35 protein-coding genes, 5 tRNA genes and 2 pseudogenes are annotated in these 41,737 nt (G+C 37.7%); 31 read left to right on the top strand and 11 right to left on the bottom strand.

Annotated elements, in window-relative coordinates; all coding sequences use genetic code 11:
• The 7 genes from KO495_RS11385 to purF form a co-directional block, all read left to right on the top strand.
• On the top strand, window positions 1-1,550 hold a 1,550-nt coding region (locus tag KO495_RS11385; protein WP_215980529.1), incomplete at its 5' end, for a FimV/HubP family polar landmark protein.
• Between the two features lie 120 nt (window positions 1,551-1,670).
• A complete protein-coding gene (gene truA, locus KO495_RS11380; RefSeq protein ID WP_215980533.1) occupies window positions 1,671-2,450 on the top strand; it encodes a tRNA pseudouridine(38-40) synthase TruA in 780 nt (259 codons plus the stop codon).
• 251 nt (window positions 2,451-2,701) lie between these two features.
• Window positions 2,702-3,562 (top strand): acetyl-CoA carboxylase, carboxyltransferase subunit beta, encoded by an 861-nt coding sequence (gene accD / locus KO495_RS11375; protein ID WP_215980528.1) that lies wholly within the window; start codon window positions 2,702-2,704, stop codon window positions 3,560-3,562.
• Between the two features lie 241 nt (window positions 3,563-3,803).
• Window positions 3,804-5,132: a bifunctional tetrahydrofolate synthase/dihydrofolate synthase gene (gene folC / locus KO495_RS11370; protein WP_215980527.1), complete on the top strand. Its 1,329-nt coding sequence runs from the start codon at window positions 3,804-3,806 to the stop codon at window positions 5,130-5,132.
• A gap of 27 nt (window positions 5,133-5,159) precedes the next feature.
• Window positions 5,160-5,816 (top strand): SPOR domain-containing protein, encoded by a 657-nt coding sequence (locus KO495_RS11365; protein ID WP_215980526.1) that lies wholly within the window; start codon window positions 5,160-5,162, stop codon window positions 5,814-5,816.
• Window positions 5,817-5,907: 91 nt separating this feature from the next.
• The gene (locus KO495_RS11360; protein WP_215980525.1) at window positions 5,908-6,390 is read left to right on the top strand and encodes a CvpA family protein; all 483 of its coding nucleotides are present in this window, start codon (window positions 5,908-5,910) and stop codon (window positions 6,388-6,390) included.
• Between the two features lie 58 nt (window positions 6,391-6,448).
• Window positions 6,449-7,966, top strand: a complete 1,518-nt coding sequence (gene purF / locus KO495_RS11355) for an amidophosphoribosyltransferase (protein WP_215980524.1) — start codon at window positions 6,449-6,451, stop codon at window positions 7,964-7,966.
• Window positions 7,967-8,093: 127 nt separating this feature from the next.
• On the opposite strand, the gene KO495_RS11350 is transcribed toward purF, so the two are convergent.
• Window positions 8,094-8,693: a Yip1 family protein gene (locus KO495_RS11350; protein ID WP_215980523.1), complete on the bottom strand. Its 600-nt coding sequence runs from the start codon at window positions 8,691-8,693 to the stop codon at window positions 8,094-8,096.
• A gap of 182 nt (window positions 8,694-8,875) precedes the next feature.
• A complete protein-coding gene (locus tag KO495_RS11345) occupies window positions 8,876-9,181 on the bottom strand; it encodes a hypothetical protein (RefSeq protein ID WP_252738922.1) in 306 nt (101 codons plus the stop codon).
• Window positions 9,182-9,310: 129 nt separating this feature from the next.
• Between KO495_RS11345 and KO495_RS11340 the strand changes: the two genes are divergently transcribed.
• Window positions 9,311-10,072 carry a tRNA isopentenyl-2-thiomethyl-A-37 hydroxylase MiaE gene (locus KO495_RS11340; RefSeq protein ID WP_215980522.1) on the top strand — a complete coding sequence of 254 codons (762 nt, stop codon included), beginning with the start codon at window positions 9,311-9,313 and terminating at the stop codon, window positions 10,070-10,072.
• 123 nt (window positions 10,073-10,195) lie between these two features.
• Here KO495_RS11340 and KO495_RS11335 read toward each other — a convergent pair whose 3' ends face one another.
• Both KO495_RS11335 and KO495_RS11330 read right to left on the bottom strand, forming a co-directional pair.
• Complete coding sequence (locus KO495_RS11335; RefSeq protein ID WP_215980521.1) at window positions 10,196-10,942, bottom strand: UDP-2,3-diacylglucosamine diphosphatase; 747 nt, start codon at window positions 10,940-10,942, stop codon at window positions 10,196-10,198.
• Between the two features lie 14 nt (window positions 10,943-10,956).
• Window positions 10,957-11,448 (bottom strand): peptidylprolyl isomerase, encoded by a 492-nt coding sequence (locus KO495_RS11330; protein ID WP_215980520.1) that lies wholly within the window; start codon window positions 11,446-11,448, stop codon window positions 10,957-10,959.
• Between the two features lie 161 nt (window positions 11,449-11,609).
• On the opposite strand from KO495_RS11330, the gene cysS reads away from it, so the two are divergent.
• Window positions 11,610-13,013 (top strand): cysteine--tRNA ligase, encoded by a 1,404-nt coding sequence (gene cysS, locus KO495_RS11325; RefSeq protein WP_215980519.1) that lies wholly within the window; start codon window positions 11,610-11,612, stop codon window positions 13,011-13,013.
• Between the two features lie 82 nt (window positions 13,014-13,095).
• On the opposite strand, the gene folD is transcribed toward cysS, so the two are convergent.
• Window positions 13,096-13,950: a bifunctional methylenetetrahydrofolate dehydrogenase/methenyltetrahydrofolate cyclohydrolase FolD gene (folD, locus tag KO495_RS11320; RefSeq protein ID WP_215980518.1), complete on the bottom strand. Its 855-nt coding sequence runs from the start codon at window positions 13,948-13,950 to the stop codon at window positions 13,096-13,098.
• A 323-nt stretch (window positions 13,951-14,273) separates the two neighbouring features.
• Between folD and KO495_RS11315 the strand changes: the two genes are divergently transcribed.
• From KO495_RS11315 to KO495_RS11260, 12 genes and pseudogenes are all read left to right on the top strand, one after another.
• Window positions 14,274-14,350 (top strand) — tRNA-Pro (locus KO495_RS11315).
• Window positions 14,351-14,396: 46 nt separating this feature from the next.
• Window positions 14,397-14,473: transfer RNA gene (locus KO495_RS11310), tRNA-Arg, on the top strand.
• Window positions 14,474-14,507: 34 nt separating this feature from the next.
• Window positions 14,508-14,583, top strand: a tRNA-His gene (locus KO495_RS11305).
• A gap of 30 nt (window positions 14,584-14,613) precedes the next feature.
• Window positions 14,614-14,690: transfer RNA gene (locus tag KO495_RS11300), tRNA-Pro, on the top strand.
• Between the two features lie 36 nt (window positions 14,691-14,726).
• Window positions 14,727-14,803, top strand: a tRNA-Pro gene (locus tag KO495_RS11295).
• A gap of 267 nt (window positions 14,804-15,070) precedes the next feature.
• The gene (tig, locus tag KO495_RS11290) at window positions 15,071-16,378 is read left to right on the top strand and encodes a trigger factor (protein WP_215980517.1); all 1,308 of its coding nucleotides are present in this window, start codon (window positions 15,071-15,073) and stop codon (window positions 16,376-16,378) included.
• A gap of 162 nt (window positions 16,379-16,540) precedes the next feature.
• Window positions 16,541-17,140 carry an ATP-dependent Clp endopeptidase proteolytic subunit ClpP gene (gene clpP, locus KO495_RS11285; RefSeq protein ID WP_215980531.1) on the top strand — a complete coding sequence of 200 codons (600 nt, stop codon included), beginning with the start codon at window positions 16,541-16,543 and terminating at the stop codon, window positions 17,138-17,140.
• Window positions 17,141-17,210: 70 nt separating this feature from the next.
• Window positions 17,211-18,485 (top strand): ATP-dependent protease ATP-binding subunit ClpX, encoded by a 1,275-nt coding sequence (gene clpX, locus KO495_RS11280; protein ID WP_215980516.1) that lies wholly within the window; start codon window positions 17,211-17,213, stop codon window positions 18,483-18,485.
• 200 nt (window positions 18,486-18,685) lie between these two features.
• Window positions 18,686-19,956: pseudogene (locus KO495_RS11275) on the top strand (IS4 family transposase); the annotation flags it as partial.
• A 140-nt stretch (window positions 19,957-20,096) separates the two neighbouring features.
• A complete protein-coding gene (gene lon, locus KO495_RS11270; RefSeq protein WP_215980515.1) occupies window positions 20,097-22,445 on the top strand; it encodes an endopeptidase La in 2,349 nt (782 codons plus the stop codon).
• A gap of 301 nt (window positions 22,446-22,746) precedes the next feature.
• Window positions 22,747-23,019 (top strand): nucleoid-associated protein HU-beta, encoded by a 273-nt coding sequence (gene hupB, locus KO495_RS11265; protein ID WP_215980514.1) that lies wholly within the window; start codon window positions 22,747-22,749, stop codon window positions 23,017-23,019.
• Window positions 23,020-23,214: 195 nt separating this feature from the next.
• Window positions 23,215-25,122 carry a SurA N-terminal domain-containing protein gene (locus KO495_RS11260; protein ID WP_215980513.1) on the top strand — a complete coding sequence of 636 codons (1,908 nt, stop codon included), beginning with the start codon at window positions 23,215-23,217 and terminating at the stop codon, window positions 25,120-25,122.
• A gap of 121 nt (window positions 25,123-25,243) precedes the next feature.
• Here KO495_RS11260 and KO495_RS11255 read toward each other — a convergent pair whose 3' ends face one another.
• The 6 genes from KO495_RS11255 to pspF are packed head-to-tail and all read right to left on the bottom strand — an operon-like array spanning window position 25,244 to window position 31,723.
• Entirely contained in the window at window positions 25,244-26,026 is a 783-nt protein-coding gene (locus tag KO495_RS11255; RefSeq protein WP_215980512.1) for an ATP-binding cassette domain-containing protein, read from the bottom strand.
• A gap of 1 nt (window position 26,027) precedes the next feature.
• Window positions 26,028-27,032 carry an oligopeptide/dipeptide ABC transporter ATP-binding protein gene (locus KO495_RS11250; protein ID WP_215980511.1) on the bottom strand — a complete coding sequence of 335 codons (1,005 nt, stop codon included), beginning with the start codon at window positions 27,030-27,032 and terminating at the stop codon, window positions 26,028-26,030.
• Window positions 27,032-27,925: an ABC transporter permease subunit gene (locus tag KO495_RS11245; RefSeq protein ID WP_215980510.1), complete on the bottom strand. Its 894-nt coding sequence runs from the start codon at window positions 27,923-27,925 to the stop codon at window positions 27,032-27,034. The genes KO495_RS11250 and KO495_RS11245 overlap by 1 nt, the downstream gene beginning before the upstream one ends.
• A complete protein-coding gene (locus tag KO495_RS11240) occupies window positions 27,915-28,943 on the bottom strand; it encodes an ABC transporter permease subunit (protein WP_215980509.1) in 1,029 nt (342 codons plus the stop codon). Before KO495_RS11240 ends, KO495_RS11245 begins: the two co-directional genes overlap by 11 nt.
• 1 nt (window position 28,944) lies before the next feature.
• A complete protein-coding gene (locus KO495_RS11235; RefSeq protein ID WP_215980508.1) occupies window positions 28,945-30,621 on the bottom strand; it encodes an ABC transporter substrate-binding protein in 1,677 nt (558 codons plus the stop codon).
• A complete protein-coding gene (pspF, locus tag KO495_RS11230; RefSeq protein WP_215980507.1) occupies window positions 30,611-31,723 on the bottom strand; it encodes a phage shock protein operon transcriptional activator in 1,113 nt (370 codons plus the stop codon). Before pspF ends, KO495_RS11235 begins: the two co-directional genes overlap by 11 nt.
• 283 nt (window positions 31,724-32,006) lie before the next feature.
• On the opposite strand from pspF, the gene pspA reads away from it, so the two are divergent.
• The 10 genes and pseudogenes from pspA to maiA all read left to right on the top strand — a co-directional run bounded on the left by pspA (window position 32,007) and on the right by maiA (window position 41,672).
• Complete coding sequence (pspA, locus tag KO495_RS11225; RefSeq protein ID WP_215980506.1) at window positions 32,007-32,669, top strand: phage shock protein PspA; 663 nt, start codon at window positions 32,007-32,009, stop codon at window positions 32,667-32,669.
• 113 nt (window positions 32,670-32,782) lie between these two features.
• On the top strand, window positions 32,783-33,010 hold the full coding sequence (gene pspB, locus KO495_RS11220; RefSeq protein ID WP_215980505.1) for an envelope stress response membrane protein PspB: 228 nt from the start codon (window positions 32,783-32,785) through the stop codon (window positions 33,008-33,010).
• Complete coding sequence (pspC, locus tag KO495_RS11215; protein WP_215980504.1) at window positions 33,007-33,453, top strand: envelope stress response membrane protein PspC; 447 nt, start codon at window positions 33,007-33,009, stop codon at window positions 33,451-33,453. Before pspB ends, pspC begins: the two co-directional genes overlap by 4 nt.
• A 327-nt stretch (window positions 33,454-33,780) precedes the next feature.
• Entirely contained in the window at window positions 33,781-35,277 is a 1,497-nt protein-coding gene (locus KO495_RS11210; protein WP_215980503.1) for a YcjX family protein, read from the top strand.
• 38 nt (window positions 35,278-35,315) lie between these two features.
• Window positions 35,316-36,407, top strand: a complete 1,092-nt coding sequence (locus KO495_RS11205; RefSeq protein ID WP_215980502.1) for a TIGR01620 family protein — start codon at window positions 35,316-35,318, stop codon at window positions 36,405-36,407.
• Window positions 36,408-36,833: 426 nt separating this feature from the next.
• A pseudogene (phhA, locus tag KO495_RS11200) lies at window positions 36,834-37,652 on the top strand (phenylalanine 4-monooxygenase); the annotation flags it as partial.
• 61 nt (window positions 37,653-37,713) lie between these two features.
• Entirely contained in the window at window positions 37,714-38,061 is a 348-nt protein-coding gene (locus KO495_RS11195; RefSeq protein WP_215980500.1) for a 4a-hydroxytetrahydrobiopterin dehydratase, read from the top strand.
• Window positions 38,062-38,205: 144 nt separating this feature from the next.
• Window positions 38,206-39,756: a transcriptional regulator TyrR gene (tyrR, locus tag KO495_RS11190; RefSeq protein ID WP_215980499.1), complete on the top strand. Its 1,551-nt coding sequence runs from the start codon at window positions 38,206-38,208 to the stop codon at window positions 39,754-39,756.
• 148 nt (window positions 39,757-39,904) lie between these two features.
• On the top strand, window positions 39,905-40,894 hold the full coding sequence (locus tag KO495_RS11185; protein ID WP_215980498.1) for a fumarylacetoacetate hydrolase family protein: 990 nt from the start codon (window positions 39,905-39,907) through the stop codon (window positions 40,892-40,894).
• A gap of 139 nt (window positions 40,895-41,033) precedes the next feature.
• Window positions 41,034-41,672 carry a maleylacetoacetate isomerase gene (gene maiA / locus KO495_RS11180; protein ID WP_215980497.1) on the top strand — a complete coding sequence of 213 codons (639 nt, stop codon included), beginning with the start codon at window positions 41,034-41,036 and terminating at the stop codon, window positions 41,670-41,672.
• Window positions 41,673-41,737: the final 65 nt, after the last annotated feature.

Below are 41,737 nucleotides of genomic sequence, written 5' to 3'. Positions count from 1 at the left end.
AAGCAGAAGCGGCAGCAACCGAGCCAGAAGAGCTTGCCCCAGAAGAAGCAGCGCCAGCAGCGGATGTCACTGATCCAGATGATATTGACGCATTACTTGATTCAGTGGCAGAAGAGCCAGCGCCAGCAGCAGATGTAACCGACCCAGATGATATTGACGCATTATTAGATTCAGTGGCAGAAGAGCCAGCGCCAGCAGCAGATGTAACCGACCCAGATGATATTGACGCATTACTTGATTCAGTGGCAGAAGAACCAGCGCCAGCAGCGGATGTCACTGACCCTGATGATATTGACGCATTGCTTGATTCTATGGATATCGATATAGAACCAGCTCCAGAAGCAGATGTAAGTAATAATGAACAGGCTTCTGAGACTGATAAATCTGTAGATATAGAGAGTGATAACAGTGAATCTGATGAGTCTATTAGTGCTGCTAAAATAGAGCAGTTTACAGAAGAATATGTAGCCCCATTTTTAAATGCAGACTTTGGGGATTTATCAACTGAAAAAACGAACGAAGAGCCTGGTAAACCATTAAGTGATATTAATGACTTATCAAGCGAAGAAGCAGAGTCAGATAATAATGAGCAGCAAATAGCCCAGTTTACTGAAGAGTACGTAACGCCATTTTTGAATGCTGATTTTAGCGATCATACTGATGAAAAATCAACAGAAGTAGTACCTGAACGTAGCAGTGAAAATAAAGCTGAAACCATTGAAGATGATGATTTGGATATTGATGCGTTGCTCGATGAAAACAGCGTAGAGCAAGAAGATGTATTGGCAGATATTGGTGACTCTTTAACGGGTATTACAGATAATGAAATCGACTCAGCAGTTAATCATGACTTTGATGAGGAAATGCTTAATAATCTTTTATCTGAAAATATTGATGAGCAAGGCTCACCTGCGGATGACAACGTTGAAAATGAACTTGGCTCTGATTTTACCGATAAAGACGTATTAGCCAGTTTACTGACGGAAGATAACGAAAGTAAATCAACGAGTGACTCTTCAACAACAGAAATCGAAGATATAAAAGAACTGGATAACGTTGATTTTGATGAGTTGCTTGCCAATATTGAAGAGGAAAACCATAGCCAAGTAGAGGTTAATACCGAAGACGAAGACATTGGTGATAGTTTACTTGATGGTATTATTAGCAATGAAAGTAGTACATCAAACGAGAATCAAAATGCAATCGTTTCTGATAATGTACCTTCAGAAAGTGACTCTTTAACAAAAGAGTCAGCTGAATATGTTTCAGTTGACACTTTATTGTCTCAAAGCATGACGGCAGAAGAGAATAATGAGCCTTATGAAAAAACTAATATTGATGTCGGTTTAGGTGAGTATTCACTTTACGATGAAGATAATAAAGGCGTTGATGTTGACAGTGATAATAGTATGTCAGCCAAGCTTGAATTAGCTAAAGTCTATTTGGAAATGGATGATGCTGATAGCGCGCAAGTTATTTTAGAAGAAGTAATAAGTAAAGGTAATAACGAAGAGCAGCTTACGGCTAAAACATTACTTGAAGGCTTATAATATTAACCATGAAACGGCCTAGCGATTACGACTTTTACTATCAGTCATAGCTTAACGCCTTAAAATAATAGATAATGCGCATCAAAATTAAGGTCCTGTAGAGTTTAGGTGGAAAGTTTGATGCGTTATGCGCTTGGTGTTCAATATGACGGTAAGCATTATTGTGGTTGGCAACGACAAAATAATGTCATAACAGTGCAAGAGAAGCTTGAAAAAGCACTATCTACAATAGCTAATGAAAAAATTGAAGTTGTTTGTGCTGGACGTACTGATACCGGTGTTAATGCGACTAATCAAGTTGTTCACTTTGATACTAATGCCACACGTAAAGATGTTGCATGGACTTTAGGGGCTAATACACATTTACCGCCTGATATTGCAATCAGCTGGGCGCGTGAGGTTGATGATGAGTTTCACGCTAGGTTTAGCGCTACAGCAAGGCGATACCGTTATATTATCTATAATCACCCATTGCGTTCTGCTATTTTAAGCCACGGTATTAGTCATTGGCATCATGAGTTAGATGCCGAACTAATGCATGATGCCGCTCAACATTTAATTGGGCGACATGATTTTACTTCATTTCGTACCGTACATTGTCAGTCACATTCACCTGTTCGTACAATTGAACATTGTCAGGTCTTTAGGCAGGGTAAATATATTATTGTTGATATCAAAGCGAATGCTTTTTTACATCATATGGTCAGAAATGTGGTTGGAAGTTTATTTCGAGTAGGGCAAAAGCAAGAAAGCATTGCTTGGATACAAGAGGTGCTTTTAGCTAAAAATCGTTGCTTGGCTGGTGTTACAGCACCACCAGAAGGATTATATTTTGTCGATGTGGATTACCCTTCACAATTTAAAATACCTAAACAACCACTAGGGCCATTATTTTTATAGGTGCTTTAATGCTTGTGTTTTTATAATATTTTCATTTAAACAACACAGCAGACCAGTTTTTTATATAATATATACCTAAATCTATGGTCTAATATGCGGTTTAAGATCTCCGTAACCACTGTGCTATATTTTACCTAACAATTTATGTTAATTTTAGTGGTAAATAAGTAGTAATTAAGATTTTTTTTCAATGCTGTTTTTGATACTAGTGTCACTAAACATCATTCGTTGCAATAGGCAAAAATAATATTATGAGCTGGATAGAAAAAATTCTCCCAAAAGCAAACTCAACACAAAAACGAAATATTCCTGAAGGGGTATGGAGTAAGTGTTCATCTTGTAATGCGGTGCTTTATAAAGTTGAACTTGAACGACAAATATCGGTGTGTCCTAAATGTGATCACCATATGCGTATTAGTGCACGTAAACGTATCGATAGCTTTTTAGATAGAGATAATCGTTTAGAGCTTGGTGAAGAATTTGAAGCGCAAGATATTTTAAAGTTCAAAGATTCGAAGCGTTACAAAGATCGTTTAAGCGCAGCGAGAAAGTCAACGGGTGAAAAAGACGCCTTAGTCGTTATGAAAGGTGAGTTACACGGTACGCCAGTTGTTGTTGCCGCGTTTGAGTTTGCTTTTTTAGGCGGTTCAATGGCATCAGTTGTTGGAGCTCGCTTTGTTAAAGGTGTTGAGTACTGCTTAGAGCATAACATTCCATTTATTTGTTTTTCAGCAAGTGGCGGAGCGCGTATGCAAGAAGCGTTATTTTCACTAATGCAAATGGCTAAAACCAGTGCGGCTTTAGCTAAAATGAGTGAGAAAGGCTTACCCTATGTTTCAGTCTTAACGGATCCTACAATGGGCGGCGTTTCTGCAAGTTTAGCTATGCTAGGTGATATCAATGTAGCAGAGCCTAAAGCACTTATTGGTTTTGCTGGTCCGCGCGTAATTGAACAAACCGTACGTGAAAAGCTACCTGAAGGCTTCCAACGTAGTGAGTTTTTATTGCAAAAAGGCGCTATTGATATGATTATCGACCGCCGTGAAATGCGTGAAAAATTAGCGCGTTTATTAGCTAAGTTTATGGGGCAAACTAGTCCATTCCCTCACTAGAATTGCACTAAATAAACTCATAAGCATGTCTTGTATTTATAAGGTGGAGTAACAATATATCATTATATTGGCTCCGCCTTTTTTATACGCCTAACTCACCTAAACTTGTTTTGTGCGTCAATAACTAGTTTATTGTAAGTAATGCAAGGCCATTATAGTTAAAAAATAACAGCTTGGTATGAATATATTATTCCGAGTTCAAGCTAATTATAGGTTGTTTTATTAAGTTGAGAAAATACTCATGTCATCATGTCACCTTAACCCCTATCTACAATTTACGCGTTTAGATGAATGGCTTTCTTATTTAGAGAACTTGCATACCAAAGAAATAGACTTAGGTTTAACTCGTATTAAACAAGTTGCTGACATTCTTGCTATCGACTTGAGTTTTGCTACGGTGATAACTGTTGCGGGAACCAATGGTAAAGGCACAACCTGTGCTTTTATGGAGAATGCACTCTTAAGTGATACAACCCATGGTAAAGCAAATAGTGTAGCAGTTTATTCATCGCCTCATATTGAGCACTTTAATGAGCGTTTACGTATTAATAAACGCGATGTTAACGATTCTGCGCTAATTAAAGCATTTATACAAATTGAGCAAGCTCGCGGTACCATATCGTTAAGTTATTATGAATATACAACCTTAGCTGCGTTGCTGGTATTAATGGTTGAAAAACCAAACTATATTATTTTAGAAGTGGGGTTAGGGGGGCGTTTAGATGCAACTAATATTATTGATGCCAATGTTGCAGTTATAACCACCATTGATTTAGATCATCAAAGCTTTTTAGGTAACGACCGAGAAACCATTGGCTTTGAGAAAGCAGGTATTATGCGAGCTAATCAAAACATCGTTATTGGTGACACGAATGCACCTAAGTCGGTTATTGCACATGCTAACTCGTTGGGTGACAACGGTAGAGTTTATCTGCGTAATGATAATTTTTGTATTTATGAAGAAACTTCAACAGAAGCGACTTCCTCTTGGACTTGGCAGTATCAAAGCACATCATTTACCAAGCTTAACTCACCTTTTATACCGCGTGATAATGTTGCCACCGCTTTAATGGTTTTATTGAGTTTAGGTATTAAGCTAAGTACGGCATTTATTAATCAAATAATAGAAAAAACAAAAGTAGCTGGTAGAACAGAAGTTTTTAAACAAAGTAATGGCTGTGATATTGTTTTAGATGTGGGTCACAATCCACAAGCAACACGGTATTTAGCTGGCTATCTTCAAAAAATGAAGCTAACCAAGCCTAACTCTAATCGTAAGGTTTATGCTGTAGTCGCTATGTTGGGCGATAAAGATATTAGTAATAGCCTTTTAGGGCTTAAAGATGAAATTGATTATTGGTACACTAGCGAGCTTAATGTGCCTCGTGCAGCACCGATAAGTTTAATGACAGAAAAACTAAACGCTTTTACTAATAACATCAATTGCTTTGACAATATTGGTGAGGCATTTAGAATAGCTAATGAGCAAGCTAATACTGATGATTTGATTTTAGTATTTGGCTCATTTTATACGGTTGCTGCTATTAGGCAACAATTGCTTATCAATTAGTTTACGGCATCATTGTTGGAGTATATCTTGTCTACACCTTTTAAAAATCGCCTTGTTGGTACTGTTATTGTTGCGGCAGTACTTGTTATTTTTTTACCCGACATATTAGATGGCAAAAAAAAATCTTATCAAGATGACTTTGAAGCGATCCCGCAAGCGCCCGCTTTTTCAGGTGAGAAAACAAGTAAAAGCTTTCCAAATGAAAAGATAACTTATAAACCAGATATTCAAGAAACTGATGAAGTCGCACTTGATGATATTGATAACCAACAAGTACATGCGACAGATGAGGATGTGGTTGTTCTTGAACAATCACAAGCAGGTAACAAGCTGCAAGTGACTCCTGCAAAAATTGAACAGCCAATTACTACCGTTCCGCCTAATGAAAATACTAATGGGTCTGAAGAGCCGAAACGCTTACCTGAAAAAGCGATAGCCAAAGAAGCGTGGGTTATTCATTTAGGTAGCTTCAAGCATAAGAAAAATGTTGAACAGCTATTAAATAAATTAAAAGCAAATGGTTATACGGTATTTACACAACCGATACAAACCAAGCAGGGAACATTAACTAAAGTATTTATTGGTCCTGAACTGATAAAATCCTCTTTAGACAAAAAGTTAATAAGCTTAAAAGAATTAACAGGCGCACAAGGCAAAGTTGCTCGTTTCATCCCTAATAAATAAAATCAAAATTAGAAAAAAGCTAGTTTTTTTTACCGTTATTCTGGTAGAATGCGCGCCTCTAATTTAGAGAACTCAATGAGACACTCAAGTTATGGTTTGGATAGATTACGCCATTTTGGCAATTATAGGCGCATCAACATTAATTAGTTTGGTACGCGGCTTTGTAAAAGAAGCTCTTTCTTTAGTTGTTTGGATTGGTGCCTTTTTTATCGCCAGTAACTTCTATGCTAATCTAGCAAACTTATTTACCAATATCACCGACGAATTCCTACGCAATGCAGCTGCGGCTGCTATTCTGTTTATTACTACTTTAGTGCTTGGCGCACTGGTTAACTATATAATTGGTCAGCTGGTCAGTAAAACAGGGTTGTCAGGCACAGACCGTATGTTAGGTTTGGTCTTTGGTGCTTTACGTGGTGTGTTAATTGTTAGTGCCGTGCTGTTTTTTATGGATGCTTTTACAAGCGCCGAAACAACAGATTGGTGGAAAGCGTCAGAATTAATTCAAGAATTTAAATTGGTTATTGAATGGTTCTTTGAGTATCTAAAACAATCATCAAGTCTTTTAACTTAGTTATACATTACGGTAACTAGAGTTTGATTATAGCTAAGCATTAAGCGGAGAAAATTTCATGTGTGGTATCGTTGGTATTGTTGGTAAAACCCCTGTTAGTCAGTATTTATACGATGGATTAACAGTGCTCCAACATCGTGGGCAAGATGCGGCAGGTATTGTGACTATTCACAATAATACGTTTAGACTTCGTAAAGCAAACGGCTTAGTGAAAGATGTTTTTCATACACGCCATATGTTACGACTTCAAGGTAATATAGGTATTGGTCATATTAGATACCCAACTGCAGGAACATCTAGCTCATCTGAGGCACAACCTTTTTATGCGAATGCGCCGTTTGGCCTATCTTTGGCACACAATGGTAACTTAACTAATGCTGAAGAGTTGAGAAAGTGGTTATTCACTACGGCTCGCAGACATGTTAATACCACATCAGACTCTGAAGTATTATTAAATATTTTAGCTCACGAGCTTCAACAAAGTGAAAATTTAGATTTAACCCCAGAAGATATCTTCTCTGCGGTTGCTAATGTTCATAAGCGTGTTAGAGGTGCTTATGCAAGCGTTGCGTTAATTGTTGGCCACGGTATGATCGCATTCCGTGACCCTAACGGCATCCGCCCACTTGTGTTTGGTAAACGTGAGAATGAGCACGGTGTTGAATATATGGTCGCTTCAGAGTCAGTAGCACTTGATGCCTGTGATTTTGAGTTTGTCCGTGATGTTGCACCGGGCGAAACAATTTTCTTCACTGAAGATGGTAAAATCCATAGCCAGCAATGTGCTGAAAACCCTGTTTATACACCATGTATTTTTGAATTTGTTTATTTTGCTCGCCCAGATTCAACGATGGATAAAATGTCTGTTTATGCTTCTCGTGTTGAAATGGGGACTAAACTAGGCGAAAAAATTGCAAAAGAATGGGAAGACATTGATATTGATGTTGTTATCCCAATCCCAGAAACATCGTGTGATATTGCTTTGCAAATTGCTCATAAGCTTGAGTTACCATACCGTCAAGGCTTTGTTAAAAATAGATATATTGGTCGAACTTTTATTATGCCAGGCCAAGAGCAGCGTAAAAAATCTGTTCGCCAAAAACTCAATGCTATTGGTGCTGAATTTAAAGGTAAAAATGTACTACTCGTTGATGACTCTATTGTTCGCGGTACTACATCAGAGCAAATTATAGACATGGCTCGTGCAGCGGGCGCTAAGAAAGTTTATTTTGCTTCTGCGGCACCTGAAGTACGTTTCCCTAACGTTTACGGCATTGATATGCCAAGTGCCAATGAGTTAATTGCCCATGGTCGCGAGTTAGATGATATTTGTAGCTTAATTGGTGCTGACAAATTAATTTACCAATCTATTGATGACTTAATTAGTGCGGTCCGCTTAGGTAACCCTGATATTAAGACCTTTGATACCTCAGTATTTGATGGTAATTATGTGACTAATGACATCAACCAAGCTTATTTAGAAAGGCTTGATGCTTTACGTAATAATACGACCAAAGAAAGCTCGGACAAAAATGCAGACTCAATACTTGATATGCATAACGAAGGCGCTGAATAAGTACCAAGTAATCATTACTTTCAAATAGCAGTTCAAATAGCAGTAATAAAGTTATTATTGAACGCATAATAAAAAGCTCAACGATATGTATCGTTGAGCTTTTTTAGTTGTTGGGTGTCAACATTAGTTACGCAATAAATTCTGGTCCAAATCCCATAGTCCACATCATAGCGGTTGCCGCCATAAGGGTAACTAATAATACTAAGCCGCAGGTAACCACCGAGCTTGAATAAATAAACCCTTTATCTTCAGGTATATTCATCATTATAGGAACGCCTGAATACAGTAAATATACAGAATAAGCGACAGCAATCATTCCTGCTAAGGCCACAAACCATAGCACAGGAAACAACGCGGTAACACCAACCATTAATAATGGCGTTGCTGTATAGGCTGCTAACTCAAGTGCTTGTACAAAGTCAGGTTTAGCATCAAAGGTTTTTGCCATCCATTGAATCAAATAAGCAAGAGCAAAAACGCCAACAATCAAAGCAATATACATACTTATTGCCATTAACTGAGCACTTTCGGTACTTATTTTTATGGGATCACCTGCACCTATAGTCCAACCTATATGGGCGGTTGCATAATAACTACAAATTGTGGGGATAAGCGCCACAGTTAAAATATGTATTAGGCTATAGCTTAAACTCTCATGACGTTTTTCAATGGTTTGCCATTCTTCTTTAGGGTGGGCGTAAAGCCCCCAAATATGATTTAGTATCATTATAATTCCTCTCGCACGTTAAGTTAGGGAAGTATTTTTATTATTCCTACATCTTAGGTATGAGGGATTTACGGCTATCCGTCAAGCTTTGCTTGTTTTTTGAACGATAAAGCTCTATTGATGATTGTTTTAATACTTTTATGCGATAAAGAATGGACTTAACTATGTTGTGAGAGGTGAGATCAACTTACTTTAATACGAACAATACTCATTATTTCAATATTAAAACCAGCAACTACTTCGTTGTCAGGGTAATAAGTAATATTAACGCGTTGACCTTTTAAACTTTGATAGTTTTTTTTACGTTTATATTTAAAAGGTACATCAATATTGTCTAGCATTAATGTATTAATGATCCAGTCACCACTTTCGCGTTGTACATGAGACAGTACTTTTATGTTTTCAGTGTGCACAAGTTTAGCGTGTTTATTTAGCATCTTTTTTGCTTCACTGGCGCTGGGAGAGTTTTCATAAAAGTTAGCAGGCATAAATTAAAGGCTTTTGTTAAAGGTTTTAAAGGGAAGTTTGATGTAAACACTATAAAGTAAATATTTTACTAGTATCTCAATAAATGGGCTTTTAAAATAGCCCCATTATTGATTAACCCAAAATCGTTTATGACAAATACTGAAAAACTATTGGCACCTATTTTAAGCTTTTTACAATGCCAAACTCCTGAGGCATGGATTGATGAAGCTAAGAAACCTGAAAATCTTCCCATCATATTACGAGATCACTTAGCTTGTGAACTAAAAGCAGGGCAGACAGCCATGCATTTAATACGCAAGTACGCAGTAGATAAAGAAAGCGGAAAAATTTTAGCTGACTGGTTTAAACCCTATGAGGGTTACCTTTATCGTAAAGAGGGAGACTTACAGTCTTTAGCGAATCAAGAGGCAATGTCAAAATCGGTTTTTCCTAAAAGTAATTCAGACTACGGGCAAGATTTGATTGATAAAATGGTTATGCTCATTAAAGAAGAGCTGCATCATTTCTATCAAGTATTAGAAATCATGGAAGGCAGAGACATTGCATTTGAAAATACAACGGCAGGTCGATACGCTAAAGGTATGATGACGCATGTCACTACCCATGAGCCAGAGACATTAATCGATAAACTAATTTGTGGCGCCTATATTGAAGCACGCTCATGTGAACGTTTTGCTAAATTAGCACCACACTTAGATGATGATTTGCATAAATTTTACATTTCACTATTACGCTCAGAAGCTAGGCATTACCAAGATTATTTAGCTTTAGCAGAACAAATAGCAGGTAAAGATATTAGTGAGCGTATTGCACATTTTGGTAAAGTTGAAGCCGAGCTAATATTAAGTGACGATGAAGATTTTAAGTTTCATTCGGGCGTACCAGTTTAATCGCTTAGTTGCTATATAGTTGGTGTATGGTAGTAGTGTCATTAAAGTTTGTAGTAGCTCAGACCTGATCTGACAGTAACCCGTTCTATGTGGCCAAGTGGCTACGTGAGGTGAGCGGCTACTTTAAGTAAATGCTTGGTTAAGTAAAATCATCTCTTGAGGGGTGACTTTAAGCCAAGCTCCTTGCTCGTACCAGTCACCAAGAACAATGCGCTTAGCCTCATTGTTATTAACCGTAATGTTATGTACTGCTGGGCGGTGTGTATGACCGTGAATAAGTAACTGACTTTTGTATTCTTGTAAACAATGAATAACTTCAGTGTCGGTAACATCCATGATTTCTTGCGATTTCATCGCTGTTGCTGCTGCGCTTTTTTTACGATAGTCAGCTGCAATTTTTTTACGTAACTTTAACGGCAAACTTTTAATAATACCTTGCCACCACCAAGTACGAGATTTTTTTCTAAACTTTTGATAAGCAATATCACGAGTGCATAAAGTATCACCATGCATAATAACGGTTGGCTCACCATATAAGTCAATAAGTGTTACTTCAGGTAGTAATACCATATGGGACATTTTTGCAAAACGAGCACCGAGTAAAAAATCTCTATTACCATGAATATAATAAATCTCTGTACCTGTTCGACTTAATGTTGCTAACGCTTGTACTATATCGGCAACAAATTCACTATCATCATCATCGCCAACCCAGGCTTCAAATAAATCACCTAGAATATAGAGTTTCTCAGCTTGAATTGCATCGGTTGCTAAAAAGCGAAAAAAACAGGCGCTGATATCAGGCCTGTTTTCGCTTAAGTGTAAATCAGCAATGAAGTAGGTTAGTGCTGGTTTATTACTTAACGTCATTGTTATATAGAAACCTATTCTACAAGTGCAGATTCAATAATGATTTCATCTTTTGGTACATCACCGTGACCAAACATGTTGCCAGTTTCTACTAATGCCATTTTATCAACAACATCCATACCTTCAACAACTTCGCCAAATACACAGTAGCCCCAACCTTGTACCGATTCACTGGTAAAGTCTAAAAAGTTATTGTCAGTTAGGTTAATAAAAAACTGGGCTGATGCTGAATGTGGCTCTTGTGTACGTGCCATCGCTAATGTACCACGAGCATTGCTTAAGCCGTTGTTTGCTTCGTTTTTAATGCTAGCACGTGTTTCTTTTTCTTCTAAGCCAGGAGCAAAACCGCCACCTTGTGCCATAAAACCTTTAATTACACGGTGAAAAATAGTGCCATTGTAATGGCCTTCTTCAATATATTGTTGAAAGTTTGCTGCCGTTACAGGGGCTTTATCAAAGTTTAATTCAATTTTAATATCACCAAGGGTAGTTTTAAATACGATCATAATGTCTCTGCTCTTTATCAAATGTTATAAATTAACTAATTGTGATAATTGTACGCTAACTTGCTATAAAGTGCATTAGTCTTGATGACCCTTTAGTTTTGTTAGGGTACAATCAACGCTTATTTATTTTTTACCTCATTATATAGGACTCATAAAACCTTATGTTGCAGATATACAACACCTTAACTCGCCAAAAAGAAACTTTTACACCAATTAACCCCGGTAAAGTAGGCTTGTATGTTTGTGGTTGTACCGTTTATGACTTATGCCACATTGGCCATGGTAGAACTTATATTAGCTTTGACAATATTGCTCGCTATTTACGTTTTTCGGGTTATGACGTCAATTACGTACGTAATATCACTGATGTTGAAGATAAAATTATTAATCGTGCTAACGAAAATAATGAAACACCAGAGCAACTTACCGAACGTACTATTGCGGCAATGCACCAAGACTTCGATGCATTAAATATGGCTCGTCCAGATTTAGAGCCAAGAGTGACCACGCATATGGACGAAATCATCTCTATGATTGAAACCTTAGTGGCTAAAAAACATGCTTATGTTGCTGGTGGTGACGCAACAGGTAAGGGGGATGTGTTATTTGATGTATCTAGTTATGCTGATTATGGCAAATTAAGCGGCCAAAACTTAGAGCAGTTACAATCAGGATCACGTGTTGAAATTGATAATAGTAAAAACAACCCATTAGACTTTGTTTTATGGAAGTCGGCCAAGCCAGGTGAGCCAAGCTGGTCATCGCCATGGGGAGAAGGACGACCAGGTTGGCATATTGAGTGTTCAGCCATGAATGCCAAAGAACTCGGTCATCATTTTGATATTCATGGCGGCGGCTCTGATTTAACCTTTCCTCATCATGAAAATGAAATTGCACAAAGCTGTTGTGCATTAGAAACACCGTACGTTAATTACTGGATACATACGGGTATGGTACAAGTCGACCAAGAAAAAATGTCTAAATCATTAGGCAACTTTTTCACTATTCGAGATGTACTTGCTCAATATGATGCTGAAACTGTACGTTTCTTCTTAACCACGGGGCATTACCGTAGCCAGCTTAATTACTCAACTGAGAACTTAACGCAAGCCAGAGCTGCTGTAGAGCGTATTTATACTGCATTACGTGATATTGATGTACCAGCTGATTTTGTTTTAGATAAAAGCTCATCGTACGTTCAACAGTTTTGCCAAGTAATGGATGATGACTTTAATACGCCACAAGCACTAGCGATATTTTTTGAAATAGCGAAAGAGCTTAATGTTGCTAAGGCTGAAAACAACAGTGAACTTGCCCAGCAATTAGCGGGCACTATCGTAACTTTAGGCGGTTTGCTTGGTTTATTTCAATTAGATCCCGCAAGTTTTTTACAAGGCGACAGCGATACGGATGAAGTGGCAACTATTGAAGCATTAATTGCTCAGCGCAATAAAGCGCGCGCTGAAAAAGACTGGGCATTGGCTGATGATGCACGTGATAAGTTAAATGAAATGAAAATTATACTTGAAGACAGCGCAGGTAAAACAACATGGCGTAAAGCATAACTGCTTTTAAGAGCTGATAACAAAAAAGGAGAGTACGTTAAGTACTCTCCTTTTTTGATTTTTAATCAACTAAAAGGATTATTTATTTATCCGATTGTTGACAAGCAATTAGTGTATTTTCTATCAGGCTAGCAACCGTCATTGGACCAACGCCGCCTGGAACAGGGGTAATGTACGCAGCTTTTTCTTTGGCAATATCAAAGTCTACGTCGCCAACAAGTTTACCGTTATCTAAGCGGTTAATACCTACATCAATGACTAAAGCACCTTCTTTAATCCACTCTCCAGGAATGAATGCAGGTCGACCAACCGCTACCACAATAAGATCAGCATTGCGTACTTTTGTTTCTAGGTCTTTCGTAAAACGGTGAGTAGTTGTTACTGTACAGCCAGCAAGCAACAACTCTAATGTCATTGGGCGACCAACAATATTAGATGCGCCAATAACTAGCGCATCTAAACCTTTTGTTTCAACGCCGGTTGAGGCGATTAATGTCATAATACCTTTAGGTGTACAAGGTCGTAGTCCTGGTTGGCGTAATACTAGCTTACCCACATTAGACGGATGGAAGCCATCAACATCTTTAAGTGGGTTAATGTGCTCAATAATTAAGTCTGAGTTTAAGCCAGCAGGTAAAGGTAGCTGCACTAAAATACCATCAATAGTCTCATCATTGTTGAGTTCACTAACTAAAGCCAATAACTCTTGCTCTGATGCGGTTACCGGTAAGTCATATGAGCGCGATACAAAACCGACTTCTTCACAGGCTTTACGTTTACTACCTACATATACTTGTGAAGCAGGATCACTGCCAACTAATATAACGGCTAATCCAGGCGCTCTTTGGCCATTCTCAAGCCTTTTAGTAACTTCTACTTTTACTGAATCTCTAAGTTGTTTGGCAATAGCTTTGCCATCGATCAATGATGCTGTCATAAGTCTTATGGTGACCTTGAAGGTTAAAAATAAAAAACAGGCGTATTTTGCCATAAAGCAAAGATTTATTGTAGTTCTACTTTTCATTTGACAACAACATATATCCTTAACACTTTATTTATTGATTTTTACCGCTTATAAAGGCTTTATTAATTATCATTAATATCCCGAATAGGTACTAGTAAGCAGAGTAGAGGCTAACAATAGAGCGACTTGCTTTAAAAACAAACGAATGAACAATATTTTATAAAAAAGGTTTGACGGAAGGTAATCAACTCGGTAATATCCGCATCCGTTGAAGGCGAGCAAGCTTTTAACATTGTCGGTGATTAGCGCAGCTTGGTAGCGCACTTGGTTTGGGTCCAAGGGGTCGCAAGTTCGAATCTTGCATCACCGACCACTTTTCTCTAATGCTTATTAAAGAAAAGTGTTCTGTAGGTTAATGTGCGCCCTTAGCTCAGCTGGATAGAGCAACGCCCTTCTAAGGCGTGGGTCGTAGGTTCGAATCCTACAGGGCGTGCCATTTATTCTTACAGAGTATCTGGAAAATTGTTATGGTGGCTATAGCTCAGTTGGTAGAGCCCCGGATTGTGATTCCGGTTGTCGAGGGTTCAAGTCCCTTTAGCCACCCCATCTTTTTATTTTTATAAAAAGAGAATATATCGGTGATTAGCGCAGCTTGGTAGCGCACTTGGTTTGGGTCCAAGGGGTCGCAAGTTCGAATCTTGCATCACCGACCACTTCTTAAAGTGATATTCAATAGTAAACCCCTGTATCGGTGATTAGCGCAGCTTGGTAGCGCACTTGGTTTGGGTCCAAGGGGTCGCAAGTTCGAATCTTGCATCACCGACCACTTCTTAATATTCTTTTAGTACTTCATGTTAGCCATTTTTTGGTCATTTATCGAACCATTAACCTACTCATTCTGTTAGTAGTTCCACTTATAAGTTCCTTTAAAACATAACACTTGCCTCTCACGCTAAGCCTCGCTATAATTCCGCGTCATAATTTTAGTAACCGTACATCTTTTTATTAAGCATTTGATAAGTTCTCTTTATCGGTATTTAGTATGAATAGATGTCTATAAAAGCGTTAAACGCTAAGTTTTTGAGGTATTTAAATGCAAGTTTCAGTTGAGACTACACAAGGTTTGGAACGTCGTCTGACTATTTCTGTTCCTGCCGAAAAAGTAGATGTAGAAGTTAAGAACCGTCTTCGTCAGATTAGTAAAACACAGCGTATTAACGGCTTCCGTCCAGGTAAAGTGCCACCGTCAGTTATTCAAAAACGTTACGGTAAATCTGTACGTCAAGAAGTTGCTGGTGAAATTATGCAACGTAACTTTGTTGATGCAATTGTTGCAGAAAAAATCAACCCAGCTGGTCGTCCTTCATTCGTTGCTAAAAGCAATGAAGATGGTAAAGCGTTAGAGTTTGAAGCAACATTTGAAGTTTACCCTGAAGTTGAATTAAAAGATTTAGAAAAAATTGCCATCGAACGTCCTCAAGTTGAAGTGACTGATGCTGATTTAGATGAAATGTTTGTTACGTTACAAAAGCAACATCAAACATGGAAAGAAAATAAGCGTAAAACGAAAAAAGGCGATAAATTAACGCTTGATTTCGTTGGCCGTGTTGACGGTGAAGAGTTTGAAGGCGGTAAAGCTGAAGGTTTCGAACTAGAGTTAGGCGCTGGTCGCATGATCCCTGGTTTTGAAACTGAAATTACGGGTATGAAAGTTGGTGATGAGCAAACAATTAAAGTTACTTTCCCAGATGACTACCACGCTGAAAACCTAAAAGGTAAAGAAGCTGAGTTCGATATCGTTATTCATAAAACTGAAGGCCCAGTATTACCAGAAGTTGATGATGAGTTTGCTAAGCTTTTCGGTGTAGAAGAAGGTGGTGTAGAAGCACTTCGCACTGAAGTTAAAAAGAATATGGAGCGTGAATTAACACAAGCGGTTAAAGCGAATGTTAAAAATCAAGTAATTGACGGCTTATTAGCGGCTAATGAAGTTGATATTCCTAAAGCGTTAGTAGCTCAAGAAGTAGACGTATTACGTCAACAAGCAATGCAACGCTTCCAAGGCCAAATGGATCCTAAAAACTTACCACAACTTCCAGCTGAAATGTTCACAGAGCAAGCAGAACGTCGTGTTAAAATTGGTTTACTTTTAGGTGAAGTAATTAAAGTTAACGAATTAAAAGTTAACGACAGCAAAGTAGATGAGTTAATTGCAACTGCTGCTTCAGCGTATGAAGATCCTAAAGAAGTTGTTGAATACTACGCAAACAACAAAGAGCTAATGCAACAAATGCAAAACGTTGCTTTAGAAGAGCAAGCGGTAGAGTTTTTAGTTGAAAAAGCAAAGGTTAAAGAGAAAAAAGCAAGCTTTAGCGACATAATGAACCCTGAAGCTAAGTAATACTACATTTTTCAGTAGTTTTACATTGACAATAGGCTAAGCAATCGCTTAATTTAATGGCTTGTATGGCAACATACAGGCCATTTTTATTTTTAGAGGGAAGGTATACATTTGTTTAATTCTCAATTTAATTCTCAAAGTGCTCCACAAAACGGCGCAAACATCACTGAAAGTGCTTTAGTTCCTATGGTTGTTGAACAAACAGCTAAAGGTGAACGTTCTTATGATATTTATTCTCGACTACTTAAAGAGCGTGTAATCTTTCTTTGTGGTCAAGTTGAAGATCATATGGCTAATTTGATTATTGCCCAGTTATTATTCTTAGAATCAGAAAGCCCAGACAAAGATATATATCTTTATATCAACTCTCCAGGGGGCTCAGTAACTGCGGGTATGGCAATATACGATACCATGAAGTTTATTAAGCCTAATATCAGCACAGTATGTATTGGTCAGGCAGCAAGTATGGGCGCATTTTTACTTTCTGGCGGCGAAAAGGGTAAACGTTATTGCTTACCTAATGCGAGAGTTATGATTCATCAACCGCTAGGTGGTTTTCAAGGTCAAGCATCTGATTTTGAGATTCACGCTAAAGAAATACTTTTCATTAAAGAGAAGTTAAATCGATTAATGGCTGAACATACGGGACAGTCTCTTGAGAAAGTATCTCAAGATACAGACCGTGATAACTTCTTAAGTGCAGAAGCTGCAGTTGAATATGGTATAGTTGACTCCATATTAGAACAACGTAACGATAAATAAAATTTCAGTGTATACTTAAAAGTAAATAATAAATGGATTTTACTTATTTTTAAATGTTTAGAGGTAGGGCATGACCGATATTAAAAAAGGTAGCGAGAGCGGCAAACTATTATATTGCTCATTTTGTGGTAAAAGCCAACACGAAGTGCGTAAATTAATCGCTGGCCCTTCAGTATTTATTTGTGATGAGTGTGTTGAGCTGTGTAATGACATTATTCGCGAAGAAATTACTGAAATTTCGCCAAAAGAAAACCAAGAAGCTTTGCCTTCTCCTGTAGAAATTCGCCAAAGTTTAGATGACTATGTTATTGGTCAAGATCACGCTAAAAAAGTATTAGCGGTAGCCGTTTATAATCACTATAAGCGTTTACGTAATGGTGACTCTCATAATGGCGTTGAACTAGGTAAAAGTAATATTTTACTTATTGGGCCTACAGGTAGTGGTAAAACACTACTGGCACAAACGTTAGCGCGTTTACTCGATGTGCCGTTTACCATGGCTGATGCAACCACATTAACTGAAGCTGGCTATGTGGGCGAAGATGTTGAAAACATCATCCAAAAACTCCTGCAAAAATGTGATTATGATGTTGAAAAAGCACAACGTGGTATCGTTTACATTGATGAAATTGATAAAATTTCACGTAAATCTGATAACCCGTCAATTACTCGCGATGTGTCTGGTGAAGGTGTTCAACAAGCATTATTAAAACTTATTGAAGGTACTGTTGCCTCTGTTCCACCTCAAGGTGGTCGTAAGCATCCACAGCAAGAGTTTTTACAAGTAGATACTTCTAAAATACTCTTTATTTGTGGTGGCGCTTTCGCTGGTCTTGATAAAGTTGTTGAGCAACGCTCACACACAGGTACAGGTATTGGTTTTGGCGCGGAAGTTCGCGGTAAAGCACAGGAGAAGTCATTAACTACACGTCTTGAAGAAGTAGAGCCTGAAGATTTAGTTAAATATGGTTTGATTCCTGAGTTTATCGGTCGTTTGCCTGTTGTTGCAACATTGCGTGAACTAGACGAAGACGCGTTAATTCAAATTTTACAAGAGCCAAAAAATGCTTTAACAAAACAGTTTACCGCATTATTTGATATGGAAAATGTTGAGTTAGAGTTTAGAACTGATGCTTTGCACGCTATTGCACGTAAAGCGATGGACAGAAAAACCGGAGCTCGTGGTTTACGCTCAATTGTTGAGGCCGTTTTACTTGATACCATGTATGAACTACCAACCATGGAAAATGTTAGTAAAATTGTCGTTGATGAAACAGCAATCAAAGGTGAAACTAAACCAATTGTTATTTATGAAGCGCAACAAGAAAAAGCAGCTTCAGAATAAAAGCGTATGTAGTGTTTATGAGCACTGCATTATTAATAAAAAGAGCCTTTAGGCCAATGCCGATCAGTTAAGAAAATGATCGGTTGACCGATCCAAACGATCATGCAAAATCCGTAGTTAGCTAACTAACTACGGATTTTTTTGTGAATATAGAACAAGCACTACAGATAACACTTGAAGAAAGTAACTGATATCATACTTTTGAAAAATTATCAGAAATCCTCGACCCTGACATCATGAACAAGGCTTTCAACAGGCCGGTATTGCAACCGTTCGTAAGCGAAGGTTACCGCTTGAGGCTGTTTTATGGTCAGTTATCGGCATGGCCTTATTTAGGAAAGAGTCTGTTTGGAATATCGCAAACAAGCTAGACATCATGCTTCCAGGTAAGAATCAACTGGTTGCCCCAAGTGCCATGGTTCAAGCAAGGCAACGCTTAGGTGATGATTCGGTCAAACAAGTCTTCAATAAATCAGCTGAGTTGATGTACAAACAAGAAACGTTTGAGACCTGGAATGGTTTGAATTTATTAGCGGTAGATGGTGTTGTTTGGCGAACAGCCGATTCTCCAGATAACCGTGAAGCATTCTCTTCAGGCAGCAACCAACATGGTGAAACAGCCTTTCCTCAAATCCGTATGGTCTGTCATATGGAGCTTACTAGCCATCAGCTTATCAGCAGTGAATTTGATAACTATAAAACCAATGAAATGAAGTTAGCCGAACGGCTGATAGAACGAACGCCTGACAATTCATTAACTCTGTTTGATAAGGGTTATTACTCTCTAGGCCTACTCAATCGTTGGCGACAAACTGGAAATGAGAGGCACTGGCTAATACCGGCAAGACCTGACTTACAGTATGACATAATCTCTTGTGTCGGTAAAAATGACCATGTCATTGAATTGAAAGCGACAAAACATGCACAAAAGAGTTTTCCCGATGCACCTCAAACCATAAGAGCAAGGTTAATCAGTAAAACAATCAAGGGTAAAAGCTATCGAATATTAACCTCAATGACGGATAGGTTACGCTTTCCAGGCAATGAGATTGTTGAATTATATTGTCACCGTTGGGAGATAGAGCTTGGGTTTCGAGAAATAAAACAGACCATGTTTAATAGTGCATACCACTTGAGAAGTAAGCGTCCAGATATGGTTCGTCAGGAGCTATGGGGTATATTACTCGCCTATAATTTGATACGACGAATAATGACGATGGCGGCTAAAGTCACAGGAATATGGCCTAATCAGTTAAGTTTCTCTAGCAGTTCAATGGCTGTTATTCAGTATTTCTCGTCAATATCGATAATGAGTCCAGGAAACATTCCTATGCATTGGGAACACCTACTCAAGACACTGCGCTTATTTAAGCTTCCAACTAGACGAGAAGATAGAAAATATCCCAGGTGGGTTAAGCCCAAACCATCCAAGTACCCCCATAAAAAGAAAAATGCCAGTCAGCTTAACTGACTGGCATTGGCCTTTAGGCTCTTTTTTTGTTTTTATAAGCGCGTTTATGATGTTTTTTCAATTATCTTGTTGAAAGTATTCATACATACCCCATATAGTTTTTATAGTTTTTAATTTTTACCTTCCTATAAGAGTAGCCAATGAGCAAAGAATTATCTGATGTAGTTGAGATACCCGTTTTAGCCTTAAGAGATGTTGTTGTTTATCCACAAATGGTTATCCCGTTATTTGTTGGCCGAGAAAAGTCTATTCGTTGTTTAGATTTAGCGATGGAAAACGACAAGCAAGTATTTCTTGTTGCTCAAAAAGATGCGGCTATCGATGACCCACAAGCTGAAGACGTTTACCAAACAGGTACAGTTGCCACCATTTTACAAATGCTAAAACTACCTGATGGCACTGTTAAAGTGCTAGTTGAAGGCGTGCAGCGTGCTAAAGTGATTGATTTTGTTGAAACAGTAGAATACTTCAGTGCTAATGTTGAATATGTAACTAGTATCAGTCAGGAAACTGATGATATTGAAGTATTAATACGCTCAGCAATTTCTCAGTTTGAAGGTTACGTAAAGCTTAATAAAAAAATACCACCAGAAGTGCTAACGTCTGTTTCAGGTATTGATGATGCAGAGCAGCTTGCTGATACCATGGCGGCACATATGCCATTAAAGCTAGCAGAAAAGCAGAAGGTACTAGAAATCACTGATGTTAATGTGCGTTTAGAGCATTTAATGACATTAATGGAAAGTGAAATAGATTTACTGCAAGTTGAGAAAAAAATCCGTACGCGTGTTAAAAAGCAAATGGAAAAAAGTCAGCGTGAGTATTACTTAAATGAGCAAATGAAAGCTATTCAAAAAGAGCTCAATGACGGTGATGAAACCCCTGATGAACTAGATCAAATGGCTAAGCGTATTGAAGAAGCGCAAATGCCAAAAGAAGCAAAAGATAAAACTTTAGCGGAGCTACAAAAGCTTAAAATGATGTCACCGATGTCAGCAGAAGCAACTGTTGTTCGTAGTTATATTGATTGCATGATTAATGTGCCATGGAAAAAGCGTAGCAAATTAAAGCGTAATTTAGCACTGGCACAAGAAATACTAGATAAAGACCACTACGGTTTAGATAAAGTTAAAGAACGTATCTTAGAGTACTTAGCCGTTCAACAACGTGTTAGCCAACTCAAAGGGCCTATTTTATGCTTAGTGGGACCTCCTGGCGTGGGTAAAACCTCTTTAGGGCAATCTATAGCAAAATCTACAGGCCGTAAGTATGTACGTATGGCATTAGGTGGTGTTAGAGATGAAGCTGAAATACGTGGGCATCGACGTACCTATATTGGCTCTTTACCGGGCAAGTTAATTCAAAAAATATCAAAAGTAGGAGTTAAGAACCCATTATTCTTACTTGATGAAATTGATAAGATGGCCTCAGATATGCGTGGCGATCCGGCTTCAGCGCTATTAGAAGTCTTAGATCCAGAGCAGAATACCAGCTTCAATGATCACTATTTAGAAGTGGACTATGACTTGTCTGATGTGATGTTTGTTGCTACATCAAACAGCATGGATATTCCCGGACCATTACTTGATCGTATGGAAGTTATTCGCCTTTCAGGTTACACCGAAGATGAAAAGCTTAATATTGCTAAAAACCATTTAGTGAATAAACAGATAGAACGTAATGGCTTAAAACCTAAAGAAATTACCATTGATGATAGCGCCTTAATAGGTATCATTCGCTATTACACTCGTGAAGCGGGTGTGCGTAGTCTAGAGCGTGAAATCTCAAAATTATGCCGAAAAGCGGTGAAGCAAATATTACTCGATAAGAAAGTTAAAACAGTCACAATCAATCAAGATAACTTAAATGAGTTTTTAGGTGTACAACGTTTTGATTATGGTAAAGCAGACGATGAGAACCGTGTTGGTTTAGTTACAGGGTTAGCTTGGACGCAAGTAGGCGGTGAACTATTGACTATTGAAACAGCCTCAGTACCAGGTAAAGGTAAATTAACTTATACCGGCTCTTTAGGTGATGTAATGCAAGAGTCTATTCAAGCAGCGATGACTGTGGTTAGAAGTCGAACAGAAAAGCTGCGAATTAATAATGACTTTTATGAAAAGCGTGATATTCATGTGCATGTTCCTGAAGGTGCAACACCAAAAGATGGGCCTAGTGCTGGTATTGGCATGTGTACCGCTTTAGTTTCTAGCTTAACAGGTAACCCTGTGAAAGCAGATGTTGCGATGACAGGTGAAATAACATTACGTGGTGAAGTATTGGCTATTGGTGGTTTAAAAGAGAAGCTTTTAGCTGCTCACCGCGGTGGCATTAAAACCGTTATTATTCCGCATGAGAATGAGCGAGACTTACAAGAAATACCAGAAAATGTAAAAAATGAATTGTCTATTCATCCTGTTAAGTGGATTGATGAGGTTTTAGCATTGGCGCTTGAAAATGATATTGAAAAATTCAAAATAGGTAAGTAACTTGCTTAATGCTTAGCCTTTTTTGTTGATTTTTTTCAAAAAAGGCTAAAAAAGTAAAAAAAATCATAAAAAAATGCAATTATTGCTTTTCAAACGCTGAAACTATGGTAAGTTAACTACGCTTATGACGCTAGACCCCTTATACACTCTATAATGTGGTAATAAAAAGAGGGATATCTGGAAGAGTAACTTTTTTCTAAACTCGACGCTTGATGTTGCCAGACAAACAATATATTTGTTTTCTGCAACCATTTTACTAAAAGGATAGCGTTGTATAATAACAATTGAAGGGGTATACACTGTGAATAAATCTCAACTAATCGAGAAAATTGCTGCTGGTGCAGACATCTCTAAAGCTGCAGCTGGTCGTGCATTAGATTCGTTTATCGGCGCTGTTACTGAAGAATTACAAAGTGGCGAGCAAGTTGCTTTAGTTGGTTTTGGTACTTTCTCTGTACGTGATCGTGCAGCACGTACTGGACGTAACCCTCAAACGGGTGCAACGATTGAAATCGCTGCGGCTAAAATCCCATCTTTTAAAGCGGGTAAAGCCTTAAAAGACGCTTGTAACTAATCTTATAAAATTTTTTATAAAGCAAGCTTTGATAAAAAAACCACCTATTTGGTGGTTTTTTTTGTTTTGAGTAAAATAAAATAGCGAATTATTTGTATTTAATTGAGGTTGTGCTTCAAGCTAAGCCAGCTATCTGATAAAATCGCGAGAACTAAAATTAAGCCTAGTCTTTTGAGGCGTAAGTAAGAGAGAAAAATGTTAGAAGATATTCGTGAAAAATCGCAGGGATTGACTGCCAAAATTATTCTTGGTTTGATTATCTTAACCTTTGCTGTCGCAGGTGTTGGTAGCTATACCAACTCAGTAGATACATCTGTTGCTACAGTGAATGGTGAAGCTATCACTCAACAAGACTTCAATAAAGCTTATCAAGCGCAACGTAACCGTATGGCACAACAGTTTGGTGAAATGTTTGAAACATTATCAAATGATGAAAGTTATATGGCGAACTTTCGCCAAGGTGTTGTAGATAACTTGATTAATGAAAAATTAATTGATCAAAGTAGTCAGTCATTGGCTATTCGTGTGTCGGATGAACGCCTGAAAGAAACAATTCGTCAAATGCCTGAATTTCAGGTGGATGGTGTTTTTGATAATAATCGCTACTTAGCTATTATCAATCAAGCGGGTTTTTATCAGTCTTCAAGTTTTAGAGATTACCTACGTACTGAAATGACTCGCCGTCAATTAAGTCAAGCATTAGTTGGAACAGAGTTTAACTTACCGTACCAAGAAAAAATGCAGCAAGCATTACAGTCTCAAACTCGTGATATTCGCTTCGCACAAGTTGCAGCAGAGCAATTTAAAGCCGGTATTGAAGTATCAGATGAAGAAGTAAAAACATACTTTTTAAATAATCAATCTCGCTTTGAAAATAAAGAGCAAGTTAAAGTAGATTACATTACTTTAAATGTTGAAGATATTGCGAAAACTATTACGATTTCTGATGAAGAATTAAAGGCTTATTATCAAGACCATATTGCAATGTTTACACAAAGTGAACAGCGTCGAATTTCACATATTCTAATTGAGTTTGGTGATGATGAAGCATTAGCTGAAATTAAAGCACAAGATATCGTTAACCGTTTAAACCAAGGTGAAGATTTCTCAGATTTAGCCAAAGCATTATCTACAGATACTTTTAGTGCTGAAAATGGCGGCGATCTTGAATGGTTAGAGTTAGGTGTCATGGGAGACGTCTTTGATGAAGCAGCTTTAGCACTAAGTAACGTTAATGACATTAGCTCATTAGTTAAGTCAGATTTCGGTTTTCATATCATCAAGCTCACAGATCTTAAAGAGGAAGTTGTACAAGACTTTGATGATGTTCAAGAAGAGCTAAGCGCAAAAGTTAGTCATGATAAAGCACAAGATAGGTTTTTTGACTTACAACAAGAAATGTCGCGTATTAGCTTTGAATACCCTGATAGCTTAGAAGATGCCGCTCATGCTGTGAATGCTGTAGTTCGTACTTCATCTTGGTTATCTCGTACGGGTAATGTTGCACCTTTTGATCAGGAAAAAGTCATTAATGAAGCTTTTTCTGACGTGGTCTTAAAAGAAAACTTAAACTCAGATATTATAGAAGTAAACGATAATATGGCTATTGTTTTACGTTTAAATACTTACCAAGAAGCGAATGTTAAGCCAATTGCTGAGGTTGAAGATGAAATTAAAGCAATACTTGTGGCTCAAAAAGCAACGGATAAAGCACAAAGCACTGTTGATGCATTACTAGCTAGTCTACAACAAGGTAATGATATTAGTGAGCAGTTAACGACGTTAAATGCAGAGTTTGTTGAACAAGCCAATGTAGCTCGCTATAGCCCTCAAATAGACCAAAGCATTACACGTGCAGCGTTCGTATTACCTCACCCAACAGATAGCGTAATATCTGCTTCTACGGTTGCATTAAGTAACGGTGACTTAGCGTTAGTACAAGTGAATAGTGTTCAAGTTAATGAAGCACCGGTAAGTCCTAACTTAGCGCAAGAGCAAACGTCGCAATTAGCACAGTCAGCATACCAAAGTTATGTTAACTCGTTAAAAGTTGATGCTAAAATAACACGTAAAGCGGTTGCTGAGCCAAGCTCTGTATACTAATGAGTTAACGAAGTGTGCTTAGCACTTTGATTAATTATAAAAAAAGCTACTTAGGTAGCTTTTTTTATATCTTTTTTCTAAGACAAATATGCTGAAATAAATATTAAGTCATCGCTTTCAGCTATTTATGTGTCAATTGGAAATTTTGACTCATCATTAATTTCTTGGTCACTTTATGCTTAGGGTGCTTAATCACGTCAATGGTTTTACCTGCCTCGACTACTTTACCTTTTGACATTACCATAACGTCATCACTGAAGTGGCGTACTGTACCTAAATTGTGAGAAATTAAAATATAAGCGAGTCCCATTTGCTGTTGAAGATCGAGCAGCAGGTTTATCATTTGAGAGCGGAGTGATGGATCTAATGATGCTAACGCTTCATCTAAAATAATAACTTGGGGCTGTAAGATAATTGCTCTAGCAAGCGATATACGCTGTTTTTGTCCACCGGAAAACATATGAGGATAAAAGTTCATATGGTCACCTAGTAAGCCCACTTTTTGTAAAGTAGTCCTTATAAGTTGTTTGCGTTGTGCTTCATCAAACTGAGTGTTTATTTTAAGTGGTTCATCAAGCAGCTCTTCCACAGTTAAACTTGGGTTGAGTGTTGTTCCAGAGTCTTGAAATATCATACGAATGTATTGACATCGTTGCTTAAAACTTTGTTCCTTTAATCGCTGACCATTTAAATAAATGCTACCACTACTTGGTGTTTCTGCGCCAACCAGTATTTTAGCTAAGGTTGACTTACCAGAGCCAGCTTCACCGACTATTGCTAAGGTTTTTTTACTTTCTATAGTAAATGAAATCGGTGAAAGGGCGGTAAATTGTTGTTTGTGATACCAGTAGCCTTTTAGCTTAAATGATTTACTAATGTCTTTAACATCTAATAGCGTCGTCATATTAGTAATTATCTTTTCTAAGTGAAGTGGTTAAAGGAAAGTGGCAGCTCACCTTATGTCCATGAAAGTTGTTTACCTTTGGCGCTGTTACACATGCTTGTTGCGCTCGAGGACAACGAGGGCCTAAGCGACAGCCTATAGGTAAATGATTTAAAATAGGAATACTGCCAGGTAGTGCCATTAAACGTGATTTAGCGGGTAGTTGTAAGTTTGCATTAGGGCTGCTATCAACTAGCGCACGTGTATAAGGGTGCATAGGCTTAGCAAATATTTGCTCGGTTGTACCGGCTTCAACAAACTGTCCGCTGTACATGACCGTGATGGTATTAGTCCAGTGAGTAATGTTTTCTAGATCATGGCTAATTAATAAGATAGACATGTTTTTAAGTTGATTTAAACTGGCAAGTAGCCTAAATATTTGTCCTTCATTGGTACTTTCCATTGCAGCGGTGGGCTCGTCAGCAATCAGTAATATAGGCTTTCTGGCAAGTGCCATAGCTATCATTACGCGTTGGCAAATGGCTTCAGTTAATTGGTGCGGGTAACTCTTAATACAGATATTATGTTTCTTAATGCCAACTTTATGTAAAAGCTTAATAACGGCTTCTTTACGCTGTTTTCTTTTTTGCCAAAAAAAACCTTTAAACTGTTTAGTGTCAAGTACTTCATTAAGCTGCTCACCTATTGACGTTGTGGGATCTAAACAACTCATCGGCTCTTGAAATATCATCGCGATATCGCGACATAATATTTGTTTTCTTTCTTCGATTGAAAGGCGTAATAAGTCAATGCCGCGCCAATGAAATCGGTCCGCATTGACATGCCACTTATCTTCTAAGACCCCTATAATCGCTTGTGCTAGTAATGATTTTCCTGAGCCTGATTCACCAACAACCCCTCTAACTTCCCCTTCTTTAATTGAAAGACTGACTCGGTCAACGGCTAATATATTACCGTTGGGAGTTTTCAGCTCTATTGATAAATTTCTAATATCAAGTAGGTTCATTAATTCTCTCTTCGCACTTTAAGCGCATGACGAATACCTTCGCCAACTAAGTTGGTGGCAACCACTGCAAATAGTATTGCCAAGCCGGGCAAATAAACTGTCCATGGTGCAATATAAAAACGCTCTACGCCATTAGCTAGAATAGCGCCCCACTCAGGTAAAGGGATTTGTGCTCCCAAGCCAAGAAAGCCTAAGGTGGCAATATCAAGGATAGCGGCTGATTGCGCGAGAGTTGCTTGGCTCATTATACGTTCAACAATATTAGGAAATACTGAGTAATAAAGCACTCTAAATGGGCTTGCGCCATCAAGTCTTGAAGCCAGTACATAATCTTTTCTAAACTCTTCTTTAACTGCGTAGCGAGTAATATGAATAAATTGCGGAATAAGCACAATAACGATTGCCCAAACTGTATTGGCGATACCAGGTCCCAAAATAGCGACAATAATAATCGCTAGCAACAGTGAGGGAATAGATAAAACCACATCAAGAAAATGGTTTAAAAAGCTTGATTTAAGACCTTTTGTTAAGGCTGATAGTGAGCCAATAACTACGCCAACCACTAATGAAATAAGTACAACGACAAAGCTTAAACCAAAAGTAAGTGAAGTGCCGTACATTAAGCGAGATAGCATATCGCGCCCTAACTCGTCAGTGCCCAGTAGATAACTTACATTACCGTTATCGTGCCAAGCAGGAGGTAGCAATATCATTTCTAAATTGCCCTCTACAGGCGAGTAGGGCGCTAAAAGAGGAGAAAATATGGCTAAGAAAACAAGAAAAATGAAACAACCAAAGCCTAGCATGGCAACAGGAGTTCTTCTAAATATTATCCACAGCTGAATAAATGGTGAGGGGAATACCTCCTCAGTATAGGTTTTTTCACGAGCCATATTTATTACCTCGTGCTAATGGGTTAAGTGCGGCATAAATAAAGTCAGTTAAAATGTGAACAATAAAAATAAAGCAAGATAAAACGAGCAATCCACTTTGAATGGCGGTGTAATCACGTTGATAAATACTTTCAATTAACCAGCGACCAATTCCAGGCCAGCTAAAAATAACCTCTGTTACCATGGCAATGGTTATTAAATTAGCAAACTGTAACCCGACATGACGGATGATCTTTATTAAGGCATTACGGGTTGCGTGACGAAAAATAATTTGTGAAAAGCTAAGTCCTTTTGATTTGGCTGCTCTAATGTAACTTGTTGCCAACACCTCTATCATTGCAGCACGTGATAAGCGTACAAAAATGGTTGTTGGGGCTACGGCAATAACGCAAGCGGGTAAAATAATATGAGCTAATGCGTTGTTAAGTGCTTGCCATTTGTAAGGGCTGTCGCTGAGGAGAATATCAATAAATTGAAAGCCAGTAACAAACTCTATTTCAAATAGTAAGCTTATTCTACCTGCGGAAGGTAGCCAGCCTAGCCCTATTGAAAAGAATAAAATAGCAAGCAAACCAAGCCAAAAAACAGGAATAGAATAACCTAACATTGAAACGGCTAATATCACGTTGTCAGTCGTTTTATTATGCTTGATTGCAGCGATAAAACCCAAAGGGATACCAATAGCCATGGCAATCAGCAAAGCAACAAGACTTAACTCCATAGTTGCGGGTAAGAGTTTTATTATTTCATGACTAATTGGTGATTGGCTTGCCATTGATAGCCCTAAATCACCTTGTAAAACATGCCTGAGGTAAGCCAAATATTGCTCAATAATATTATTATCGTGTTGATAGTAATGATTAAGCTGTGTTAGCTCACTGGAGCTGGCATTTAATTGACCCGAAAGGTTAATAATATTATCGCCAGGGAATAAAAAGCTTAAGCTAAAAGACAACATGGTTAGCATTAGCATAGTAAATATAAACAGGCTGATTCGGCGAAGTGTAAATATTAGCATGTTAATTCGATTGCTCTACAGGTAACGACTTAGTCGCTTTTACTTTACCATTAATTGTCTTAAGCGGTATGTTTTTGTTTACAGAATAAAAATTAATACCACCAAAGTGAGGAAGAATTTCCCCAATAATATTCGCCCCTCGCGCTTGATAGCGTCTGGAGTGGGCAATAGGTAATAATGGCATCTCTTCATTAACAATTAACATGGCTTCTTTGTAGTAAGCTTTTCTTTTAGTAACATTCGTGGTTTGTAGTGCTTTTTGAATGAGCTCATCATAAGCTGCGTTACACCAAAAGGTACGGTTGTTTCCAGTATTGGTTGCAGAACAACTTAAAATAGGTGTAAAAAAGTTATCGGGATCGGGGTGATCAGCTGACCAACCTAATAGAAAAGTTTGATGTTCAGACATTGCTAAACGACGTAAGAATGTAGCCCACTCATAGCTAGTAATATTAACGTTAACATTGAGCTTTTTGAGATCTGCTTGAATAAGTTTTGCCATAGTCACAGCGTTAGGATTATAAGAACGCTGAACAGGCATTGCCCATATATCCATATCAAAACCATCAGGGTAGCCTGCTAAGTCAAGTAAAGCCTTTGCTTTTGCTAAATCATACTCAGGTGAGGGAATAGCTTCATTAAAAGCCCAAGAACTTTCCGGTAAAATAGATTTAGCTAAGGTAGCTTCAGAGCTATAGACAGTATCAATAAGTGCTTGTCGGTTAATTGCTAAACTAACCGCTTGACGTACCAGCTTATTGTCAAACGGTGGTTTTTTGGTGTTAAAGCCGAAGTAACCAATATTAAGTGCTGTCATTGACTCTAACTGTAGATCTTTACGATCTCTAATTTTTTGATGTGCTATAGGGTAACTACTGACATCGCACTCGCGAGCAAGTAGTTTAGTGAGTCTACTGGTCTTACTTGGTGTTATGTCATAAACCAACTGTTCTATTTGCGCCTTCCCTTGCCAGTAACCTTCATGGCGATAATAACGGATAAGTGAGCCAACACGGTATTCCTTTAACTTAAAAGGCCCGGTACCAATAGGTAGGGTATCAATTTCATGTGGTTTATTTAATTTACTTAATTGTTGCCCATATTCGGCTGACAGTATTACGGCAAAGTCAGTGGCTAAGTTAGCCAGAAAAGAGCTATCACTACGCCTTAAATTGAATCGTACGGTATGGTCATTTATTTTTTCAATACTCTCAACAAGTGAATTAAATTCAACACTTTGAAAAAAAGGGTAGTTGCCACCTGAAACATAATGATAAGGGTGTGTTGTCTCTAATATTCGATTAAAACTGAAAATTACATCATCAGCATTCAATAAGCGTGTTGGTGTGAAGTTATCGGTTTGATGAAAGGTTACATCCTTGCGTAAATAAAAGGTTATTTTTTTACCGTCACGGGTCATATGCCATGATTTTGCTAAAGCAGGGGATATAGTGTTGTCTTCACCATGATAAGCTATTAAGCGATCGTAGAGCTGGTGCGATGTTGCATCAATAGTAGTGCCAGAGGTAATTAACTGAGGGTTAAATGTTTCTGGAGAGCCTTCAGAGCAATAAATAATGCTGCGCTCATCTAACGATATTTTATCTGAGTCACTACAACCACTGAGCAGTGTTATAATTAGCCCGAAAAAAAAACAAGGGGTTGATTTAGTTTTCATCAGTAATACTACCATCAAGTAAATTATACTTTTTTAGATAACCTCTTAATTGATGATAGGTTAACTCAAGCGCATCAGCAGTTTTTTTCTGATTAAATTGACAATGTGCCAATGCGGATTGAATTATTTCTATTTCATATTGTTGAGAAAGTGACTTCAGTGATTGCGGAAATTGATTACTTGATACAGTTGATGATTTATGTGCTAACAGTGCATGGTCTTGATTACTTTCAATAGTACTGTCTGTAGTTATTACTTGCTCTTTTACCGGCGAACTAGTGGTAACCCTATCATTAGTTTTCACTTGTTGGCTCGGTCTAAAGGGAGAATCAAAAGGATCTATAATTAACTCATGTACAGGTAAATGAGGATTATTAGAGCGGTAAACACTACGTTCCACTACATTTTTAAGTTCACGAATGTTACCAGGCCAATGATAGTCAAGTAAGCTACGTTTGGCTTTTTCAGTAAAGCCACTGAATAATTCAAATTCTAATTCTCGCGCCATATTTACGGCAAAATGCTCAGCGAGCATTAAAATATCTTCAAGGCGCTCGCGTAAAGGAGGCAGGGTAATAACATCAAAGGCTAATCTATCGAGTAAGTCGGCTCTAAATTGCCCAGATTCGGCTAATGAGGGTAAGTCTTCATTAGTTGCAGCAATTAACCTAACATCGGTTGTTATTGGGCGTGAACCGCCAACGCGTTCAAACTCTCCATATTCAACAACACGTAATAGCTTTTCTTGAATAAGTCCTGAGGTATTCGCTATTTCATCGAGAAATAAAGTACCTTTGTCTGCACGCTCAAACCGACCTTCATGGCGCTTAGTAGCACCCGTAAAAGCGCCACTGTCGTAACCAAACAGCTCAGTTTCAAGTAAATTCTCATTTAATGCGGCACAATTTAGCTTTAAGTAACTTTGTTCCCAACGCTTTGATAAATAATGTAAACGCGCAGCAACCAGCTCTTTACCTGTACCACGCTCACCAATAATGAGCACAGGTTTACTTAATGGTGCTATTTGCGAAATTTGTTCTAATACTTCAAGAAAGCTATTAGACTGCCCGAGAAGATTATCTTGCTGTTTAAAACGTGACATAGCGGCACTTAAATTTGGTTTATTTCACTAATAAGTAGTGTATTTTATTAATGGTCATCATTAAAGTATTTTTTTGATTAAGTTAAAAAGAACGATAAATCAACGCGTTATATTTATTAATAAAGTTGGCGTAAAAAGTGAATAACTCATTGCTGTAACCTTAGTGAGTTACTTTGTTAATAGGTTATCTTACTAAGTGGTACAAAATATTAATTACGATAAAGCCGATTCGCCTTTTCTTATGATAAGCCGGCGATATTAAAGCATAAAAGAGGATGTAGTTATGGGTATTTTTTCAAGATTCACCGATATTATTAATTCTAATATTAATAATTTATTAGATAAAGCAGAAGATCCAAAGAAGATGGTGCGTTTAATCATTCAAGAAATGGAAGATACCTTAGTTGAAGTACGCTCAAGCTCAGCCAAAACTATTGCGGATAAAAAAGAGTTAGCGCGCCAAGTAACTCACTTTGAAAAAGAAGCGACACAATGGCAAGACAAGGCAGAGCTTGCATTAAGTAAAGATCGTGAAGATTTAGCGCGTGCTGCTTTAATGGAAAAGAAAAAATGTAGTGAAAGTGCTACAGCACTTATCGACGAATTAGCGCATGTTGATGAGCATATTGCTAAATTACAAAATGAAGTGGTGCAATTACAAGAAAAGCTAAACGATGCTAAATCGCGCCAAAAAGCGATGTTAATTCGTGAAAATACCGCGAGCTCTCGTTTAAAGGTTAAAGAAAACATTCACAGTACGCGTGTTAATGATGCACTAAACCGATTTGATCATTATGAACGTAAAATTGATGGTATTGAGGCACAAGTCGACTCATACGATGTTGGCAGTAAATCATTAGCGAGTGAAATTGCTGAGTTAGAGACCGATGCTAAAGTTGATGACGAATTAGCACAATTAAAAGAAAAAATGAAAAAATCTAAGTAAATTACCGCCAATTAATGCTGATTTAACGACGCCTTTAGGGAATTTGAGTAAATTTATCATTATATGAGTTGCTTAAACTAAAGGTGAAATAGCAAAATGAAGGAGATGTTATTGTGGAAGAATTAATTGTCGCGCCGGTAATTATATTTTTAGTTATTGTTGCCCCTATTTGGTTAATTTTACATTACCGAAGTAAAAAGCAAGTAAGCCAAGGGCTAAGTCAAGAAGAGTATATTCAGTTATCCGAATTGTCAGAAATGGCCGATCAGATGAGTGATAGAATTCAAACCCTTGAAGCTATTTTAGATGCGGAGACACCTAATTGGAGGTCTAAACTATGAGTAAAAAACGCTCAGAATTATACCGTAATCCAAGTAAAGGGAAAATAGCCGGTGTCTGTGCAGGAATTGCAGACTACTTTGGTTGGGAAATTTGGTTAGTACGTATTTTAGTTGTTTCAGGCGTTCTTTTTGGTATGCCGTTTTTGATTTTCATCTATATTGCGGGCTGGTTTATATTAGATAAAGCGCCAAACAATCCACATAAAATGGAACAAGGTGGCTTTGAAAGTAGCCGATATCAGCAACGCAGTAATAACGATGATGATATTAGTCATGAAACTATTAAAGTGAAAGGGCGAGTATGGCAATCAGGAGAGCCACCTCAACAGGCTTTTTATGATATTAGTCGTAAGTTTAAACAGCTTGAACGTAAATTACAGGTTATGGAGCAGTACGTAACTTCACCTGAATTTACGGTATCTCGTGAAATTAATAAGCTTTAGTTTTTATTCATTGTCATTATAGATGTAATACAAGTCGGGTGAATGCTGTCAAACGCTAATTTATTGATATATTAAGGTTACCTTCCTCAAGAAAGTAGCCTTTTTTAAGAGCATAGCCTTTTATATACAAAGCAATACATCAACAACCCCCTGCTAAGATATAATTAAGATGCAACTTATGTATTTACAGAAAAATTCAATTAACGTATTGTTTCAGTTATTATTTTAAATCTTAATATTGTTTAATTTGTTGATTGAATTAACTAGGTAGCCATAATGGTTAGTTGATTTATTGATGTTTTATTCAATTTAACTAAGTGCTTAGCTATGACCTCCTCAAATAAATCATCAAAACATCGTGGGTTGTTTAATCCTAAACGCATAGATAAGTTAAAAAACAAAACGGCAGAGTTACTAAATCGTTCTATCGACCAACATATTAACCTTGCAGTAACGGGCTTAAGTCGTAGTGGGAAAACTGCTTTTATTACTTCGTTAGTTAATCAGCTTATTAACGAAGGGCAGGGCAGTCAGCTCAGTTTTTTTGATCCTGTACAGCAAGGAAACTTTATTGCGGCTAAGCGTATTCCACAAAAGCACTTTCGTGTTCCTCGGTTTGATTATGATAGCAGTATTAGCTCACTCACAGCGTTGCCAGCACACTGGCCAGAGCCAACGCATGGTATTAGTGAATTAAGACTTGCCATAAGGTATCAGCCAAAAACGTCACTATTAAAGTATGTAAAAGATATGGCTACTTTAACGGTAGATATAACCGACTACCCAGGTGAGTGGTTACTTGATTTACCTATGCTTAAGCAAACGTACCAACAGTGGTCCGAGTTTACCTGTGAGTTATTATCTTCTAAGCCACGGTTAGACAGTAGCCAAAAGTTTTTAGATAAAGTCGCCGAAATTGACCCCTTTGCCCCTGCAAATGAAGAAGTATTAGCCGAATTATCAAAAGAGTATACTCAATTACTGCACACATTTAGGCATGAATTAGGTTTGTCTGTTATTCAACCTGGACGTTTTATTTTGCCTGGGGAGCTAGCTGGAGCGCCAATTTTAGAGTTTTTTCCTTTCCCTGCTTTAGCCGAACTTGATGGTAATGACTACCAAAATGCTAGTGACGATAGTGTTATCGGTATGCTCAGAGCCCGTTACTTAGAATATAAGGAGCATGTGGTACGGAAATTCTACCGCCAACACTTTGTTAAGTTCGATCGGCAAATTGTTTTAGCTGATTGTTTAACACCACTGAATAACGGTAAAGAGAGCTTTCAAGACTTAGAACAAGCAATTAGTATGATTCTCGAAAGTTATAGTTACGGAAAATCAGGGCTATTCTCGCGGATTTTTTCACCCAAAATAGATAAACTACTTTTTGCCGCTACTAAAGCTGATCATGTTACCCCAGAGCAACATGCACCTATGGTTTCCTTATTTAACGAGTTAATTCATCAGAGTAAAAATAAACTAAACTTTGAAGCTGTTGAAGTTCAAACCCTCGCAATAGCTTCGGTTAGAACAACACAAGTTGGTAGTACTACTCATCAAGGAAAAACAGTTCCGGTATTACAAGGCACTGTTTTAGATAACAATAACAATAGAGATAAAAAATCACAGCCACCAACAGGGAAGAATATTATGGTTTTTCCTGGCTCTGTACCTGAGAAGCTTCCACAAGAAAGTTATTGGCAACAAAATAAATTTAACTTTTTTAACTTTTCGCCTATTGGGGGAACAAGCAAAAATGAAAGCTTACCCCATATTCGAATGGATCAAGTATTACAGTTTTTATTAGCGGATAAAATGCTCTAGCAATAGAGAAATTAAAAGCTAACAATAAGGTAAGCAGTATGACAAGCACTAAAAAAGAAGATGTTCACCAACAGCAAGTGTTATTTGATGAGCCAGAAATTACGGCGGCGGCAGACGAATCAATTAACGAGCAAATCATTTTTCAAGATAATGAATCTTTTGTGTTATCTGACAATAATACGAATGCTTACGATACTCGCACCGAGTTAACTAATGCAACATCACTATTAAGTGATGATGCAACGCTCCATAGTACTAAAAAAAATAGTAAGTCGTGGCTTTGGCGAGTAATAGCAGGGTTATTTGTTACGATTGTAGTCATTGAAGCAAGCCTGTTTTTTATTTCTGGTTTTTCAAGCTCGCCTATTATGACCAGTTTTTATGCGGCACTTTTAGCGTGTTTGTCTGTGGTTGGTATCAGAAGCTTGTGGCGAGAATTGTTAGGGTTAAAGCACTTTAATGCACAGCAAAAAGTACAAAAGCAAGCCGCGTACTTATTGACACATGAAGACGCTTCAAGCAAAGCAGCTGAAGCTTTTTGCCAAAACATTACTGAAAGCTTACCTTGCGATATTGCTTTTAGTAATGAACAAGAAAAAAAGGCATGGCTAAACGCGGTCGATGCAAACCATAATACACAAGAGCTATTGCAGGTATATTCACGTGTGGTACTTAGTAAAGTTGATGAAAAAGCCTTAAATGAAGTGACTAAGTTTTCAACTGAGGCGGTTGTGTTGGTTGCTCTAAGTCCTATTGCGATTATAGATATGTTAATCATGCTATCGCGTAATTTACGTATGATAAATAAAGTTGCCGGCCTTTATGGACTAAAACTTGGCTATTGGAGTCGTATTAAGTTAATTAAACAGGTTTTTGTTAATATGGCTTATGCAGGAGCAAGCGAAATTATCAGTGACTTGGGGAGTGATTTACTTGGCGCTGAGTTACTCGGAAAATTATCAACGCGTTTTGCGCAAGGTTTAGGTGCAGGTATGCTGACAGCACGCTTAGGTGTTAAAACAATGCAGCTTTGTCGTCCAATTCCTTTTGATGATAAACCTAAACTATCGAGTGTACGTAAAAAACTGGTTAGCCAAATTAAAACCTTAATCTCTCCTAAAAATAAATAACTTAACTGTTTGAGTTTATTTAAATAATCGATGCTTGCGTAAATTAAATGTTTTTTACTATTTTTTATAAACTTAAATCATTGCGCTAGTATCACTTTCCTTCCTTTTTAAATAGCATTGAATGATAAATTTTTGAGCATTAGTCCCACTTTAATACTGACGTAACCACAAGTGTAATTATCTCTGTAACTTTTTTTTTACAAGTATTCATTTTGTTTGTTTTTTGACCGTGTGACGTTGCATTCTTTTATTTCACGCCTTGGCATACTATGAAGACAGTCTCGTTTGCGTGATCAAACGTAGAAGTTGTTTAACGCTAATATCTTTAATCGGTAAATATTAACGTGAGAGCAATAACACTAAATATAACAAAAATAATAAATAACCTGATCTTAGGTTAAATAACGATTATAAGAATTCAATTATAGAAAGGTTAATACAATGGCAAAAGGAACAAATTATGTATCTCGCGTTCCAGATGAAGCAGGGAACATTCAATGGTCAGATGAAGAAAATAGCATTTGGCAAGAGTTAATCACAAGACAGTTAGCTTATATTGAAGGTAAAGCATGTGATGAATATCACGAAGGGCTTGCTAAGTTAAATTTACCGCTAGAGCGTATTCCGCAGCTAGAAGAGGTTAGCCAAGTTATTAGAAAAGAAACTGGATGGGAGTGCTACCCTGTACCAGCATTGATTGGTTTTGGTGAGTTTTTTCGATTGCTTTCAGAGAAAAAATTTCCTGTCGCGACCTTTATTCGTAGTCGCGAAGAAATGGATTACTTACAAGAGCCTGATATTTTTCATGAAATTTTTGGTCATTGCCCATTATTAACCAATCCTTCTTTTGCTAACTATACTGAGGCGTATGGAAAAATGGGCTTGAATGCGAGTAAAGAGCAACGTGTTTTTTTAGCAAGGCTATATTGGTTTACCATTGAGTTTGGTTTACTTGATACACCTAAAGGTTTGCGTATTTATGGTGGCGGTGTACTTTCTTCACCAGGCGAAACTGACTACGCTATGACTAACCAAGAGGTAGAGCGTAAAGCGTTTGATATTCTTGATGTTTTAAGAACGCCATACCGCATTGACATTATGCAGCCTGTTTATTACATGCTCTCAAAGGTTTCTGATTTAGATAATATTAGAAAGTTTGAAGTAGATGAAATTATGGAATTGGTTGCTAAGGCACAAATGTTAGGGTTACACCCAGCAAAATTCCCTGAGAAACAAGCGAGCTAGAAGCTTACTTAAATAACAAATAAAATTGATTGATAAAATACATAATAGTTGAGGAAAAAAGATGAGTACAACAGACACACTAGCAAAACAAGTATGTGAAGCTTGCCATGTAGATGCGCCGAAAGTAACAGATGAAGAATTAAAAGTACTAATTGGCCAAATCCCTGATTGGGTACCTCAAGTGCGTGATAATGTGATGATGTTAGAGCGAGAGTATAAATTTAAAAATTATAAACTAGCGTGGGCATTTGCGAATCAAGTTTCTGAGTTAGCTGAGGCTGAATTTCATCATCCCTCTATTTTATTAGAGTGGGGAAAGGTTACTGTAACATGGTGGACACACTCTATTGGTGGTTTACATAAAAATGACTTTATTTGTGCAGCTAAAACAGATCAGTTAACACAATAATATCGTAAATAACAAAATCATCAGTAGCACTAATTTGAGAATAAAATCTTATCAAAATGTAATTGGATACAGGTTGTGCTTTATTCTTGTAAAAATTAGTTTACAATAGCCCTTTTACTCTTCAATTGTGTATAAGGGCTAGCAATGCGCTTGGAAATTACTTGTCATGACCGTGTTGGCATGGGTCAAAAAGTATTAGGTATTTTTGTTGAACACGGTATTAACGTTCGAGGTATTGAATTAAAACAGCCTGGACGTATTTATATTAATATTCCTGATTTAGAATTCTCCGATTTACAAACCTTTATGCCGCAATTACGCTTAATTGAAGGGGTAGGTGACGTAAAAACAGCTCCTTACATGCCGTCTGAGCGTGAAAGAAACGAGCTATCTACATTAATTAGAACTTTTCCCGACCCGTTTATCTCTATTGACTCTAAAGGCAATATTCGCCTGGCGAACACTATCGCCTCTAATATCCTTGGTTTGAGCGAAGATAATTTAGTAGGGCAACATATTAGTTTATGGCTTAAGGGCTTCAATATTACTCGCTGGCTAGATAGTGGTGATGTGCTAGCACAAACACGCCGTTTGAAATTTAATGGCGATGACTTCGTTGCTGATATTATGCCAATCCATGTAACCGATGAAAGCAACAAACAGGTGCTTGCTGGCGCAGTACTTATCTTAAAGTCTGAAGCACGTTTAGGTCAGCAAATTAGTGCTTTTAAACAGCCAAATGATAATACGTTTAATGGTATACAAGCTGCTTCGAGTGCAATGCGTAAAGTTATACGAGAAGCTAAACGCATGTCTTCACTTGATTCTTCTATTTTAATTATGGGAGAAACCGGTACCGGTAAAGAAGTACTTGCTAAAGCTTGTCATGGCGCAAGTGAAAGATCTGAGCATGCATTTATGACGTTAAATTGTGGCGCGCTACCTGATGACGTGGCTGAGTCTGAACTATTTGGTGTTGGCGAAAAAGATAAAGAAAACAGTAAGCGAGGTATTTTTGAATTAGCCGATGGTGGTACTGTTTTTCTAGATGAAATTGGTGAAATGTCACCTAAGTTACAAAGTAAACTATTGCGTGTTATTCAAAATGGTAGCTTTAGACGCGTAGATTCTGAATTAGAAGTCACAGTAAACGTTAAAATTATTAGCTCTACCAATAAAGATTTATTGCACTTAGTTTCTATTGGCGAGTTTAGAGAAGATTTATATTATCGATTAAATGTATTTGGTCTTTCATTGCCACCATTAAGAGAGCGCCGTAGCGATATCTTGCCATTAGCTGAATGTTTTATTAATAAGGCCGCGCAGCAAATAGGGCGTACACATCTGTCATTAAGTGCTGAATGTCGAGACTTTGTTGAGCATTACCCGTGGCCAGGTAATATTCGCCAATTAGAAAATGTACTAACACGCGCAGCTTCATTACTTGAAGGTAATGAAATTGAGATCAGTCATTTACAGTTGCCTGCCTATACACGCGAACATGGCTATTTAGAGCAAGAGTTTGAAGGAACACTTGATGCGGCCGTCAAAAGCTTTGAGGCTGACTTGTTACGCAAGCTATATCCTGCTTACCCAAGCACGAGACAACTTGCGAAAAAACTTGGCTTAAGTCATACCGCTATTGCGAATAAATTACGTGAATACGATATTAATAAAAAGACGGTAAAAATATAACGTTACGTGTTTTTTTGTGTAATCCTAGCCGTAAAGAAATTGTTCCGTAGAATAATCACTAAGCTGCTAGGATAATTTGGTAGTTATTAAAAAAATTCGTACCATACTTTCATCTGATATTTCCTGTTATAACGAACAAGGTTTGATAATGAAATTAGCAACACTTAAAAATAATACCCGTGATGGTCAACTTGTTGTAGTTAACCGTGCATTAACCCAAGCTGTCGTAGTAAATGATATAGCATCAACGTTACAAGCTGCGCTTGATAACTGGGTTGATATCGCACCTCAATTAGAAAATGTTTACCAAGCACTAAACAATGGTGAATTAACTAATACCTTAGCGTTTGAACAAGCTGAATGTGAGTCGCCTTTACCTCGAGCATATCAATGGGCTGATGGTAGCGCGTATGTAAATCATGTTGAGTTAGTACGTAAAGCGCGTAATGCTGAAATGCCTGAAACATTCTGGACAGATCCACTAATGTATCAAGGTGGCTCAGATGCCTTTATTGGTCCTCGTGATGATATTAATGTTGCTAGCGAAGACTTCGGTATTGATTTTGAGTCAGAAGTTGCGGTTATTACTGACGATGTTCCTATGGGGGCATCACCCGAGCAAGCTGCAAGTCACATTAAACTATTAATGTTAGTGAATGATGTATCATTACGTAACCTTATTCCTGGTGAACTAGCAAAAGGCTTTGGCTTTTTTGCTTCAAAACCATCAAGCGCTTTTTCACCAGTAGCAGTAACACCTGATGAACTAGGTCAAGCATGGGATGGTAAAAAGCTACACTTACCACTGATTACCCATTTAAATAGTGATTTATTTGGTAAGCCAAATTGTGGTGTTGATATGACTTTTGACTTCCCAACCATTGTTGCTCATGCGGCACAAACACGCCCTTTATCAGCAGGCTGTGTTATTGGCTCAGGGACTATTTCAAACTACGATCGTTCTGTTGGCTCAAGCTGTTTGGCTGAAATTCGTATGTTAGAAATTATTGCCGATGGTAAGCCAAGTACGCCATTTATGAGTTTTGGTGATAGTGTAAGAATTGAAATGCTTGATGAAGATGGTTTAAGTATTTTCGGTGCTATTGACCAAAAAGTAGTTGAGTATAAAGCGAGTTAATTTACTCACTCACCAGTCACGTTTTTTAATCTATTGAATTAAAAAACGCTATGCTAATTAAGTCCTCCTTGATACCTCAGGCTGAATTTAATTAGCATTTTTTTTATAAATAAACGTTATAAAATTAAAAGGAAATACAATGAAACTGTATGGTTATTGGCGTTCAACCGCAGCATATAGAGTACGTATTGCTCTATTTTTAAAAGAGATAGAGTTTGACTCAATCTCGGTTCATTTAGTTAATAATGGCGGTGAGCAACATTTACCCGATTATAGTCAACTTAACCCAACACATTTAGTGCCGACGCTGGTTGATGGTGACTTTCATTTAAATCAATCATTAGCAATTATCGACTACTTAGAAAGTAGCTACAAAGGCGCGTCGCTTTACCCGAGTTGTTTAAAAGCTCGCGCTAAAGTACAAGCACTGGCATTAGATATTGCTTGTGAAATACATCCTTTAAATAACTTGCGAGTTCAGCAGTATCTAGCCAATCAACTTGCGGTAGATAATATAGCCAAACAGCAATGGGTTGAACACTGGATGAGTAAGGGCTTTGCCGCTATAGAGGCACAATTACAACAAAGTGCAGGGGCTTTTTGCTTTGCAGATCAGGTAACTGTTGCGGACATTTGTTTAGTGGCTCAAGTTTATAATGCTCACCGTTTTAACGTAGATATGAGTGCTTTTCCAACGATTAACCGTATTGTTGCACACTGTAATACGTTACCTGCATTTATTCAGGCATTGCCTGAAAACCAACCTGATGCACAATAATAAATTTAGAGGCTTAGTGTAGGGGCTGTTGATCTTTCGCGGTTAACTTTTGTTCGAGATAAAAG

It is taken from the genome of Colwellia sp. D2M02 (assembly GCF_018860755.1).
Taxonomy (GTDB): domain Bacteria; phylum Pseudomonadota; class Gammaproteobacteria; order Enterobacterales; family Alteromonadaceae; genus Colwellia; species Colwellia asteriadis.
This window is presented reverse-complemented; position numbering and strand designations above follow the sequence as displayed.

What these genes read in the sequence shown, in the direction of transcription:
- truA (WP_215980533.1), top strand. Translation starts at nt 1,671, where the DNA reads ATGCGTTATGCGCTTGGTGTTCAATATGACGGTAAGCATTATTGTGGT.
- accD (WP_215980528.1), top strand. Translation starts at nt 2,702, where the DNA reads ATGAGCTGGATAGAAAAAATTCTCCCAAAAGCAAACTCAACACAAAAA.
- folC (WP_215980527.1), top strand. Translation starts at nt 3,804, where the DNA reads ATGTCATCATGTCACCTTAACCCCTATCTACAATTTACGCGTTTAGAT.
- KO495_RS11360 (WP_215980525.1), top strand. Translation starts at nt 5,908, where the DNA reads ATGGTTTGGATAGATTACGCCATTTTGGCAATTATAGGCGCATCAACA.
- purF (WP_215980524.1), top strand. Translation starts at nt 6,449, where the DNA reads ATGTGTGGTATCGTTGGTATTGTTGGTAAAACCCCTGTTAGTCAGTAT.
- KO495_RS11350 (WP_215980523.1), bottom strand. Translation starts at nt 8,693, where the DNA reads ATGATACTAAATCATATTTGGGGGCTTTACGCCCACCCTAAAGAAGAA.
- KO495_RS11345 (WP_252738922.1), bottom strand. Translation starts at nt 9,181, where the DNA reads ATGCCTGCTAACTTTTATGAAAACTCTCCCAGCGCCAGTGAAGCAAAA.
- KO495_RS11340 (WP_215980522.1), top strand. Translation starts at nt 9,311, where the DNA reads ATGACAAATACTGAAAAACTATTGGCACCTATTTTAAGCTTTTTACAA.
- KO495_RS11335 (WP_215980521.1), bottom strand. Translation starts at nt 10,942, where the DNA reads ATGACGTTAAGTAATAAACCAGCACTAACCTACTTCATTGCTGATTTA.
- KO495_RS11330 (WP_215980520.1), bottom strand. Translation starts at nt 11,448, where the DNA reads ATGATCGTATTTAAAACTACCCTTGGTGATATTAAAATTGAATTAAAC.
- cysS (WP_215980519.1), top strand. Translation starts at nt 11,610, where the DNA reads ATGTTGCAGATATACAACACCTTAACTCGCCAAAAAGAAACTTTTACA.
- folD (WP_215980518.1), bottom strand. Translation starts at nt 13,950, where the DNA reads ATGACAGCATCATTGATCGATGGCAAAGCTATTGCCAAACAACTTAGA.
- tig (WP_215980517.1), top strand. Translation starts at nt 15,071, where the DNA reads ATGCAAGTTTCAGTTGAGACTACACAAGGTTTGGAACGTCGTCTGACT.
- clpX (WP_215980516.1), top strand. Translation starts at nt 17,211, where the DNA reads ATGACCGATATTAAAAAAGGTAGCGAGAGCGGCAAACTATTATATTGC.
- lon (WP_215980515.1), top strand. Translation starts at nt 20,097, where the DNA reads ATGAGCAAAGAATTATCTGATGTAGTTGAGATACCCGTTTTAGCCTTA.
- KO495_RS11260 (WP_215980513.1), top strand. Translation starts at nt 23,215, where the DNA reads ATGTTAGAAGATATTCGTGAAAAATCGCAGGGATTGACTGCCAAAATT.
- KO495_RS11255 (WP_215980512.1), bottom strand. Translation starts at nt 26,026, where the DNA reads ATGACGACGCTATTAGATGTTAAAGACATTAGTAAATCATTTAAGCTA.
- KO495_RS11250 (WP_215980511.1), bottom strand. Translation starts at nt 27,032, where the DNA reads ATGAACCTACTTGATATTAGAAATTTATCAATAGAGCTGAAAACTCCC.
- KO495_RS11245 (WP_215980510.1), bottom strand. Translation starts at nt 27,925, where the DNA reads ATGGCTCGTGAAAAAACCTATACTGAGGAGGTATTCCCCTCACCATTT.
- KO495_RS11240 (WP_215980509.1), bottom strand. Translation starts at nt 28,943, where the DNA reads ATGCTAATATTTACACTTCGCCGAATCAGCCTGTTTATATTTACTATG.
- KO495_RS11235 (WP_215980508.1), bottom strand. Translation starts at nt 30,621, where the DNA reads ATGAAAACTAAATCAACCCCTTGTTTTTTTTTCGGGCTAATTATAACA.
- pspF (WP_215980507.1), bottom strand. Translation starts at nt 31,723, where the DNA reads ATGTCACGTTTTAAACAGCAAGATAATCTTCTCGGGCAGTCTAATAGC.
- pspA (WP_215980506.1), top strand. Translation starts at nt 32,007, where the DNA reads ATGGGTATTTTTTCAAGATTCACCGATATTATTAATTCTAATATTAAT.
- pspC (WP_215980504.1), top strand. Translation starts at nt 33,007, where the DNA reads ATGAGTAAAAAACGCTCAGAATTATACCGTAATCCAAGTAAAGGGAAA.
- KO495_RS11210 (WP_215980503.1), top strand. Translation starts at nt 33,781, where the DNA reads ATGACCTCCTCAAATAAATCATCAAAACATCGTGGGTTGTTTAATCCT.
- KO495_RS11205 (WP_215980502.1), top strand. Translation starts at nt 35,316, where the DNA reads ATGACAAGCACTAAAAAAGAAGATGTTCACCAACAGCAAGTGTTATTT.
- KO495_RS11195 (WP_215980500.1), top strand. Translation starts at nt 37,714, where the DNA reads ATGAGTACAACAGACACACTAGCAAAACAAGTATGTGAAGCTTGCCAT.
- tyrR (WP_215980499.1), top strand. Translation starts at nt 38,206, where the DNA reads ATGCGCTTGGAAATTACTTGTCATGACCGTGTTGGCATGGGTCAAAAA.
- KO495_RS11185 (WP_215980498.1), top strand. Translation starts at nt 39,905, where the DNA reads ATGAAATTAGCAACACTTAAAAATAATACCCGTGATGGTCAACTTGTT.
- maiA (WP_215980497.1), top strand. Translation starts at nt 41,034, where the DNA reads ATGAAACTGTATGGTTATTGGCGTTCAACCGCAGCATATAGAGTACGT.